We start from the raw sequence: 43,977 nt of genomic DNA, 5'->3' as shown, positions 1-43,977 counted from the left end.
CCACCGAAATCTACACTTCTAGCTTCGTCGGCAGCGTCAGTGTGTATAAGAGACAGGGGTGGGCGCTTCGGCAACGGGGGGCGCCGACACGACGAACTCGGCGGGCACCTCGCTCCGTGGACGCTCCACCGGCGGCGTCTCCCGCTGGGCCTGGGCGACCGTCGGAGGCTGTGCGCGCTCGTAGACGCGGCCCGCCTGGAAGGAGCCCACGGCCCCCGTGAGCGCGGCCACGCCCACGAGCACCTTGAGCTTGAGGCCCGTGGCCACCGTCGCGCCACCCGCGAGCGGCTCGGACGCGGGCGCCACCGGAGCCGGTGAGGGAGCCGCAGGGGCCGGGGGCGGCTGGAGGGGCGCCAATCGGGCCGCGAGGGACGCCAGCTGCGCGGCCGAGGGCCCATCGTCCAGGGCGGAGCCCAGCAGCTCGCGCAGCTCGGGCGAGGCATCGGAGGACTCCTCCAGGAGTCGCACGGGCTCGGGCGTCCTCATCTCTCGCCTCCTTGCAACCGGGCCACGGCCTCCTGGACCTGCTTGCGCGCAGCGTACAGCCGCGCGTAGGCGGTCTGCACGGGGCACCCCACCGCCTGGGCCACGTCGGCCATGGCCCACTGCTCGATTTCGAAGAGGACGAACACCGCCCGCTTGTCCTCGTCGAGCGCATCCAGGATGCGGTCCAACCGGGCCCGCGCCTGCGTGCGCGCCACGGACTCGAGCTGCTCGGGGGGACGGGCCTCGTCAGGAGTCTCCGCGACGGGGGTCTCCCGCCGGACGTGGGCCCGCTTGCGATGGTCCGAGGCCAATCGCATGCAGATGCCGAAGAGCCACGCGGCCACGGGCGCGCGCGGGTCGAACTCGGGGAGACGTCGATGGACCACCAGGAACGCCTCCTGGCAGACGTCCTCCAGGTCCGCCTCCCTCACGCCCATGCGCCGCAGCGTGCGCCACACGAAGGCCGCGTGCTGGGCATGCACCCGCTCGAAGTCGAGCGGTTCCGCCCCTTCGGGAGCGGGCAGGGCTTGGGGAGGGGAGGGCATCGCGCGGGAGTCCGGGGCCGGCGGACTCTAGTGAGCTTCCCGGCGCCAGGTGAAGCGCTACCCGCCCCCGGTGACTCAGGGCCCCCGGAACGACAGGCCCAGCTCGACGAACGCGCGCAACGGCGCCCCCAAACGCCCCTCCCAGGCGGAGGTCATCGGCAACGTGGGACGCAGCCACCCCACCGCGGTGCCGCCCCCCACATGCAACGCGGTGGCGCTCCCCAGTCGCAGCTCCAGCTGGGCTCTCGCCACCGCGTCACCTCGGATGAGCAAGTCCACCTCGTCCACCGCCGGACCCTTTGAGTCCGCCATCACGAACGAGAACGCCGCCGCCGCGCACGTGGACACCTCCCATCGGGAGCCGCCTACCACCAGCGGACACAGCCCCACCTCGGGCGTCGCCAGCATCAGGTCCACCCGCCCGTCCTCGAGCTCCGAGCGGGCCCAGGGCACCATGGAGAGCCCCACGAGCCACGTCACGCGCCCCGCCCCCCGCCAGCCGAAGCGGCCTCCCCATGCGAGGCCGTCCGAGAACCCCGTCGTCGTCAGTGCGGAGACGGACACCGTCGAGCGACCCGGCCACGGCGCCGCGCGAGTCGGTGGGGATGACTCCTCGACTGGGACGTCCTCCTCCACCGTCGTGTCGGGCGCTTCAGGGAGCGGTGGTGCCTCCTCGGCGGGAGGCACGACCTCCGAGGGCACCGGGGCGGGCTCCCGGGGACGCAGGGCCTCCGGGTCGATCATCAACGCGAGGACAAGCACGAGCCGACGCTCAATGTCCGCGCACGCGGGCGTGGCGGAGTCGATGTCGCGGCTGCCCAGGACGGTACCCCGAGCGTCCACGAGCGTGAGCCTCGCGGACCACCCCGACGAGGACGCCGGCTCCAGCACGCCATGGATGAGCACATCCGGCAGGGCCCCGAACACGGAGCGCCCCAGGCGAGCCTCCACCGCGCGCGCCAGGGGCGCCGCCTGGATGCACTCCGAGGGCGCATTCCAATGCAGTCCCCACCGCGCCGACGAAGGCGCTGGCGACGCGGTGGCGAGGAGCGGGAGGACCACCCCCAGGAAGAGGGGTAGGGTCATGAGGACACGCGGGCGCGCTGGAGGTGGCTCATCCGAGGGACCTCTGTATCAGAGGTCGAATCCCCGGTTCCCCGTCAGCTTGTTCGGCGCGAGCTTCACATCCGTCCCGTTGAAGATGAAGAGGGGGAGTCCAATCGCCAGCAGTGCGCCGCCACCAATCAGCGAGCCCATGCCCACCTTGCGCAAGGTGTTGTCCTTCGGAAGGGATGAATCGGAGGACCCCGTGCCGTCGAGGGCCATCGCCACCCCACCCGCCACCGCCAGGGAGACGCCGAAGATGGTGGCGAGCCAGCCGGTGGTTCGCAGTCCGGAACTGCCCGGGTCGACCTTCAGGGACACATCCCGCCCGTGGTCCAACAGCGTGAAGCGCCGAGAGGGTGTGATGCCAGACCCCGCAATGAAGAAGTCCGTCGTCGGGTCGCGAAGGGTGACGTCGCAGGGCATCGTGCACTCGCGCTGGTAGTGGATGATGCCCACGGTGCCCATACCTCCCGTGGTGGCGACGGTGCCGTATCCCTCGCTCGTGACGCGGAAGAGGCTGACCTCGGGGGCGTCCGTCTCGATGCGCACCCGCACGGTCTCATCACGGGGCGAGGACGGCGATTGGGCAAGGGACGTGGGCGCGACGAGACTCAGGGCAAGCAGCAGGCTCAAGGTGTTCCTCCAGACGGCGTGGGCAGCGTCGCCAGATGAATGGAGGCCGGCGCTCCGGATTTTGAAAGGCATTTGTCCGCCCCTTTCCTTTGCAAACGGGGGACCTCTTCGTATCCAACGCGAACACAAGCGGCGGGGCCCCCTACTTCCAAGGAGCTGCCGATGAGTCGTCACCAGACTGTCCTCGTCACCGCCGCCACGGGGCGACAGGGCAGAGCCACGGTCCGAGCGCTGCTGGCGGAAGGCAGCACCTCCGTGCGGTGCGCGTCCTGGTCCGCAACCCGGAGGCTCCTAACGACGTATAGGCGGGATAGAGGCCCTGTTGAGGATGAGGGCTGGAGCGGAGGGGCCGAGGAGGGCCGCTGACGGAGCCGCCCGAGCGATGCTCCCGGCCGGTGGACAGGCCGCGCAGCCCCTTTGGGGTACACGCCTGCCCAGGCCGCGCTCCCATCAGGTGCGTGGCAGGGGCCGCCGGTCTGGTGGCTAATTGGCGTCTCAACACGACGCGGCCTGGGGTGGCCCTCGTGCCGGGGCCAGATCTTTTCCTTCAATGGGGACGCGAGGCCGCGTACGAAGCCTACTACGCTGGAAAGCTGACCCGAGAATGGGTAGGGACAACTCGGAATGGAGTTCGGTTCCGCGGGTAGCTAGATACGTCAGGCGCAGTGAAAAGCTTTTCCCGGAATTTTAGGTGCCACCATGCCGAAGAGACTCAATCTCGTTGGGGGTGACGACCCTTTGTTCCCAGTCCAAGCATTCTTTAACTCAATAAGTGAGCGTGGATTTGTTGAGAAGATTCGGCAACTCGTAGCGAGGGTGGGGGCGGGGATTGATGGTGCTCAATGTGAATTCCCGGGAGATTTAGAGCCCTGGGAGCAAAAGTTCGAAGGAGTCCGATTTTCGTTGTATGAGGATGTGGTGGTGGTGGTGGTGCCCGTGTTTCAAATGTTCCTGCTGGAGGCGTGCAGAATGCATGTGAAAGACCATCCAGAAGATAGGGCACGCCTAGCGCAGATCCTTGGCGAGAGGGCCGATTCCTTGTAGGGCTCACATCTCCCCTCCGAAGAGGTTTCGGAAGGAGGATGGCCGTGTTTGGCGAACGTCGCGAGAAGCGAGCTGTTCCGTGGCTGGGCTGGAGGGTTGATTCCGACGGGGGGCGGCGCGTCGCCACTTCCTCTCGTGGGGCAGCAGCTCACCGATTCGCGAGTTGGGGGGCGTCTGCACCCGCAGCGGCATGTTGGCTAGGTACGCCTCGGGATTGGCGCTGTTGGCCTTGCAAGTGGCCACCAGCGCGTAGAGGCCGACCAAGTTCTCCCCGGCAGCCTCGTGGCCTACGAAAAGAAAGTTCTTTGCGGCCCAAGGCCGCCGCCCTCAACGCGCACGTCCGCGTAGGCACAACAGGAAGCGTGCTTTTATGGGCAACGACCGTGCGGTTCGGCGCGTGATCGAAGACGTGATGGCAGCAAACGTATAGGCGGGATAGAGGCGCAGTTGAGGGTGAGGGCTGGATCGGAGGGGCCGAGGAGGGGCGCTGACGGGGCCTCCCGAGCGATGCTCCCGGCCGGTGGACAGACCGCTTGAACCCCCTTGGGGTACACGCCTGCCCAGGCCGCGCTCCCATCAGGTACGTGGCAGGGGCCGCCGGCTTGGTGGCTGTCTTGCGCCTCACCCCCCCGCGGCCTGGGGTGGTCCTCGTGCCGGGGCCAACCTCGCACAGGCCGTGGCCAAGCCCAGGTGCTTCAGAATCGCCCGCACCCCGGGGGCCCCCTTCACGTACGCCAAGACCCGCCGCCTGCCTCCACACCTCACGCAGCCGAACACGTTGAAGTCGAACGTCCTCCTGAGCAACTCGGCCCAGTCTACTCGCGGTGTCCTCTCCTTCATCCGTTCCTTCCTGGCCGCTGCCTCAATCCCCGCGCGCACCTCCTCCGCACCTGCTTGAGGGACCAGAAATGGCCGCAGTTTGGCTCCTGGAGTGAAGACGCCGTGGAACACCTCGTGAGGTTTGCCCGAGGCGCAGGCACCAGGGACGCCAGGCAACGCAGCAACTCCAACCCGGTGAAGAGCAGGTGCGTGGTGCCGTCCGGCAGCGGGCGCTTGTGTCTCTCCCACATTTTTGACGCATGACAGCGGGATTTATAAGGCACTATTCATAATGTCGGGAGGAGATACACGCCAACTAGGAATGCCGGTTGCCGAAGCACTACCCAGTGGCTCCCTTATGTTCGTGGCTGGACGGATAATTCGCATTATTCCATTTCCAGGCAAGCTGCCTAAGGCTCAGTTGAAAGCGCCCAAGAAATGACGAACTCATACGACTATTTTGCAGGAAAACTCAAGTGCATTGCCTGCGGCGAAACTACCTCGATCGATAGTCCTACAAACATTCAGACATATATATCCGACAAGCCGGAAGGGAGAGTGCTTTCGGAAGGCGATGCAGTGCAGGTTGATGTGCGGCGAATTGAGAATGATGAATAAGATGGCTATTTTACTGTAACTCCCCCGACTGAACAGGAGCCTGTTCGGATCCTACAGGCTTGGGACTGTCCCGCCTGCGGCAGTCCCTTGAACTGGGCTGAGATCGTACTTGGCGATGGCGTAATACACAGCATTGCCTCCGTGCCATTTGATCGTGAGCATTTCGCGCGGAGCAATCTAATTTCCTTGGAAGTCGCTGGGGTTGCCGCGGAATTGCTGCGCATGCCAATAAAGCACGTACTAGGAAGGAGAGCGGTTGACTTGCTCAAAGGCTATTTCAATATGTGATGCCCGTGCCGAGTTGCCGCGATCTTCTGAGGGGTACACGCCTGCCCAGGCCGCGCTCCCCTCAGGTGCGTGGCAGGGCCTGACTCGCTTCTTCCACAGCTCCGCGTCTGCCGTGCGCGCCACCTTGCGCGCGCCGGCTCAGCGACGCCAGACGGGGTTCGTGCAGCGAATACGGTCCGACCGGTGCTGCTACTGCTGGACCAAGCCAGCTCTCACACCGCCCAGCGGTCGCAGGCCCTTGCTGCGCAGTTGGACATCCGCCTGCTCTGGTTGCCCAAGCAGCGCCCCGAGCTCAACGCCATGGACCCCGTCTGGAGGGAGTTGAAGCTGCACATCTCGGCCAATCGCCAGTACCCCAGCGTCGGTGCTCAGGTCGACGCCGCCGTCCTGTGGGTGCTGTCGCTCACTCCCACCCAAGCCCTCCGCAAGGTGGGTATCCTCGCGGAGGCAGCGAACTCCACGGCGAGGCGGCGGAGGTGGGCCAGGGCGACGGCGTCAAGGGAGTCGCCGTCGTACAGTCCGAGGTCGTAATCCGAGGCCTTAAGGGATGTGCTCGTTCAGGCGGAAGGCGGACACCCGGCCATCCGGGATGAGCGACACTCTGTAGCGGAGGGTCTTGGGCCCGAACTGCACCAGGTACGTGTAGAGGCGGTCGTCACCCACCACTTCCCGCTTGACCAGGACGAGCGGCCCCGCCGGCGCCAGGCTTTGCAGCAGTTGCTGATAGAACGGCACGGCTTGGCCCCAGAACCACCAGGGGGCGTACGCGAACTCGACTGGCTCCATCGTCCCGGCCCGTGCCTGCTCGAGCAGCGTGGTGAGCCGGGCGGTGACCTGCGGCTCGAGGTCCGGGATGGGGGGCAGCGGGGGCACGGCGAGCGCGGGGTTGACGATGGCCGCAATGCCTTCCACGAAGGTCATGGGGTTTGACCCACTCGAGTTGGCCAGCACGACGATGGAGAGAGAGCCCCCGATGAAGCGGGAGTAGGTGGTCCGGAAGCCCTGCCACCCACCGGTATGCTGGTGCAGGGGCTTGCCATTGCGCTCGAGGATTTCCCATCCAAAGCCATAGGGCTGGGTGGCTCCGCTGTTGAGCTTCACGGGGGACAGGATTTCCTGCCAGCTCTCCGGGCTCAGGATGGAGCGCTGCGCCACGGCGGCATCCCAGGCCAGCATGTCCTTCACGGAGAAATAGAGCGCACCGTCCCCGGTGGTGTTGAGGGAAGGCGAAACCCACTCCTGGTTCTTCACCTCGCCGCTGACCACGCGGTAGCCGGCCGAGCGGTTGGGAATGATGTCCGCCTCGCTGATTCCGCGCGCCGTCTTCATTCCGGCGGGCCGGAAGACGTGCTCACCGAGGACGTTGGTGTAGTCGGTGCCCGCGACGCGGTTCACGATGATGCCCAGGAGGACGTAGCCGGAGTTGCTGTAGTTCCACCGCAGACCGGCGGGAAACTCCAAGGGCAACTCGTAGATGAAGTGCGCGAATTCCTCGTCCGTGTAGTCCTGGCGCTCGTCGAGCAGTCCCTCGAGGTCCTGGATGCCGGAGGTGTGCGTCAGCAGGTGGCGCACTGTGATGGGGTGCCACTTGGCGGGCGCGTCGGGGAAGAACTTCGTGATGCTGTCGGAGAGCGAAATCCTGCCCGCCTCCACTTGGTGCATCACCGCCATTGCGGTGAATTGTTTGCCCAAGGAACCAGATTGGAAGAGGGTGTCCTTGCTGACAGGAACCCGATGCTCCAGATTGGCAAAGCCATACCCCTTTGCCAGCACGACCCTTCCGTGGCTCACGACGCCCACGGCGAGGCCGGGCACATTCTGTCGTTTCTGCTCCGCGCGGACGAAGGTGTCGATCCGCTTGCGGAGCGAATCATGTGCGGCGGCGGGGCGGCTCGTGAACAGGCCTACAAGGAAGACAGCAACCAATGTGATGGATTGCAAGAAACCGCGCATGGGAGCTCCTCATGCCCGGACGGGTATGGGTCACGGGTATGCTCACGAGAGCATTGCTCCCTCTGTGCTGTAAATAATTGTGGTGAATTTCCCTTTTGTTGGAAGTCGCAATGCTCAAATCCACCGTGCGATTCGCGTATTCGCACAATGCGCTTCACGCCTGTGGAGGGTTTCTCACGTATAGGCGGGATAGAGGCCCAGTTGAGGGTGAGGGCTGGAGCGGAGGGGCCGAGGAGGGCCGCTGACTCCGCTCCTTTCTGGCCGCTGCCTCAAGCCCCGCGCGCACCTCCTCCGCACCTGCTTGAGGGAGCTCTCGCGATACGATGGCGCTGCCGAGGTACGGGACGACGTGCGTCTCCACCCATGGGTCGGTCGGCCCCACCCATTCGACCGCGACGTAGAACGACTCCAGGGCGGGGTCGGATGGCACGAGGGCGAGGGACATCAGCTCGCCGCCGAAGCCGTTGAATTCGGTGTCCAGGTAGTAGCGCATCACGTCTTCCTCGGGTTGGTGCTGCGATAACTGGCAGAGGTGGCCCGCGCAGCGAGGGGGGAGCCGGCGACGCTCCAGCGCCTGGGCCAGCTTCTTCTCTGCCTGGTTCCGGTTCCGCGTCTCCCGTGCCTTGCGCGCTCTCTCCGCCCGGGCTGCGGCGTGGGCGGCTGCCTCCTCCGCGGGCGGAACACCGTCAGCACGAGACGGACGGGCCCGTGCAGGGGCTGGATGCGGGCCAGTGCTGCCACCTGCGCGACGCGGGCCTTGTACGCCATGGCCTTGTCGGACGGCACCAGCCCGCGGCCCTTGGCCGGGCGCCAGTCGTCGTTGGCGCTGAGCGGGTACGGCAGCACGAGGCGCACCTCGGCGCGCGGACACAACCTGACGCACCCGGGCGCGCAGCTCCGCCGGGGGCAGCACCTCAAGCAGACGGGGCAGGAGGCGCCACTTGCTGGCGGAGCGGACGCCTCGCGCCGCGCCAGCGGACTCCAGCAGAGCCAGCATCTCTGGGCGCCACAGCAGGCGCGCGGTAGCGCCTGGGCTCGGGCTCGGGTTGTCCCGCGCCGGGCGCACCTGCTCGAGGACGACACCGCCGCCCTCGGCGCGGGCCAGCACCACGCCCCATCAGGACGGCACCAGCACGCGGCCGCGCTCCAGGTGTCGCTCACCTGCGACGAGGGTGCAGCGGTCGAACACCGCGCTGTAGGACAACTCCTGGACCGGCAGGCGGCGCAGCGTGTCCGCGTCCGCCTTGACCTCCCAGGCGTGGAGGCACTCGGGGCCGATGGTGGCCACGTCCACCCGCACCAGCCCGTACTCCAGCCCCACCTCGTGGAGCACCCGGGCGCCGGGATACGTGCCCGCGGCGAGTTGGGCCAGGGGCTGGCGGATGTCCGCGTCGCGCAGGCACGTCACGGAAGGCTCCGGTAGAATGTGGCCGTGGGCTGGAGCGCCCACGAGCACGGGGGAACACAGCCATGGCCGACAACAACGACAGCGCCGAAAGGACCGACTGGACGAAGGTGCTGCTCAAGTGCCCGGAGTGCGGGAAGGAGAAGCCGGTGGTTCCCGACTTCGGACTCATGACGCTGGGCGGGCATCCGCCATCCCCTCAGTTCAGGTGCAACGTGTGTCGCATCGCCATCGTGACCAGCCAACTTTGACATCACGGCTTCAGCCCTCCGTCGAGGATGCGGTCGTGCAACTGGCAGGTGCAGCGGCAATGCCCGTTGGTGCGCGAGAAGCGGCAGCCGCGCTCGTGGCGTTCGTACTTGTCCAGGGCATGGGTCACCGTGCTCAACCGCCCCTCAAGCTCGGCGATGCGCTCCAGCGCCATGCCCAGTGCCTCTTCCGCGACGTATAGGCGGGATAGAGGCCCAGTTGAGGGTGAGGGCTGGAGCGGAGGGGCCGAGGAGGGCCGCTGACGGGGCCGCCCGAGCGATGCTCCCGGCCGGTGGACAGACCGCTTGAACCCCCTTGGGGTACACGCCTGCCCAAGCCGCGCTCCCATGAGGTGCGTGGCAGGGGCCTGGGCCTGTTGGCTGCCTTGCGCCTCAACACCACGCGGCCTGGGGTGGCCCTCGTGCCGGGGCCAACCTCGCACAGGCCGTGGGCAAGCCTCGGTGCTCCAGAATCGCCCGCACCCCGGGGGCCCCCTTCACGTACGCCAAGATCCTTAAGCCTGCCTCCACATCTCACGCAGGCGAACACGTCAACATCGGACGTCCTCCTCCGCAGCTCTGCCCAGTCCACGTAAGCGTTCACCGTGCCCTGTCGTGCCGGACTCCCTGGGGGCGTGAAACCTCCAGGCCTCGTGAAATAACTGTGCACTGAAGCCACGCCCCCGCTGCGATGGCTCGAGGTCGTAGAGGGCGCGCGTATCCGCTTACGCCCGGCCTCGCGCTCACCTCGAGTTGACCGGCGAACGCATCGTCGAGAAGCGCGAACGCGAGTCCCTCCGACATGAGGGTGGCTTGGTGCGAGAGCCAGGCGACGTACCGCGCCGCATCAAAGGGATTCGGAGAGCCGATTCCGTGGTCCTCAAGCGCCGCGGCTCGTCTGTGCTCCCGGTCAGAGAGGTGACTCGGCGAAGGGCAGGCCGTCGTGCCGACACCGCTCCAGCTTCGCGTTTCTCGGCCATTTCACGCGAGGAGCCCCTGCATCACGCCACAACCTGGCATGGGCCGCAGGGCAGGCTTGCACCATGGGTGTTCGTTTGATACGCGAAATCCTACCGATTCCAGACGGTGTGGCGCGTGATTGTCGCCTCCGCTGCCGGTGCTCCATCCGAATGTTCGGAAAAGCTGGCGGGCTCGCTCGTGCTGCAAGGCGCGGCGTTCCCTTCACTTCGTTCGTCCGTGCCGTCTCCTTGGGGGCGGTGCGGGCGTCTTCTCCATTCGAGGACATGACATGACCATTTCCGTTCGAAGCGTGCTGCGGCACCACTTCCGGCACTTCAACGCCCGGACCCTCGTGGATGCAGCGGACGCCTGGGCGGCGCACGCCGATGACGGTGGCAAGATGATGGTGACGCTCGCAGGTGCCATGAGTACGGCGGAGCTGGGGATCTCGCTCGCCGAGATGATCCGCCGCGACAAGGTCCACGCAATCACGACCACGGGCGCGAATCTGGAGGAAGACGTCTTCAACCTGGTGGCCCAGGAGCACTACGTGCGGGTGCCCGATCCCCGCAGCCTCACGGCGGAGCAGGAGGCCGAGTTGCGCGATAAGGGTCTCAATCGCGTGGCAGATACCTGCATCCCGGAAGAGGAGGCGATGCGCAAGGTGGAACGCCCCCTCCTCGAGCTCTGGCAGAGGGCGGAGCGGGACGGGCGCCGCCACTTTCCCCACGAGTACCTCTACGAGCTGCTCCTCTCCGGCGCGCTGGCTGGCTCGTACCAGGTGGATCCTCGTCATTCGTGGCTCCTGGCGGCTGCGGAGAAGCGCCTTCCGATCTTCGTACCGGGATGGGAGGACTCCACGCTGGGCAACGTGTTCGTCGCCAGCGTGATGCGCAAGGAGCTGGAAACCTGGAGTCCAATCCGCGGCGGCGCCGAGTACATGGCGGCCCTCGCCGACTGGTACCGGGAGACCTCCTCGTCCGCGAAGGTCGGCTTCTTCCAGATCGGCGGGGGGATCGCTGGCGACTTCCCGATTTGCGTCGTGCCGATGCTGCGCCTCGATTTGGAGGAGGAGGTCCCCTACTGGTCCTACTTCTGCCAGATCTCCGACAGCACGCCCTCGTTCGGCTCCTACAGCGGCGCACCGCCCAACGAGAAGATCACCTGGCACAAGGTCGACGTCGACACGCCCCGCTTCGTGATCGAGTCCGATGCGACGATCGTGGCGCCGCTGGTCTTCTCGTACGTCCTCAACTGCTGGGGCGTGAGCCAGAAGAAGAACTGAAAAGAGCGGCACTGGAGACCCTGCCGGCGAGGTGCTCGGGCTCCACACGCTCTCCGCCATCGACTCGGGCGTGCGGATCGGCTCCGCCGCCCGGGTGCTGCCCGCCAGCACCCGGGGCGCGATTCGCATGGGACACGGCCTGTCGTGGCCGAGGTCGACCCCCAAGAATGCGCGCATCGCAAGAAGCTCGCGAAACTTCGCAACGCAGCGCCCTCACATTCCAGATGCGATGCCTACCTGCGGTGTCCTGATGAGCGCGCCTCTTTGTTCAATATGCGACGCTGAGGCCCTTCCCCGCCTGCTGCGCACGGAAGGGACCGGGTCAGATCAGCGCCCCAGTCCGCGGGCGAAGCGTACCCGCGCCGCCCACTCCGGGAAGTCGATGAAGGGGTTGCGGTTCTTCTGGATGGAGAAGATGGCCTGGTTCCGATGCAGCTCCCACTCGGAGGGGCGTTCTTGCTGGTGCCAACGCAGCAGCGTCTCCAGCCGCTCCTCAGCGAGCTCCGCCGGGCTGTTGATGGCGTTGGGATAGCGGACGAGGAAGTAGAGTGTGGCGCGCGCGGCCGCTCCCTTCCCGGCGCCCGGCTCGAACCGATTCCGCTCGGCCCGCCCGCAGTCTTGTTGGAAGGCCTCGGTCCTGGGGAACTCGAAGTAGGCATTGTTGCTGCGGAAGCTGTTGCAGCGCATCTCGCAGGCGAACAGATGGTGCAGGTCTCCGCGCATCGGCTCCCTGGCATTGAACCAGGACTGGGGCACGACGTGCTCGCAGTTGTATGGCAGGGCGGACTCGAGCTGCTCCAGGAAGCCCTCGTCGAGACTCTCTGTCAGTGGCCGCTCCAGGAGCCGTAGCGCACGCTCCTTCTCCACCTCCAGGTCCTTCTGGAGGAGCTCCTGGAGCGTGAAGGAGTGGCCCGCCGCCGAGTACAGCGAGCGGAGGAGGAGGTCCTTCTGGCGGTCCACCCATGGGTAGAGCCAGCGGCTCGGCTTGTAAGGTGGGCGGCCCGTATGCGTCCGTTCGAGGAGGCCGTGCAGGCCGTCATAGAACGCGTCCTGGTCGGAGTCCGGGTGCATACCTTCGTAGTAGCGCTCCCGGTCCAGCGCGTCCGCCTCGGCGTCGTAATAGGGGAGGTCTCGCGTCCGCTGGGCTTCCGCGACAGCCTCCGCGACGTCGACCTGTGTCAGGCCCAGTGCCCCAGCCCCCACGCCTCCCCCGGGTTGACCTGGCACTGGCGCGGGCACTGCCGGCCCGAGGATGAGCGCGGTCTGGCCATTCCCCGCCAGGGTGGGAACCCCCAGGCGGAGGCTGATATGGAGCGGAATGGTGAGCGCGAAGGACTCGCCGCGCGGCTCCGGGACGAAGAGGACGGGAGACGGCGGAGGGGGCGAAGGCGGCACCGCCGGGGGGCCCTCGTTGTCCTTCCACGCGTTCGCCCATGGGAGCTGTCCTCCGACGTTCGTCTTCGTGAACAGCACCCCGGCATCGACCACGCGGGAGTCCCGGCTGAGGTCATGGGCGGACACCGCGTAGTTCGCTTCGAGGTACCGGCCCCCGAAGTGGAGCCCGAGCACCTTGCCCGAGCGCGCATCCAAGATGGCCGAGCCAGAGTTGCCTCCGAGCGTCGAGCTGTCGTGCGCGAGCGCCTCCACCCTCCGGCCGAAGCTCGAGGTGCGCCGTGCGCCCATGATCTTGCCCGGCTGCAGGCGCTTGACCTGGTAGACGCCCCGGAAGATGCGGTGCTGGAGCGCGGCATCATTGCGCGGGTCCTGCGCGGGATACCCGATGACGACGACGTCCTGCTCGCGCACCTCGTCCACGTGGCGCGAATCCAGGGTGAGGGGCCGCAGTCCATCAACCCCCTCTACCTCCATCAGCGCCATGTCCCAGTAGGGATGAATCATCAGGACACGCCGCACGCGGAAGGGCGCGGACGCGCTTGAGCCGCGCTCCCGCTTGAAGTCCACCTGCACGTCGTCGAGCCCCGGCTGGAACCGCAGCCCCCGCATCCCCAGCCCCAGCGTGAACAGCTCGGCAACGTGGCGATTGGTCATCAGCAGCCCGCGCCCGACCACGAAACCCGTTCCAACGTACGGTAGCGTTGGGTGCTCGGGAACCTCCACGCGTCCGATGGCGGGAATGGCCGCCTCGATGGGCTTGCGGAAATTCGCGTCATCCAGGGCGCTCCAGGGGGCCCCGGGGCGCAGGTAGCTGCCATTGATGATGTCGATGACCGGTCTGTTCCGAGGCAGGACGATGGCCTCGAGCGCCCACAGCTCCTCTGGCCGTAGGGGGGACTCCAGACCCCGGGTCACCGCGTGGGCCACCTTGATGGCATGCTCCAGGGCCTCGGCACCTGGCTCGAGCGGGGCGCTGCTTTCTGTCGCGAGCGACTCGATTGTCTCGGCCGAGGGGGCGATCCGCTTCGCGTATGTCAAAAGCCGCCGCTGCTTCTCCTGCTCGTTCACGCATCCTCTCCCGGGCCTGGCCACCGCATCGGTGGGCGCAAACCCATGCATGCAGGCAAGGGAAGAGATGACACCATCACCTTCCAGTGCGTGAGTTGCCCAGAAGCCCAACTGTATGGCCTCGACTCCGGCCCGGCGCACAGCCCGGGTGGCACCCGTCAGCGGCCCTCCACCTCTCTGCACCAGCACGCAACTCTCAACAGCGCCCCTATCCGTCCCTTCTGTGAAGCAGAGCCCTGCTCTTCAACCTGGGAAGGGCGCGAAGAGTTCGCCCGATGGAAACGGAGGCTTCGGCCCGGTCCCACTGTTCGCGCAAAATGTCACGCACCTGCGCTCGCTGGGTGGGGTGGCGTGGGCAGTGCTGACCAATTCGGATCAGGTGCGCGCCACTCGGGACCTAGTCGCCGACTTCGGTGCGAAGGTGGCCGGCCCCCGCGCCGAGTCCAATACCTTTCCCTGCAATGCGACCGGTGGCTCGCCGATGGTGAGACGCTCGTCCCCGGAATGGTGGCGCTGGAGCTGCACGGCTCCAAGACGCCCTGCGAGCTGGCCTTCCTCCCGGGGGACACGACGCTGCTGACGGGAGAACTCATTCGCGGCCATGTGGGCGGGCGGCTCCCCCCTGCCGGACGCGAACCTGAAGGGCGCGGCCCGTGCGCGCGCCTCAATCCGTGAGCTGCTGGCCAGGACGCGCATCGACGCGGTGTTGGTGGGGGACGGCTGGCCGGTGTTCCGCGGCGGGTACGCGGCCCTGGAGGAACTGGTGGCCACGCTGCCGCACGACACCTGAGCATTCCGGAGGGGCTGGGGCCGTGAGTGTGGGCGCTCTGTCTGTCTTCACCCGACCATAGGAGGGTCACTGCTCCAGGGCCACGCGACAGCGCTTCTCGGGCCGAAATGGCAGGGCCCATCGCTCGAACCCCGTGCATCCATCGTTGGCAACGAAGAAGACGTCCCAGCCCGAGAGCGTGAAGGCTCTCGGCTCCGATGGCTGAGGGCCCGGCGCAATCTCCTGGAGGGGCCGTGTGCCCTTCCGCGTTCTATCGCTCAGCCAGGGCTCGTAGCCTTGGCCGCTCGTCTCAGCACGGAAGAAGAGTATGCCGCCGATGGCAGTCAGGTTCCGGGAAGCCGATGACCCTAGACCCGGCTCGATGTCCTTCACGAGCCGAGTGCCGGCGCACGTCCCATCCGTCTTCCACAACTCTCGGCCGTGCTCCAGGTCCGTGCGGGCGAAGTAGCGCGTCCCTTCGGCTCCGTCGAGCACGCGCGCTCTTGGGTGACGCGCTTCGTGGCCTGGTACAACACCGAGCACCGGCACTCCGCCATCCGCTTCGTCACACCCGACGACAGACATTTCGGCCGCGAGTCCGCGCTCCTCGCCCAGCGCCACCAAGTGTACCAGCGTGCCCGAGTCCGTCACCCCGAACGCTGGAGCCGCGACACCCGCAACTGGATGCCGGCGGGTCCCGTCCGCCTCGGGCCCTCTCCGAACCTCACCTTGGCAGTGCAGGTACTGAAGCGCATCGGCTGAACCCTCTCACGCGACAACCACCTTGACGCTTTCCGGAAAGACCAGACGCGAACTGTGGGCCTGGCCGTTCCGTTCGAACGACGAGTGCAAGTAGCACCCGTCTCACATGCGCGCGAGCATCCACCGGAGTGCATGCCGCCGGGGCCGGCGCGGCCTACTTCACCTCGGTGCGTCGGAAGAACACGTCCGTGTTGTCGACCGACAGGTCCTCCAGCCAGCCCACGTAGCCGTTCTTTCCCCCCTCGGATGAGAGGACCCGTGGGGCGGAGGTCCGCCCGGGGGAGTCGCTCAGGTTCTTGACGGGCCCGAAGGAATCACCGAAGTCGCCGCTGGCCCGATAGAAGATGTCGGTGGGGCCCGGCGTACTGTCTTCCCATACGACGCGAAGGAACTCGTCCTCGGCGGAGAGGCTGACGGCACCGGAGTCACCGGAGCTCTTGCTCAGGTTGCGGGCCTTGGCGAACGAGTCGCCGCGGTCGTCGCTGATACGGAGAAAGATGTCGAAGTTCCCGGGGCCATTGTCCTGCCACGCCACGAAGACGTGTTGGCCCGAGACCTCGAGGTCCGGTGCGAGCGCCAGTCCCACCCCGTCGCTCAGGACCACGGCCGGCTCGAAGGTGGCCCCCCGACTGGGGCTGCGCCGGTAGACAATGTCACAAAGGGTGGGGAAGAAGTCATTACACTCTTCCCAGACCACGTGGACCTTCTGGTCTTTTACCGCGATGCGGGCGCGCTGTGACGGCTGGAGCGGACCCTGGGTGGCGCTGAGGTTGATGAGCGGGTCGAAGGTACGTCCCTCGTTGGTGCTGCGGCGGAATCGCACGTCGGGAATGTCATCCACTCCCGCGTCATCGCCGACCAGGAATACTCCGTTGTTCGACGCGACGATTTCCGTGACACCAATATCCTGGCCGTCGTCGATGGTCAGCGTGGGGCCAAAGCTCTGGCCCCGATCGTGGCTCGCCCGGAAGAGTTGGTCGACTGACTCCTCACCAGTCGAGACGCCCCACGTCACGTACACGTCGCTGTTCTCCGCCGCGATCCGGGGAGTGAAGCCGCTGGTGCTGAGTGTCAGGGGCGGTTCGAACGTCCTGCCGTGGTCGTGGCTCGCACGGAACTGGATGCCCTGCTCGCTCCATGCGATGTAGACCTTCTTTCCCTCCGCGAACACGAACGGGATGAAGGCGGGCGTGACGCCGCTGCTCAGAAGCTGGGGAGGGCTGAAGCTCCTGCCCCGATCCGAGCTCCTTCGCAGGAAGACGCTGGTGGTGCCCCCGGCCGGGGTGTCACTCCAGACGACATAGACGTCGTCTCCTGAGACGGCCATCGAGTACTCGAAGTTGAAGGTCGGCGTGTCGCTCAGGTTCAACACCGGGCCGAACTTCTCCTCGAACCGTCTCGGAACTTCGTGGGCCACCGCCCCAGAGGACAACAGCAACCCTCCGAAAAGCCAGGCCCAGCCTCCGCGCCCCACCGCGCTCGTCAGTTTCGCCATGTCTGCTTCCCCATCTCCTTCGCTTGCCGGGGAGGAGTAATTTCTGGGGCTGAGTCGAGACACTGCTCGCGGGCGCTGCTCGGTTGGTGGTGGCCAACAATGAGGTGAAGTTGCCCCGGCTTCGCGCCTCTCCCGCAGTTTGCGTGATGCTCCTCGGAGGAGTAGGCAGACTCAGCAGGCTGCCAGTGACGTGGCTACACGCTGGGAATGGAAATGCTGTATTCCCTTCCCGGATGCCGAGTGGAGCATGTGGAGCGCACCGGTTCGGCGACTCTCCTTCGAAGGCAGAAGCACGGATGGCCCTCTTCGAATTCATCGAGGGCTGGTACAAACCACACCAACGGCACTTCGCGCTCGACTACGAGTCGCCCGCCAACTCCGAATAGAAGTACCGGGCTGCTGCTTGATGGCGATAGCCCGGGACACTCTGCGGAACCGGAGCAACTTCAGTGAGGGTTTGAAACGATGTGCCAGACTGGCCGCATCGAGGGGGTGTGACCGGTCTCCGGGGCCGACCCGAGACGTGCTCAAGCGCTCCGCGATGCGATGAGTGCGAGGTTGCGCGGAGACAGGCGCGGATCGAAGAGCTGGAGGAGCTCGACCTGGAAGCCCAATTCCTCAAGGAGGAGCGCGCGATCAAGCAGGAGCACGACCTCCAACGCCCTCGCGAAGCGGTCCCTCAGCAGATGGCAGAGCAACAGGTCCCGTGTCTCGGCGCGAACGGACACCTCGAAGGCATTCAGCTCGGCGTCCGTCATGCCGGGATCGAGGCCCAGGCGCTCCAGGCGGTCGCGCGCGTAGACAGCGAAGCGTTCGGCGTAAAGCGCCCGGGGCGCGTCCCCTGCTCTCACGAAGCCGCGTTCGGGAAAGTGCCGCCTCGATAGGAGATCGAACGCGAAGCGCCACGCATACACCCGCTTCATCCGCGCGAACTCCTCCTCGGTCTTGTGATGCCGTCCCCGCGTCGTCAACGCCAGGGCATGTGGGGTGAAGGGCAACGGATGTTCGCTCCCGAAGCGGGAGACAGGGTAATCTCGCGGGACCTCCAGCTTGTCGTAGCAGCAGCCGATGTTCAGGACGAAGCCCGCCCCTTGGCTCTTGCGAATCTGCGTGAGGGCGAGCGGCCCGCAGGTGTGCAGGCCGATCGAGGCGCGGTCCCAGCCGGAGAAGAGTGGATCGAGCTGTGGTTGGAGTCCGTCCTCGACGGAGGCCTGGATGAAACACAGGGTGTCCCCGCCTGATTTGTGGGTTCTCGTCAGCCACCGTCGGCCCTTGTCCTGCAACGCGGCGTCCCGGTCGATGCTGTGGAAGGTCCACCCGAACGTCCGCGAACAGAGGCGGGCGAGATGTCCCATGCCGCCGCCAATATCGACCGCCTGGTGGATGAAGCGCGTTCTCGGCGCGAGCAGGGCGAGCACCCGCTCGAGCTCGTGGGTCTTCTTGGCGCTGAGGCCCTGCGTCTCCGCGACCGTCAGCGCGTGAAGGCCCTCGTGCCAGGGCAGCGCCGTCAGTTCCTGGAGCGCACCCAGGAGTGCGCTCAGGGCAGGTGGCGGGACGCCTGCGAGCGCCCCCTGGTCCAGCCGCCGCTCGCCCGCTTCATCGAGCGACCGGGCATAGGCCAGCCAGTCCTCGGGATAGGCGGCGCCGGACCCGGGCCAGCCCTGGAGGATGGAGCGGGACCAGAGCGGGGACCAGGGCCGGAGTTGGTGCGTGAGCGCTTCGAGTCGCGCCTGGAAGTCCATGTCGGCGCATCCTATGCGCCGCTGCGCCGCCGGTTGGGGATGACGGTGCCGGTGTCCCAGGACTCGGCGGCGATTCAATCATCTCGGACTTCCCCGTCAGCGGACCTCCGCCGTCAACAGCGCCTCGAATTCTCCGAGGCGCCACCACCCCCGGAGGCATCGCGGATGGAGGATGTGGACCTCGACGGCCAGTGGCGCATTTCGGTGGAGGGCGACCAGGTCCGGCTCGTTCCCGAGCAGCTCGAAGCCAAGCAGGCTCGGGTCATCCCATTGGCCCATCTCGAACGTCAAATCCCTGTTCGTGGGGTGCGGCGCGGTGCCCGGCTGCGACACGAAGCTGGAGAAGCCGCTCGCCCCGGACACGGCATCGGCGCTGCGACGACTGGGCGGCAGGTCAGGCCATTTCGCGACGCTGGCGCGCCCAGGTCTCGAAGCTCATGGGCGAAAGGCCATAGGACCGCGCGATTTCGGGCCGCGCCAGCACCGGTGCGACGTTCATGTACGTCAGGCCTTGCGCCACACCGGGATGCAGGCCGGCTGCGACGGCCTCCTCGACCGTGCTGACCTGGACGATGTACTCCTTGCCGTCGAGGCGCGAGAGGACCTCGGCGATCTGAGGAAGCGTGAGCAGGTCACTCGCGAGCTGCAGCGTCACGCGGTTGAACGTCGCGGGATTGTTGAGCGCCGCCGCGGCCGCCTTGCCGATGTCCTCTGGCGCGACCAACGCGATGGTTTGATCGGTCCTGATCACCGTGAGCAACCGGTGCCCGTCGACGAAGCCAGCCGGATCCAACATCGGATGATCCATGAAGGTGGCGGGGAGGATGAGGGTCCAGTGCTTGAATCCCGCGCTGCGGACGAGGTCGCAGGTGGCAAGCTTGTTCTCCCAGTACGTCTCGTGCGACTTCCAGCGCCCCTCCGCCCAGCCCTCGACGTTGCGGTGGTCGCCGACACCGGAGGTCGCGGTGTGCACGAACGTTTCGACACCTTCGGCAAGCGCGGCCTCGACGAGGTTCCTCCCTTGCTGGAGTTCCTTTCTGTAGTCGACGCCGGTCGTGGAGATGATGGGGGACTGCATCGAGAAGACCGCCCGCGCTCCAGCGCAGGCGGCGCGCAACGACGCCGGATCGTCGAGGTCCCCGACGACCACCTCGGCGCCAGCCTCCGCGAGGGCCTTCGCGTTTGGCGCCTTGGGATTGCGCACCATCACACGCACCGGGGTGCCGCCTTCGGCCAGCAGCGCCCGGGCGGTGGCGCCGCCCTGACGCCCCGTGGCAGCGGTGACGAGAACGCATTCGTTGCTGCTCATGGACCGCTCCTTCTTAAGTGGGGGACCCCACCGTTTATTCTCGTGGTTAGATATGGAGGGGGACCCCATTTGTCAACGCGGGTTCTCGTGAGGAGGCGGTCGCGGTGGAGCATGTGAAGCCGTTGCGAGCGGACGGGCGGCGCAACCGGGAGCGGATTGTCGCGGTCGCCGCGGAGCTGGTCGGCAGGGATGGTGCGCAGGTGTCGCTCGAGGAGATCGCGCGGCGGGCGGGGATAGGCTCGGCGACCCTGCACCGGCACTTTCCCTCGCGGCAGTCGCTGTTGGAGGCGGTATTCCGCGATGGCGTCGCGCAACTCTGTGCGCGGGCATCCTCGCAACCTGGAGAGGATCCCGCCGCCGAGTTGGCGGCCTGGCTCGAGGACTTGACGGTCTACACGGCGACCCACCGCGGGCTTGCCGCAGCGCTGTTGACCGGCCCGGATGGCCTTACGGCTGAGGAGGTCTGCTCCACCGACAAGCTGCTCGATGTGTTGAGCGTTCTGGTGGCGCGGGCGTCATCGGCAGGCGCGATTCATGCCCGTGCCACGACGGAGGACCTGCTGATGCTGGCGAACGCGATTGCCGTCGCCAACGAAGACGATCCGCTCACCGCGAGCCGGGTGCTGCGCCTCGCGCTCACCGGCATCCGGCCGTGAATGCGGGGAGCGCGGCGGTCTGCGCTCCCGCTTGAGGATGCCCTTCTCGGTGGACGCCGGAGTGATGCTACCGGCGGGTGGACAGGCCGCACTGCCTTTGGGGGGACACGCCGGCCCTGTCCGCGCTCCCATGCGGTGTGCGGCAGGGGCTTGGCTCGCTTGGCTGGGACAGCTCGAGCCTCAACACCACGCGGCCTTGCGTGGCTTCTTCGGCCACGCAGGGCGCTCTGCTCGCGGACCTATCTGAAGGGGATCAGGCGATTTCGCGCGTCAGCTTGGAGTCCCACGGGCACCAGTGTCCGCCCGGGAGGAATGCACCGCCCGCCTCGTCGAGGTGGTCTTCCACATACGTCATGTTGGCATCGCAGACCTCGATGGCCATCGAGAAGAAGCGGATGGTGTTCGGGTCCAGGTGGAAGGAGAACTTCGGGTTGTAGGCCGCGGCCCGCTTGATGATGCGTCCGTGGACGTGGACTTCGTTCTTCTCCTCGCCAGAGAGAATCTTCCGTGCGTGCGCAATCGTCTTCTCGTCAGACAACTCGACGATGAACTCCAGGTTGGGCTGGGCGGTCTGCGTGAATGCGAAACGAACCGGGTTTGCCATTGAAAGGCTCCTTGGGGTAGGCGCCCCATATAGGAGACTCCCCTCACTCGATTGCATTACCTGCCGGTAGCGGTGGTGTGTCTTGAATGCGGCGTCGTGAGGTGTGTTGTCTGAGGCAGTCGCACGGGGCGGGGGCGGCCTTCCGAGTACCGGCAGGCCGCCAGTGTGATGGGTTGGCGAGGCGTCAGTGACTCGCGACCTGAGGCCTCGGCACGGGCAATACCCAGATCTCCCGGCCGAGTTGCCCATCCAGCGCCGTGAAGTAGATGAAGTCGCCCGCGCGCAGCAGGTCCTGCGGATAGGAAGAGGCGGGGCCCGGGACGATGTCCTGCAGGAGCTTGGTGCCGCTCGGTTGTCCGTTGCTCACCCAAAGCTCGTGGCCGTGCGCTTCATCGAAGGCGTAGAAGACGACGCGGCCGTCATCAGTGGGGACTGGCGTGGGCGGTCGGAGGTCCGGAGAGACGATGAGTGGCTGGTACAGCAGCTTCGTTCCCTGGGCGGTGGCATCGGTCCGCCACAGCTGGACGTCGAAGGGGGCGGGGCTGCCGATGTCGTAGAAGAGCGTGAAGTAGAGCTTTCTCTCGGTCGCCGTGGACGTGGCGACGAAGATGAAGAAATCGAAGGGAAGGTCGGCGTAGGGGTTGGGGATGCTCGCGACGAGATTCGAGCGCGAGTGGCAGGAGGGGGCCGGGTCGAGCTTGCGAATCTCCGTCACCGTGAAGCCCGGTGTGAAGGTGGCGAAGTAGAGGCGTTCCTTGAACAGGGCGAAGATTTGCGCTTCCGAGCCCTGGGGGCCGGGAACGGTGTCCTCGACCAGCTCCGTGCCCTGGGCCGTGCCATCGCTGCGCCACACTTCACGGCCGTGCACGGCGTCGTCCGCGGAGAAGTAGAGCACTCCCTCCGCTTGCGTCAGGTTCCGAGGGAACGAGGAGGCGGCACCCGGGTTGATGTCCTTGACGAGGCGGGTTCCGGAGGCGCTGCCGTCACTCACCCAGAGCTCCACTCCGGTGTCGGGCACCCCGAGGCTCATGAAGAGGCGGTTGCCCACGCTCGCCAGGTCAAAGGGCCCGTTCACGGTGTCCCTCGGTCCCAGGTCCTTCACGCGCACTGTGCCTGCCGAGGTGCCATCACTGCGCCACAGCTCCAGGTTCTCGGCGGCGATGAGGGTGGGCCGGACCGACCGGAAGAAGTAGAGTTCGTTGCCCACCGCGATGAAGTCCGCCAGGGAGGCGGTGCCGCCCTCCGGGGCGAGGTCCTTCACCTGACGCGTGCCCGCGGTGGTGCCATCACTCACCCACAGGTCCGCGCCGTGTTCCATGAAGCCTTCGGTGAAGAAGAGCTGCTGGCCGACGACGGTCAGCCGTCCGGGAGAATCGTCCAGGTGCTTCACGGGGACCGTGCTCGCTGTCGTGCCCGCGCTCCGCCACAGCGCGCCCCGGTCCGCCTCGAAGTCGAAGGCAGAGAAGAAGAGCTTGCCGCGGAAGGACACCAAATCTGTTGGCGACGGACCACCCAGCGGGTCCGGGAATGGCCCCGGGGGAGGCGGGTAGATGTCCTTCAACAGCGTGGCGGGCCCCAACTTCGGGAGTGGGGCATCCCAATGCGCGGCGACCTCCTCGGGGGCGTGTTCCTCGGCGAGCGATGCTTCTGGAAGAGGCCCACCGCATCCCGCGCTTGCCAGACAGACCCATGCCACTTGCCACCATGCACGCATGATTCCCCCTCGTTCTCGGGTGGGCGACAGCCCCGATGGCGATAAGTCCGGAGCAGAGCCGCGGCCAGGGGGAGCGCCGGGTTCCTGGTCGCAAATCTTCAGCAGGTCCAGTCGCGCTCACTTCCATCACCTCGTGATGCTTCGTTGATGGGTGAGAACGCGACGCAGGCTCCCGCGTGCGGGCGACGGCTCCCGCGAGCATGCGTCCTTTGGACGGTACGGTGCTCTCGGCCCGGACGACCGCGTCGTGGAGCTGGGCTTCCTCGCGCCGCAGGCCACGTTCACCGGGCGGCGCTGGACTCGCTAGCCCGATGGCCGGGTACGTCATTCCCTGGCGCTCACGGTTGCCTGCCTCCCCTCGGCCGGGCTTGCGCGGGCGAATCGCTTCCCCTGGACACCGCTCGTGCGTATCACTGGCCTTCGTGCGTACGCCCACCGACCGATACCTGCCGCCGCGCCCCGACGCTTCCTCCGCCGTCATGCTCCAGCGCGGGCGGGTGGTGGTCATCGCGCCCACGCGCGCCGCGTGCGAAACCATCGAGCTGGCGCTCGGGTTGGAGCTGCGCACGTACCTGGAGGAGCACCACGGCGAGCGCCTCCGCGAGCTGGCCCGGAGCGGGCAGGGGTTTGGCATCGTCGCGGGCACTGGCACGGGCAAGACGCTCGCCATCCGCTCCATCGCGGAGGAACTCGTGGGCCGGCGGCCCCTGCGGGTGGCGGTGGTCAACCGCGAGCGGGAGGCCACCACGCAGACGCCGCTCGCGGACGTGGCCATCGTCACCACCGGCATCGCGCGGCGCTGGTTCCAGGGCGGCGCCATCCGGCGCGAGGACACGCTCATCGTGGATGAAATCCACCAGACCTCCGCCGAGCTGGAGCTGTGCCTGGCCCTGGGCAAGCGCGCAGGCTGCCGCTTCATCTGGCTGTCCGCCACCGTGGACCCGGCCTTCTACGCGCGCTATCTGGACAGCGCGGACGTGCTCCAGGTGTCCTCCTTCGACCCGAAGAAGGCGGCCCGGGTGGAGGTGGAGCGCTGTCAGCCGCTGTCATTCCTCGACGAGGACTTCCTGCGAGAAGTGCAGCAGCAGGGGCGCGGCGTGGGCGTGTTCCTGGCTACGCGCGCGGGCGTGGAGGAGGCGGCGGCCCACGTGCGCGCGAACGCACCGGAGCTCCATGCGGCGCACTACCACGGCGGCGAACCGCTGCGTGCCATTCGCCCCTTCCTGGAGGGTACGGCGCCCCGGCCCTTCGTGCTCGCGATGACGGCGGCGGGGCAGAGCGCGCTCAATGTGCCGGGGCTGGACACGGTCGTCATCGACGACATGCGCTTCACGAACCTGGTGGAGCGCGGCCGCAATGTCCTCACCCGCGTGCACCTGGGCAACAACGAACTCTTGCAGATGGCGGGGCGCGTGCACGGGCGGGTGGAGAGCGGGCGCGTCTTCATCCTGAGCGACCGGCCACTGCACTTCGCCTCGCTGAGGCCCACCGAACCCGAGTTCCAACTCGCGGGCGAGCCGGAGCGGGTGGCGCTCACCGCCGCGGCCCTGGGCGTGCGGGCGGATGAGTTGGATTTGCCCGTGCCGCTGGACCGCAATGGCTATCGCCGGGCGCTCGCGAAGTTGCAGGCGCGCGGCATCGTGGACGCGGAAGGACGGCTGTCCGACTACGGCCGCGCGGTGGAGGCCCTGCCCGTGGAGCGTCCGTGGGCGGAGCTCATCGTCAACGCGGAGGAGGCGCTGCTGCCGTTGCTCGCGGTGTGCAGCTCGGTGGAGTCGCTGCACAGGATGACGCGCGAGGAGCGGAACCTGGACGGACTGCTCGTGCCGGGCAGCGACCACCTGACCGCGTACAACCTCTACGCCGAGGCCTTCCGTGAAGCGGGCACGGTGGGGGAGGTGCAGGGGCTGCCGCGCCACGTCTTCCATGCGGAGAAGCTCGCGGCCTGGGCGGAGGTGCGTGGGGTGTTGGTGAAGGCCCTGGAGGACGCGGCGCTCGCGATGGCGAGCGTGTACCGGAGCGTGGGGCTGGCGCTGCCCGCGCGCATGCCCTTCGCGGACCCGCGCACCCACCGGCGTTTCTGCGACCTGCTCGCACGCTTCATGCCCTTCGACCTGGTCATCGACGAGCGCACCGCCTGGGGCGAGGTCGCGCGCGTGTCGAAGACGAGCGTGTGTGGCAACCTGGGCGCGGTGGCGGGCACGCTGCGCTACTTCGCCGACCGCAACGGCGACTCGCAGGCCGGCATCGAGGGGACCCAGCTTCCCGAATCACTGCTGCGCCGCTACGCCCACCGTCACTCGGCGGCGCCGGTGTACGACGTGCGCTTCCGCTCGGTCGTGCTCGAAAAGCGGGTGGACTATTTTGGCTTCGAGCTCGAACGGGAAGTGGAGGTGCTGCGCGCCTGGGGGCCGGAGCTCGCCAAGGCGGCCCGGCACGCGCTCGCCGAGGCGCTGGCGCAGGGTGAAGTACCCCATCCCGCGGTGGACCGGCACCGGGTCGCCATCGCCGAGGTGCGCGAGCTGTGGCGACGCTCGGGAGGGACCACCGCGCCGCTGGGGTTGTCGGAGCTGACCGCGCTCTACGAGGCGCAGTTGGAGGGGGTGGACACGCTCGACGACTTCAAGGCGCGCCCGCTGCGGCTCGAACTGGACGCGCTCGTGCCGCCCGCGACGCGTCAGGCGCTCCTGGCGCTCCCGGACGCCGTGGAGGTGCGCGAGCAGGCGGTGCCGCTCGAATACGACGTGGAGAGACTGTCGGACGGAGCCCCGCGAGGCGTGGTGCGGCTGCACCTGCCGGAGAAGCTCGCGCGCACGCTGGTGCAAGAGGAGCTGCCGCTGCTCGACCGCCCCCAGCGCTTCAGCGTGGCCCGGGGCCGGAGGGGCGTGCTCGAGGCTCGCTCGCTCCTCGAGCTCCAGGAACTGCTCGACCGGCCCTGGATGCCGGATGAGATCGCCGAGGCCACCCGTGAGCGTCCAGTCCCGCGACAGGACCGGGAGCGCGGCGCCCCCAGACCTGGGGGGCACCGGGGCCATCACGGCAAGGCACCCCGGAATGGAAGACGGCCGGGCGGCGGCGGACGGCGGCGCTGACCTGACGCACGGGCAGGGCGCTCACCGCGCAGAGGGCGCGCCGTCCATGGGCCTCGCGTCCGGGATGCAGGTGGTCGCGCTTCTGCCGAACCAGGGGCTTTCGCTGAGCCGACCCCTGTCGTTCATGGCCCTGAGGAAAGCAGGAGGTGTGCAGGGGGCTCTTTTTTTGCTGTCCGCGGCTGAGGGGAAATGCGCGCTGGATTCGTTTCCTGTTGGCGGTACCAACGTCAAGCAGGAGTTCTCGAGCATGAAACCTTTCAGCATGAGGCCGCTACTGACAGTCCTGTCAGTGCTGGTCGTGTCCCTCGTGGGATGCGGGGTGCCAGAGGAAGAGTCCCGCGACACTTCTAGCGCCGAGTCCCAGGCACTGGCCGGTCCATATGATGCTTGGATTGCCCGCCACGGGCTCACCAACGCCCAATATCAGACGGAGTTCAATACGTGGGTGGGGCAGGGTTATCGTCTCTCCTATGTCAGCGGCTACGAAGAGGGGGGCAGTGCCCGTTACGCGGCCATCTGGGAGCAGACGAGCGGCCCGGCCTGGCGGGCCTTCCACGGGCTGACTTCAGCGCAGTATCAGACCACCGTCGTCAATCAGAATGCGCAGGGATACCGCCCGGTGGTGGTCAACGGGTACAGCGTCGGAGGCGTCGCCTACTTCGCGGCTATCTTCCACGTGGACAGTGGTGCCGCGTGGGTGGCCCGCCATGACCTGAGCGCGTCCCAGTACCAGGCGGAGTTCAACACCTGGGCGGGGCAGGGCTACCGGCTCGTGCACGTGAGTGGCTACACGTCCGGTGGCGCGGAGCGCTACGCGGCCATCTGGGAGCAGACGAGCGGCCCGGCCTGGCGGGCCTACCACGGGCTGACCGCGTCCCAGTACCAGTCCACGTTCAATACCAACGCGACCCAGGGTTACCAGCTCGCGAAGGTCAGCAGCTACAACGTGGGCGGCACGGACCGGTACGCGGCCATCTTCCAGGTTTCATCGGGGATTCCGACCGCCGCGCGTCATGGACTCTCCGCCGCCGCGTATCAACAGGCCGTGACGGACCTCAAGAACCAGGGATATCGCCCCGTCCTGGTGGCGGCGCACAACAATGGGAGCCAGCCCGAGTTCGCCCTGATTTGGCAGAACCTGACGTTCAGCGCGGCCGACCTGCAGCACATTGACGACACCGTCCAGCAGGCGATGGCCAGCACGAACACCGTCGGCCTGTCGCTGGCCATCACCCGCCACGGGCGCCTCGTGTTCGCCAAGGGGTATGGCCTGGCCGACCGAACCAACAACACCCCGGTCAACACCTCCCACCGCTTCCGCGTCGCCAGTGTGTCCAAGCCGATGACCTCCATCGGCATCATGCGGCTGATTGAAAGCGGCCAGATTCGTCTGACGGACCGCGTCTTCGGCAGGGGCGGATTGCTCGGGGAGACGTTCGGCGCGCAGAACACCTACGCGGACAGCCGCGTCCTGAACATCACGGTCCAGCACCTACTCGAGCACACCGCGGGCGCATGGGACAACGACGGCGCCGACGGCACGGGCGACCCCATGTTCATGAACACGGGCATGACGCACGCCCAGCTCATCCAATGGGTGTTGCAGAACGTGCCGCTCGAGTTCGCGCCTGGGACGACGTACCAGTATTCGAACTTCGGCTACAGCGTCCTCGGCCGCATCATCGAGCGGGTCACGGGCATGACCTATGACGCCTATATGCGCACCAACGTGTTCACGCCCAGCGGCGCCACCAGCTTCGCCGTCGGGGGCGATACGTTGGGCGCGCGTCTGACGAACGAGCCCGTCTACTACCAGCTTGGCGCGGGTGCCTTCAGCCCGTACGGCATGCCGGTGCGTCGCATGGATGCGCACGGCGGCTGGGTTGCCACGCCCATTGACTTGCTGCGCGTCGCCGTGCGAGCGGATGGGTTCTCCACCGTTCCGGACCTGCTGAGCGCGGGCTCACTCACCACGATGACCACACGCACGACGGCGCTCGACACCTTGGGCAACTCCGTCAACTACGCCAAGGGCTGGTCGGTGAACAGCATCCCCAACTGGTGGCACGGTGGCTACATCCCGGGCACCCGGGCCCTGTTGGTGCGGACCGATGACCGCTATGGGCCCAGCCGCTCCGAGGAGTTCACCTGGTCCGTCATGACCAACTCCAACAACAGCTCCGGCTCGGGCACGCCCGACATCAACCTCGACAGCCTCATGTGGAGCGTCGTGAACGGCGTCAGCGCCTGGCCCGCGCACGACCTGTTCTAATCAGGCATCGAGTGGGGGGCGCTTCCGGAGGAAGTGCTTGGAGTGTCGGGCACTTCCTCCCGTTTCGACCTCGTCCTGTTCGAGCCCGCCCCACGCGCTCGATGAGACCGGAGGCTGTTGGAGCAGCAGTCTGCGTTGGAGCTTTCTCAGGGGCCGCCCGCGCTGGCGGGCGGTCCTCGTGGCCTGTGCGGAGTCGTGAGCGTCAGTCCTGGAGCAGGGTTCGGAACACGGCCGGCAGCTCCTGGTCCCCCAGCCCCGCGCTGACGGCTCGCTTGTAGTTGTCGAGCAGTTCCTTCGGGAAGCGTGCGCTGATGCGGGCGTCCTGGCTCAGCCGGACGATGTGTTCGATTACGGCGACGTGGGTGTTGAGACTGCACTGGTCGCCTGAGAAGTCATTCTGCTCGACCATGCCCTGCGCGGCGTCGGCGGTGACGGAAATCAGGCCGAGGAAGGAGTTCTTCTGGGCGAAGAATGCCTTCGGGTCCAGGCCTTCCGCCTTGCACATGGCCGCCGCGTGCAGGAACGCCAGGGAGCCGCCGTAATAGGCCTCGAGAATCGCGCAGTCGAGCGTCGCGGCAGCGCCAATCTTCTCGTCGACGTACACGGAGTTCTTGGCAATCGCCTGGAGCGTCTCGACGTGCCGGTCGAAGGTGCCGCGCGACCCCGCGTAATAGACGGTCGCGTACTCGGTGGCGACGAAGCTCGGGTACGCGAGGATCGCGGCATCCAGGTAGTCCACGCCGTGGGCCTGGGCCCACGCCAGCCCCTCGCGCGCGTCCGCGGGTGAGCCGCTGGTGAGCTGCACGAGCGTCGCTCCAGTCAGTGCCTCCGCGACGCCCTTCTCCGAGAGCACCGCGGCGGCGGCGGCGTAGTTGGAGAGGGAGACGACGACGAGCTCGCGTCCCGAGACGGCCTCGACGAGGCTGTCGAAGGCACGGGTTCCACCACCGACGGCGGTGGCCTTGCTGGGAGTCCTGTTCCAGACCGCGACGTCGTGGCCCGCCAAGGCGAAGGCTCGCGCCAGTGCGCTTCCCATGAGACCACAGCCCACCACCGCCATCTTCGCTGAACGAATCGGGTGCATGTGCAAGCTCGTTTGGACTCCAGGTTGTACGGCAACCCCGAAACGTGAAGCCCGCCCATCCCTCAAGGAGCTGGGCGAACTGACGGAGCGGGCGTCAACACCAACCCATCCAGGACACCATACGCATAGGCCACCGCGAAGGCATAGGCTCCCACCAGGTATGTCACGTTGAGCGTCCGCGCCGTCCCCGCGTCGCTTGCGCTATATCGGCCGTCCGGCCCGCGCAGCGAGAGCGCGGTCCCCAGGGAGACTCCCGCCGCTGCGAGTCCCAACCCCTGCGTCACCGCCATCACCGTGCCCATCCCCGAGCGCCCGTGCTTGAAGTGCCCCACGCCCAGGGGCGCCAGATACCAGGCACGGGTCAGCGCCGGCGAGGTGGGTACCTCGTCTTTGCGGATGGGCTCGACGATGGGGGAGGGCGCCGGAAACAGCCGCGGACTCCGCTCGGCGCGCAGCTCCCCGATGCGTGTCTGGTGTTGGGCTCGCGCGCGCTCGACGAATGCAAGGAAGTCCGGTGGATACAGCAGCGGGTCCAGCGCCGAGTCGCCGTGAACGGCCAGCCCTCGCACCACCTCGTCCTCCGCGCGGGCCAGCTCCTCCTGTGCGTGATAGGTGGCCGCGAGCAGCAGGTGCGCTTCTGCTTCCAACGCCGCACCGTCGAGCCGCAGCGGATAGAGCAGCGACTCCAGCTCGGCGCGGGCCTTGGGCAGCTCGCCGGATTGGTAGGCACCGCGCGCGCTGTCGAGCGGGGACGCCGCGAGCACCATCAGCATCAAGGCCGCGCCCATCATGGCGTCACGTCCAGCGCCACTTCGAGACGACGACCGGCGACCACATCCACCTCTCGCACCAAGGGCGGTTCACCCACGCGGCGTGCCGTCACCGTGTGTCGTCCATGTTCGACCATCACCGGACCAGACAGGGGGGCGACGCCCACCTCCCGGCCGTCCACGAAGAGCCGCGCGCCCACGGGAGCGTGGATGCGCACCTCTGCCTTGCGCGGTGACAACACCACGTTGCGCGTCACGGTCTCCCCCGGCGCGAGCGTCACCTCCTGCTCGACCTCGTCGCACAGCGGGTTGACGAAGCGCAGCCGGTAGGTCCCCGCTGGCAACGAGAGCTCACGCACACGAGGTGTGTAGCCGTGGCTCTCGCCGTTCACGAACACCTCCGCCCACGGGCGCGCCGTCACCTTCAACATGGCGGGACGCGCGGGGAGGGTGGTTTCCACGTCTGGCCCTGGCGCCGGCACCAAGGCCCGCGCGGCCCCTGTGGACTCGGCTCCCGCCGAGTGTCCTGTCGGCAGGGGCGATACGGCCCGCTTCGCCGAATCCATTCCCCCCGAACGCCCGGTCGAAACGGAGGGCCGAGCCCGCTTCGTCCCGGCACCGTCCGCCGCGCGCTCTGTCGGCGCGAAGGCCCCGGCCAGATTCGTGGTGTCACTTCCAGCCGGAGGCTCCGGTTCCCGCGAAGCGTCCAACATGCCGGGTTCCGTCCCCGGGGCAGGCTTCTCCTGACCGGGGGGCGTGGGCGAATGAAGGCGTTCACCAGTGGAGGTGCCGTCAACGGATGCCGTTCTGGGGGAGGCCTGCCCTGACGAGGGCTCCGCGCCACGCGGTGTCTTCACGCCTTCGACGCCCTGGCCCGGCCTCATCCACCAGCCCGCGGTCGCGCAGAGCACGAGCCCGGCGCCCACGGCGCCAGCCCTCCACGCGGAACGCCTCGGCCGCTGACGCAACAGCGCCACCACCTCGGCGGATGTCGGCTCCAGCGACAGCGCGGCGTTGAGGACCTTCGCGGCCCGCGCCCCCTCGCCGCGCGCCAGCAGTCCGCGCCCTTCCTCCAGCAACCGCTCGAAGCGAGCCCGGCGCCATCGACTGGTGCGGGCCACCGGGTCTCCCAAGAACTCCCGCGCCACGTCGGCAGGCGGGCCGACCTCTCGTAGGAGCAGCTCCTCCAACGCCAACGCCAGCGCGGCCCCGTCGCGCGGTCTGTCCCGTGCATCCCTCGCCAGACACCGCGCGACCAGCGCTGACAAGGGCTCGGGCGTGCCCGGCACCACCTCCGTCAGCGGTGGCGCATCCTTCGTCATCACCGACGCGGCCAGATGCGCCGCGCCCTTGCCCGCGTGCGGCGTGGTGCCCGAGCACAGCTCGAACAGGATGACACCCACCGCGTACACATCCGAGGCAGGGGAGTACGCACCTGTGTCGATGCGCTCGGGCGCCATGTATGGCAACGAGCCCGTCACCGCCCCGGTACTCGTGAGGCGCTCCTGGTCCTCCAGCGCGGCGAGTCCAAAGTCCGCCAGCTTCAGCGGCCCGCCTTCCGCCACCAGCACGTTGTCGGGCTTCACGTCGCGGTGGACGATGCCGCGTGCGTGCGCCGCCGCCAGCGCCCGGGCGAGCTCCCAGCCCAACACCATCACCGCCTCGGGCGGCACCGGCGAGAGCCTCCCCGCCAGCGCGCGGAGGTCCTCGCCCCGCACCCACTCGCAGACGAGGAACGGGCCATGGGCCTCATCCTCGCCGTAGTCGTGGACCTCCAGGACGTTGGGATGATGGAGCGAGGCGGCCAGCTCGGCCTCCCGCCGGAAGCGCTCCGCGCGGCCGGTGCCGCCTCCCGGGTGCATCCGCTTCAGCGCTACGGGGCGCGACAGCCGCACGTCCGTGGCCAGGAAGACCGTGGCCATTCCCCCACGCCCCAACTCCCGCTCGAGTCGGTAGCGGCCCGCAAGCACTTCACCCGTCATCACCCGGGCATTCTCCGGGAGCGCGCTCCCGCGAGCAACTTGGTAGATTACAGCGACAGCCGACAGGCCTTCGTGTTCCCCACCTGCTCGCAGGCGCCCGTCGCCCCTCCGGGGCAGTCCCGGTCCAGCCGGCACGGCTGCCGGCACCGCAGCGCCGCCCCCGATGGCAGGCACACGCTACAGGGCGCGCAGTCCAGCGAGTTCTCGCATTCCTCCCCCACCGAGACCGGGGTACCCGAGCACTCCTGCACGCACAGCCCGTCCGGAGCACATTGGTAGCCCGCCTCGCAGTGGTTGCTCTCCGGGTTGCACTTCTCCTCGCACCGCATTCGCTCCCTGGGGCAACCGGCGAACTCGGAGCACTCGAATGTGTCCCTGCACGGCTCTCCAATCCGAGCCCCCACGACACAGGTCGAACTGGTGGAGCACCGTCGCCCGTCGCGACACGTGAAGTCCGTCGAGCACGTCAGCGTGCACGTCCCGCCGACACAGGCCGCCGCTGCATCCGCGCATTCGCATGGCCGCGTGCACGCTCCTCCCACCTCCACCGTGCTCGCGCATCCGGCGTCCGGCGTCCCGCATCCCGAGCCCGTACAGCCGGCATCCGGCGCCTCGCATCCCGAGCCCGTACAGCCGGCATCCGGCACCTCGCATCCCGAGCCTGTGCAGCCCCCATCCGTCGACGTCGTCACCGGCACACATGCACTCAGGGGGCCGGACGCGTCGGGCACGTGCCCACATCCGTAGCCTGGCCGAGTACAGGCTTCGCCACAGGTTCGCAGGCACTTCCCCAGCCCCGGCGCGCACACGCTTCCTGCCGGGCAGGGCGCCGCGTCGGAGCACGCCAGCAGGCAATACCCGCCCGGAAAGCCCGTGCCACAGGTGCGCCCCGGCCCGCAGTCCGCATCCTCGCCGCAGGCATCCCCAATCCGCACCGTGTCCACGGGCTCGCAGTCACCTCGCACGCAGACCTGCCCCTGGGGACAGCCGTCGGGTTCGTCACAGCGGATTCGGATGTCGAGCGGACAGCCCGGCGCGACGAGCAGCACCAGCGCGGGCAACAACGAGAGCAGGAGGAGTCGGCGCATCACCAAGGCCCGGGCGACTCTAGGCGGAGGGAGGCTCGGAGAGCACCCCCCAACGACGCCAGAGGCCCCGTGCTCCCCGACGGGGAACACGGGGCCGTCTTCGCCAGCTACATGCAGGTGCCCATGACGCCCGGCGCGCCGAAGCACTGGCCGCTCTTGCAGTGGCTGTTCTCCGCGCACGGGAAGCCGAAGGCACCCGGGCTGCAGAAGCCGAGGACCGCGCCGGAGAAGGGCTTCACGCAGCTCCACGCCGAGGGGCAGTTCGAGTTGTCACTGCAGAGCCCCTGCATGCAGAAGCGGCCCTTGTTGGGCAGGTAGCCGTCGTTGCACACCGCGCCGCCCAGGCCCGTGGGGCACACGCCATCCTCGGGGCAGGGCGCGAAGCTGGCGCAGTACGGCTGCTGCGAGCCCTCGTCCGCTGCATCCAGGCACACCGCATAGGTGTCGCAGCCGTCCTTGAAGTCGCTGGTGTTCGGGTTGCACGAGGGCGGGTTGGCCGGAGGCGCCAGGCTGCACAGGCCCTCGATGCAGACCTGGTTGCTCAGGCACTGGCTGTTGGAGCTGCAGGTCGGCACCTTCTTGTTCTTGCAAAAGGAGACGGCCATGCCCGTGTCCTCGAGGTCGCAGTACTGGTCCGCCGCGCAGTCCCCGTTCGACTGACAGCCGAGGGCACACAGGCCGTTGAAGCAGAACTGCCCGGAGGGACATGCCTTGCTCGCGCTGCACAGCCCCGCGCTCTGCTCGTTGGGGTTGCCGTCGGGCCCCTCGCCGTCATCGTCCTTCGTGCTGCCGCAGCCCATGACCGTCAGCGCCAGGAACAATCCCATCACCACATGCTTCATCGTCGTCTCCGTCAGGTTCATCTGCACCGTGGCGGCTCTCCGCCTGCGTGCGATGGGCAACACCAGAGCAACGTGCGTGCCCAAGCCTCGCGAGACATCGAATCGCCCCGATTCCACGGGGTTGCATGACGCCCCTGGCCCTCCGAGCACCTGTCGCCGGGGGAAACGTGCCAGGACTGGCACGCGGGCAAGCCCTCCAGAGGAGGCGGCCTGTCAGTCCCCTTCGCCGAGGTAGCGAAACAGTGAGCGAAGCCCGATGCCCAGCGCCGCCGCCGCGTCCTTCTTGCTGCCGCCGCAGCGGGCAATGGCCTCCCGCACGTAGCGCTGGACGAACGCCTCCCGCGCCTCCTCCAGGGGAATCATGGGCGCTGCGTCGCCGCCCAGCTCCAGGTCCTCGGGGCGCAACAACTCGTCCGTCGCCAACACCGCCGCGCGGCGCACGCGCGACGCCAGCTCTCGTACGTTGCCAGGGAAGGGGTGCCCCCGCAGTGCCTCCGTGGCCTTCTGCGTGAAGCCTCGCGCCTTGCGCCCCTCTTGCGTCAGCACATGGTGGGCGATGAGCAGCACGTCCTCGCCACGCGCTCTCAGCGGCGGCACGTCCACACGCACCTCTTCCAGCCGGAAGCGCAGGTCCGCGCGGAAGGTGCCTCGCCGCACCGCTTCCTCCAGCGCCACATGGGTCGCGGACACCACGCGCACGTCCACCTTGCGCGGCTGGTGTTCGCCCAGGCGGGTGACCTCGCGCTCCTGTACCACGCGCAGCAAACGCGTCTGGAGCGACAGCGGCATGTCCCCAATCTCATCCAGGAAGAGGGTGCCACCGTCGGCCGCTTCCACCAGTCCCGCCCGCTCCGTGCCCGCGCCGGTGAACGCGCCACGCGCATGGCCGAACAGTTCGCGCTCGATGAGGCTCTCTGGCAGCGCCGCGCAGTTGATGGCCACCAGCCGGCCGCGCCGGCCACTGCGCCGGTGGAGTGCCCGCGCCACCAGCTCCTTGCCCGTCCCTGTCTCGCCTGTGACGAGGACGTTGAGCGGCGTGGGCCCCAGTCGCTCCACCTGCCGGTACAGGGCGCGCATCGAAGGGGATTCGCCGATGAGCCCCTCGAACGTCGCGGCTTCGATGCGGCGGGTGAGGCCCTCCACCTGCGCGCGCAGCTCCGTCAACTCGCGCCGGGTCGACAGGAGCAGCGCCGTCAGCGCGGAGAGCGCCATGGCCTCCTCCAGCGCCACCGCAGAAAAGGCCGGAGCACCCAACCTCCGTCCCAGGTACACCACGGACAGCGGCACCGGCTCCACGCGCAGCGGCACCACCAGCGCGGAGCCCAGCCGCAGTGCTTCCATGCTGGGCGCCCGGGCCAGCGCCGCGTCCGCCTCTACGTCGGCCACCCGCACCGGGGCACCCGAGGTCAGCACCCGGTCCACCAGGCTGTCCACCACCGCCGCGTCAGGTCTAGCGCCCGTGGAACACAGCACGCGCCGAGGTCCCTCCCGAGAGTCCGCGGCGACGAGGAAGCCCACGTCCGCGCCCACCACGCCGGCGAGCCCCCGCATCGCCACCTCCAGCAGCTCCAGGGGAGGGCGCTGCACCAGCAGCCGCGAGGACAGCTCCGCCATCACCGCCACCAGCCGGCCGTCCTGTCGCCGGGGGGCCACCTCCGCCGCATCACCCGCGACGGAGTCCACCGCTTCGATGAGCTCCAGCTCCACCGTGCCCACGCGGAAGCGGTCCCCGGGCTCCAGGGGCGCCAGGTCCACGCGCCGCCCTCGCACTTTGATGTCGCAGCCCTTGCCCGCCGGGGACACGCTCCAGCCTCGCGCGTCGCGGAACAGCAGCGCGTGGCTCGGCTTCACGCCGGGCGCAAGGAGCACGGCGTCACAGGTGGCGTCGGAGCCCACGGAAATGACGGGCTTGTCCAAAGGGAGACGGCGGCCGTCGGGGAGGACCAGAAGCTGGGGCATGGCGGGAGCGGACGACACAGTCGCATATCAGGAATGCGGGGGCGTGCGCAGGCGGGGCCTGGAAGGAGCGTGCCGAAGAAGGGGCCTCGTACCGTTGCCGCTGCCAATCGCCTGTGCTTCATCGTGTCCGAGTTCCACGGCGCCCAGGGCGACCTGAGCGCGCCAGGGTGAAAGGCCGTCGCGGGGCAGGCGCGCCCCCACCACACGCCTTCTGCGGCCACTCCATTCCACGGAATCGTAGAATCCATGTACCGTCAGGAGCTTCGCCGTTCACTGGCAGTCCTTCCCATTCCCGGTTCCTCCGAGTGGCACACCCCATGCGCCTCATTCGTCCTTCCTGGCTCTGGGCCCTCCTGCTGGCCCTCTCCGCCTGTTCCTCGACCTCCACGACCCCCTCCGACGCGGGGACTCAGCCCGATTCGGGGACGCAGAGCGGGCGCATCGAAGGCCAGGCCATCCTGGAGGGTGCCTCGTCCCACGCGGGCATCAGCGTCTCCGTGGAAGGCGCTTCAGTGAGCGCCACCACGGCCACTGACGGCCGCTTCGTCTTGGAGAACGTCGCCTCGGGCACGCACATCGTGGTGGCGAGGATGTCCGGCTACTCGGAGGCCCGACAGTCCGTCACGGTCACCGCGGGAGCAACGGCCTCCGTGAGGCTCGACCTCGCGCGAGGACGGGGCTCAATCCTCGGGAATGTCCAGGTGGAGGGCGTCCTGGATGCCTCGGGCGTCACCGTCACCCTGGTGGAGACGGGCGCCAACACGACCACGGACGCGACGGGGCTCTTCACCTTCTCCGACCTGGCCCAGGGCACCTACACGGTGGCGCTCCAGAAGACGAACTACCTGGCGACGCAGCAGACGGTGGACGTGCGGGGCACGGGCTCAACCCTGGTCAACCTCTCCCTGTCGCGCGAGCGGAGCAGCGTGACCGGCGTCATCCAGCTCGAAGGCTCGAGCAACCACGCCGGCGCCGTCGTCACCCTGGTGGAAGCGTCCCTCACCGCGACCACGAATGCCGAGGGGCAGTTCAACATCCAGAACGTGATGACGGGCACGTACACCCTGCGAGTGCGGCGGGAGAACTATGTGGACGCTCAGCAGACCGTGGAGGTCCGCGCGAACCAGCCGAGCCAGGTCAACCTGACATTGTTGCTCGTTCGCGGGGACGTGGCGGGCACCGTCCAGCTGTCGGACGGAGCCACCCCCTCGGGCGTCACCATCACCGTGACGCAGACGGGCGCCAACACGACGACGAACGCGCAAGGCCAGTTCTCCTTCACCGGGCTTCCGCTGGGCACCTACACCCTGACCGCCCAAAAGGAGGGCTACGCGGTGGTGCAGCAATCCGTCACGGTGCGCACGGGCGCTGCGGCCACGGTCGCCTTCACGCTGGTACGGGCCCAGGGCCGCGTGGTGGGCACGGCCCTGCTCGAGGGCGCGAGCAGCCACGGCGGAATCACCGTCACGCTGGCGGAGACGGGGGCCACCACGACCACGAACGGCCAGGGCAGCTTCACCTTCAACAACGTGGCCGCGGGCACGTACACGGTGGAAGCGCGGTCGAGCGGCTATGCCGTGGCGCGCGAGTCCGTCCAGGTGCAGGAGAACCAGTCGGCCAACATCTCGCTCTCGCTGACGCGCGAGCGGGGCAACGTGGCCGGTGTCATCCAGCTCGAAGGCGGGATCTCGCCGGTGGACATCAACGTCACCCTGGCGGGGACGGCCTTCAGCACGCGCACGAACACCGCGGGCCAGTTCTCCCTCACCGGCATCCCCACGGGCTCCTACACCTTGGAGGCCCAGAAGGACGGCTTCGCCACGGCCCAACGCACCGTGGAGGTTCGCGTCGGCGAGCAGGCCCAGGTCAGCCTGACGCTGTCCCGCGCTCGCGGGCACATCTCGGGCGTGGTCCTGCTGGAGGACGCCAACACCACATCGGGCATTTCGGTGGCGCTGGTGGAGAGCAACACCTCCGTGTTGACGGACGCCCAGGGCCGCTTCTCCTTCGGTGGCCTCATCGTGGGGACGTACACGCTGTCCGCCTATTGGACGGGCTATGAGATTCAAGAGCGGAGCGTGGTGGTGCGGAATCAGGAGACCACGGTGGTCAACATCACGCTGCGGCGCAGGCCCGGCGTGGTGACGGGCACCATCCAGCTCGAAGGCGAAAGCCACCACGAGGGTGTCACCGTGTCGCTCTCCGGCCATGGCGCCACCGCGACGACGGATGCCCAGGGGCGCTTCGTCCTCGAGGGCGTGCCCCAGGGGCGCCACACCCTGGCGGCCAGCAAGGCGAACTACGCGAAGGCGGAGGCCGCGCTGGACGTGCGCGAGGGCGAGCCCCAGCCGGTCAGCCTGTCCCTGTCGCGGCTGGGCGCGCTCGAGGTCTCCGCGCCCAAGCTGGCGGTCCAGGGGGGACACCTGACCTTGACGGGCTCAGGCTTCGGCGCCGAGCGCGGCCCCTTCACCGTCACGGTGGGAGGAGAAGCCGTCACCGACTTCATCTCCTGGTCCGACACGCAGGTGGTGGCGCGGGTGGCGCACCACGTCGCTCCGGGCGAGCACGACATCGTCGTGACGCCGGGTGTGCCCTGGCGGCGACACACCACCACCTCCGTGTGGGTGGTGCCCCAGAAGACCGCCGCCTACGGGGAGCATTGGGGCGTGGGTGTCCTTGCTTCCAATCACGTCTCCGTCTGGGGTGAGCCCTCCCTGGCCGACATCCACCCGATTCCGGCGGGGCTCACCGACGTGGTGAGCGTGGCTACGTCGCGAAGGACCGCCTTCGCCCTTCAGGCGGATGGCACCGTGGTGGCGTGGGGCGGTGACCTTCCCTCGGACCTGAGTGTCCCCGCCGACCTCACGGAGGTCGTGGCCATCGAGGGAGGCGATTCCTTCGTCCTGGCGTTGAAGGCGGATGGCACCGTCGTGGCCTGGGGCGAAAGCGCCATCGCCCCGTCCTCCGACGTGAGGGACGTGGTAGGCATTGCCGTCACGAGCAACGCCAGCCAGGCCTTCCTCGCCGATGGCACCGTGGTGACGTGGGGGCAGGACAACGAAGGACGAGCAATGCCTGCCGAGCCGCTCTACCTGCCGCCGCACGACCTGGTCCTGCGCGTCCCGGCTCGCTAGCCCCGCACACCATGGCGACGACAGACGTCGCCCATGGTGCTGGTAGAAGGACGTTGGCCAAGGCGACGCGCGTCCCGTTGGCGCGCGCGTCGAAGCAGCGTGAATTCCGCAAGGCTGGCGCAGTGAGCAACCTTCGCTGCATGTTGCAGACGGCCCATCCGGCAAATCCCCCTGGCTCCATCGTGGGATAGGGGATGGGTGCGGTCGTTCAGTCGTCCGTCCGTCCCTTGCGCGCCGTCTCCAGCAACTTGCGGATGGCATCGGCGTGCTTGCCATCGGTTGGCGCCCAGTCGGCGGGCATGCGGCCGGCGCGGTCGCGAATGAACGGGTCGGCACCGGCTTCGATCAATGCCTGCACGAGCGTCGGCATCGCGTGCGCCAGCGCTCGCTGTAACGGTCGTTGTCCTTCATCGTCGGGGACGTTGGGATCGGCACCCGCGGCCAAGAGGCTGCGAATGATGGGGCCGTGCACGCGTGCCGACGGTTTGAACAGCGCCATGTGCAGCGCGGTGAGTCCCTTGTCCGTGCGGTGGTTCACCTTGGCTCCGCGTGTGAGCAGGAGGTCCACCGCTCCCAGTTCGCCACTGCGCGCGGCCAGCATCAGCGCCGTCGGGTTGCCCTTGAACTGGGTCCAGTCGGGGTCAAGGCCGGCGTCCAGCATCCGCCCCACCAGTTCGAGGTTGCCGGCAGCGGCCACCGAAGGAAAGTCCTGGGTCGCCCACTGGCTGCGGGCAATGCCACCGGAGAACGTCCATTCGGGTTCAGCAGCGGCACCGCCACGGACGTCCTTGCCCGTGGCCCTGTCGACAACCTGTGCGCGCCGTGCCTCGGCCGCCTGCCGCGCGCGCTTCTTGCTGCCGCGCCAGAAGGAATGCGTGGCCGGGTAGCTCGCCGGATCGCTCAGGTAGTTCGACAGCGCGGCATGACCATTCTCCAACGCCACGATGGAGGGCAACTTGCCGGCATTGTCCGCCTGCTCGCGATCCGCGCCAGCTTCCACCAGGCATCGCGCGATGTCGGCAAAGCCATTCGCGGCGGCCGTCCACAGCGCGCTGGCACCGGTTTCGTCCCCCGCGTTCACATCCGCGCCGGCCTTCACCAGCAAGCTCACAAGAGCGGCAAAGCCATGCGCAGTGGCCGCGACCAGTGGCGGCTGGAAGGCCGCTGCATTCGGGGCGGCCTTCGCGTCCAGCAGCGCGCGCACGGCAGCCTCGTCACCGTGACTGCAGGCATACGCCAACGGCGTGGCCTGATAGCCGTGGAGGTCGACTTCATCTGGGTCGGCCCCTTTTGCCAGCAGGTCCTCCACCGCGAAGACATTGCACTGCTCGATGGCAGCGAACAGGTTTTCGGGCTTGTCGAGCTTCATGAGCGCTATCTGATGGATGCGTGGTGTTGGGCTGGACGCCGACGCCTCGCAGCCTACCTACTCCGCCGACCCTGGCGGAAGCCGGAGGAGCCGTGAGTCGGCCCTCCGCGCCGCGTTACGAAGAGTCTCCAGGCCTGGCCCGAGCGCTGGGAGCGGTGGCAGGTCCAGGAGGGCGAGCGCAGCCTCGAAGCGCTCCAGCTCGCGTAGCAACTCCGCGCGCATCCACCGGTGCTCGGCGTCGTCCAGCGCGCACAGGGCAATGAGGGCCTCGGCGTTGTCGCGGACCTGGGGCGAGCGCTGGGAGAGCGGTACCCACGGCGCGCCGCGACGGTAAGCCTTGTTCCCCATCCACCACGCCCACTGTCGCAGTTCGCGTTCCTCATCGGAGGTTGTCGCGAGTCCCTCGCGGAGCGCATCCAGGAAGAGCGCTTCACTCACGTCCCGTACCTGGGGGGCTTCGTTCCATTCCCTGGGGGGCATGGGCACATCGGGCCGGGTGACGATGCGCGTCGAGCTGACACGAGCGCCCAGCTCCTCGAAGCGGTCGGCGATGTGTCGGGCCTTGCCCGTGTGGTCGTATTCCCCGAGGCGCGCGGGGAGCTGGGCGACGAAGTGCTTCACCTCCTGGAGTCCCATCCCCAGGTCGCTCCGCAGGCGCTGCATGACCTCGATGCGACGCGCCCCCGTGCTCTCCAGGGTGAGGGTGGTGAGCGTCTCATCGCACTGGGAGGTGAGGCGGTCCACGTGCCCCAGCTCGACGGCGCGCGCGACCCAGAAGAACGCATGGCAGCCCAGGCAGCGCGCAATCAAGGGTGGCAGCGGCCGCATGGGGGCTTCGAACCAGCCATCACTCCAGAGCACGGCGCCGAACGTATTTCCGGAGGCCAGGGTCCTGCATCGATGGAGGGCGCCACAGCGCGGACAGCCAATGACTGCGTCGGGACCAGGGATCATGACGTTGGAGTCCAAGTCCTCTTCTGTCATCGAACGCCGACGCCCTCGGCTCAGGCCGCTGGCTGGCGCAGGTAGGCGAACATGTGCGGGACGTAGTCGGCCTTGCCAAGCTGCACACCGTTGTTCCGCAGAATGCTGTAGGCCGTGACGAGGTGAAAGTAGAACTGCGGTGTCACCCAGTTCCGCGCGTATTCGCTGCCGGTCATGTCGAAGGCCATGCCATTGGGCAACTCGATGGACAGTTGGCGTTGTGCGCCTTCCTCTATCTGTGCCCGGTCAGCGCTCGACAGCAGTTGTAGCGTTCGCTCAATCAAAGCGTTCGCTTGTTCCATGTCAGCCGGCACGTCTAGCGCTGACAGCGGCTGCTGGCCAAGCCGCAGCACTGCTTCCTGCGCCTGGGTACAGGCGAACTGCACCTGGCTGGCCAGATTGTACATGTCGGGTGCCAGTCGCGACTGGAGCAGGTTCTTCGAGTCGCAGCCCAGCTCGCGAGCGTGCGCCTCCCCCTTCTTCAGGAAACCTTGCAACGCGCGCAGCATCTGCGCGAAGCAGGGAACGGTCATTTCGTAGATCGACATCGGTGCCACCTCCGTGAAGGATGACTCAACCCTAGCAGGCTTGATGCGCCCTGCCAGGCGCTCTGGCAGGCCCCTGTACTTGCGCATGGCCGCTCACGGCAGCCCCCGTGTCCGTCACCGTGGAGCCCCTCGGCTTCACCGTCCGGTCGAACGGAGGGAAGGTGATGGTGACGCGAGTCAAGCGGGGGGCGTGTCGCCGCCCGTATGGGAATCGAGCCCGGGATGCGAATCGAGCGCATCGACGCGCCTCGGCGGAGGTTCGCGCGCGGGCTCATCGCGGAGTTCTCCCGGGTCGACCTGCCCACGTGGGGCATGCTTGCGGCGCTCAGCCATGCGTGGTGGGGAGAACTCGGCCTACCGGGCCGGCGTTACTGCACCAAGGACGATCCGAGAACTCGAGAGCGTCTCGTCCACCTTCATGTGATGGCGACGGCTCTCGGGAGATTTCTCGGCACCTCGCGTTCCGCGACTACCTACGTGAACGGCCTGGCGTCGCCCGCGCCTACGAGAAGGCGCGATGCCAGCGCCGTCATCCGAACGACTCGCACGCCTGCTGCAAGGCCACATTCGGCAGTGCGTCAAGGCGGGTGAGCGAGGCACGAGTGAGGCAGGTCCGCCGAGGCGACAACTTCCCTGCCGACACAGGGGACCGGGGGCTCCGTTGCGAAGCTTGCGAACTGAGGGTGGCGGCTGCGGAATCAGCACGGTTGGTCTGGGACCTCGCGACGCCGTGAACTGCACACACCGCAGCCACTCGGCCGCCTTCTTACCTCAAGTCACCTCACGCGTCAGTTTGGAGTCCCACGGGCACCAGTGTCCCCCCGGCAGGAACGCGCCGCCCGCCTCATCCAAATGGTCCTCCACATATACCATGTTCGCGTCGCAGACCTCGATGGCAATCTCGAAGAACCGGATGGTGGCTGGGTCCAAATGGAATGAGAACTTCAGGTTGTATGGCTGGGTCCTCTTGATGATTCGTCCATGCACGTGAATCTCGTTTTTCTCTTCGCCTGAGAGAATCCTTCGTGCATGGGCAATCGTGTTTTCGTCCGTCAGTTCGATGATGAACTCGACGCCCGGTGAGCTTGGTTGGGTGAATGCGAAGCGGACTGGGTTGGCCATCCAGATCTCCTGTGAGTGAGATTGCGTACGTAGTCGAACGTGAATGTGAGTTCAAGTCCGTTGCCCGTGTGTGGATGATTGCGTTGTAGGGTGATGGGTGTGATCGGGATGGCCACACGTAATGGTCGAAGATGACCCTTGGTGGGTGTAAACGGATTCGTGCTTGTTGCTGTCGCCACTGCATCTGGGCATCGCGCTATACGTCGATTGAGCGAGTGAGCAGTGGTTTGCGTGGGGCTGCTCAATGGCCCACCCCGCATTGTGCAATGGCTTCCGACTTCCAGCTATGCCGCGCGTGCGCTTTGCCGCCCACCCAATGGGGTTCACCCTAATCGGAGAATTTTAGGGGCAGCCCACAGGGGGACGCCGATCAAGGTTCGTCGTATTGCCATAGGGGTTGCATTCGGTATTTCTGGAATGGGCCCACAAACAACTGTCGTGCTGAGCGGTGGGTCTGTGTAATTCACAGGGGTTGAGGTTTGTGACTTGGATGGCTGAGGTCGTCAGACCCGCCTGCTATGTCGCTTATCGCTTGTCAGTGTTCTGACGGCTGACCCGGGGCCACATGAGAGCATTAGGAATGGCTGCACTGTTGCTGCTTGCGAGCGGGTGCGCGTCGACTCGTGTCGTGCATCTGCACGCTGGGCGCGGAGAACCAATCGCCTTCACCCCAGTTGAGTCCGACCCTGTCGAGATAGGCAAAGACGAGTTCAAACGTGCTGTCGCGCAACTCGTGCTCGACATGAGGCTCGACGTCGCCTTCAGGGAGGTTGAAGAGGACGGTCGCCGCTCGTTGCTCGCGTCTTCCGGAGGGCTCGTTGACGGC

35 protein-coding genes and 3 pseudogenes (1 of these 38 only partly in view) are annotated in these 43,977 nt (G+C 67.6%); 12 read left to right on the top strand and 26 right to left on the bottom strand.

Going from position 1 to position 43,977, the window contains the following annotated elements; all coding sequences use genetic code 11:
* Positions 1-482 precede the first annotated feature (482 nt).
* The 3 genes from FL344_RS03800 to FL344_RS03790 all read right to left on the bottom strand — a co-directional run bounded on the left by FL344_RS03800 (position 483) and on the right by FL344_RS03790 (position 2,771).
* Positions 483-1,031 (bottom strand): RNA polymerase sigma factor, encoded by a 549-nt coding sequence (locus FL344_RS03800; protein WP_141594511.1) that lies wholly within the window; start codon positions 1,029-1,031, stop codon positions 483-485.
* Between the two features lie 75 nt (positions 1,032-1,106).
* Positions 1,107-2,117: a hypothetical protein gene (locus tag FL344_RS03795; protein ID WP_141617558.1), complete on the bottom strand. Its 1,011-nt coding sequence runs from the start codon at positions 2,115-2,117 to the stop codon at positions 1,107-1,109.
* A gap of 48 nt (positions 2,118-2,165) precedes the next feature.
* Positions 2,166-2,771 (bottom strand): hypothetical protein, encoded by a 606-nt coding sequence (locus tag FL344_RS03790; protein ID WP_141617557.1) that lies wholly within the window; start codon positions 2,769-2,771, stop codon positions 2,166-2,168.
* A gap of 699 nt (positions 2,772-3,470) precedes the next feature.
* Between FL344_RS03790 and cdiI the strand changes: the two genes are divergently transcribed.
* Positions 3,471-3,815, top strand: coding sequence for a ribonuclease toxin immunity protein CdiI (cdiI, locus tag FL344_RS03785; RefSeq protein ID WP_141617556.1), 345 nt, complete (start codon positions 3,471-3,473; stop codon positions 3,813-3,815).
* Between the two features lie 135 nt (positions 3,816-3,950).
* On the opposite strand, the pseudogene FL344_RS03780 reads toward cdiI, so the two are convergent.
* Positions 3,951-4,149 (bottom strand): annotated as a pseudogene (locus tag FL344_RS03780) (transposase domain-containing protein); the annotation flags it as partial.
* A 1,460-nt stretch (positions 4,150-5,609) separates the two neighbouring features.
* Here FL344_RS03780 and FL344_RS03775 point away from each other — a divergent pair.
* A complete protein-coding gene (locus tag FL344_RS03775) occupies positions 5,610-6,071 on the top strand; it encodes a transposase (RefSeq protein ID WP_228564761.1) in 462 nt (153 codons plus the stop codon).
* A 9-nt stretch (positions 6,072-6,080) separates the two neighbouring features.
* Here FL344_RS03775 and FL344_RS03770 read toward each other — a convergent pair whose 3' ends face one another.
* From FL344_RS03770 to FL344_RS03760, 3 genes are all read right to left on the bottom strand, one after another.
* A complete protein-coding gene (locus tag FL344_RS03770) occupies positions 6,081-7,493 on the bottom strand; it encodes a serine hydrolase (protein WP_141617553.1) in 1,413 nt (470 codons plus the stop codon).
* Positions 7,494-7,647: 154 nt separating this feature from the next.
* A complete protein-coding gene (locus tag FL344_RS03765; RefSeq protein ID WP_141617552.1) occupies positions 7,648-7,986 on the bottom strand; it encodes a hypothetical protein in 339 nt (112 codons plus the stop codon).
* 624 nt (positions 7,987-8,610) lie between these two features.
* Entirely contained in the window at positions 8,611-8,901 is a 291-nt protein-coding gene (locus tag FL344_RS03760; RefSeq protein ID WP_141617551.1) for a hypothetical protein, read from the bottom strand.
* A 62-nt stretch (positions 8,902-8,963) separates the two neighbouring features.
* Here FL344_RS03760 and FL344_RS03755 point away from each other — a divergent pair, with 62 nt between their 5' ends.
* Positions 8,964-9,149, top strand: coding sequence for a hypothetical protein (locus tag FL344_RS03755; protein WP_011552213.1), 186 nt, complete (start codon positions 8,964-8,966; stop codon positions 9,147-9,149).
* 2 nt (positions 9,150-9,151) lie between these two features.
* Here FL344_RS03755 and FL344_RS03750 read toward each other — a convergent pair whose 3' ends face one another.
* On the bottom strand, positions 9,152-9,322 hold the full coding sequence (locus FL344_RS03750; RefSeq protein WP_153881169.1) for a hypothetical protein: 171 nt from the start codon (positions 9,320-9,322) through the stop codon (positions 9,152-9,154).
* Between the two features lie 1,073 nt (positions 9,323-10,395).
* Between FL344_RS03750 and FL344_RS03740 the strand changes: the two genes are divergently transcribed.
* Complete coding sequence (locus tag FL344_RS03740) at positions 10,396-11,391, top strand: deoxyhypusine synthase family protein (RefSeq protein WP_141617550.1); 996 nt, start codon at positions 10,396-10,398, stop codon at positions 11,389-11,391.
* A 327-nt stretch (positions 11,392-11,718) separates the two neighbouring features.
* Here FL344_RS03740 and FL344_RS03735 read toward each other — a convergent pair whose 3' ends face one another.
* Positions 11,719-13,854, bottom strand: a complete 2,136-nt coding sequence (locus FL344_RS03735) for an endonuclease (RefSeq protein WP_141617549.1) — start codon at positions 13,852-13,854, stop codon at positions 11,719-11,721.
* 115 nt (positions 13,855-13,969) lie between these two features.
* On the opposite strand from FL344_RS03735, the pseudogene FL344_RS40000 reads away from it, so the two are divergent.
* Positions 13,970-14,529 (top strand): annotated as a pseudogene (locus FL344_RS40000) (hypothetical protein).
* The gene (locus FL344_RS39695; protein ID WP_141617547.1) at positions 14,456-14,644 is read left to right on the top strand and encodes a hypothetical protein; all 189 of its coding nucleotides are present in this window, start codon (positions 14,456-14,458) and stop codon (positions 14,642-14,644) included. The pseudogene FL344_RS40000 and the gene FL344_RS39695 overlap by 74 nt, the downstream one beginning before the upstream one ends.
* A 66-nt stretch (positions 14,645-14,710) precedes the next feature.
* Here the strand turns inward: FL344_RS39695 and FL344_RS39995 are convergent, their stop codons facing one another.
* Positions 14,711-15,208: an ELWxxDGT repeat protein gene (locus FL344_RS39995; RefSeq protein ID WP_368667415.1), complete on the bottom strand. Its 498-nt coding sequence runs from the start codon at positions 15,206-15,208 to the stop codon at positions 14,711-14,713.
* On the opposite strand from FL344_RS39995, the pseudogene FL344_RS03715 reads away from it, so the two are divergent.
* Positions 15,101-15,385 (top strand): annotated as a pseudogene (locus tag FL344_RS03715) (integrase core domain-containing protein); the annotation flags it as partial. The gene FL344_RS39995 and the pseudogene FL344_RS03715 sit on opposite strands and share 108 nt — an antisense overlap.
* Before the next feature lie 154 nt (positions 15,386-15,539).
* On the opposite strand, the gene FL344_RS03710 reads toward FL344_RS03715, so the two are convergent.
* From FL344_RS03710 to FL344_RS03695, 4 genes are all read right to left on the bottom strand, one after another.
* The gene (locus FL344_RS03710; protein WP_141617544.1) at positions 15,540-16,880 is read right to left on the bottom strand and encodes an exo-alpha-sialidase; all 1,341 of its coding nucleotides are present in this window, start codon (positions 16,878-16,880) and stop codon (positions 15,540-15,542) included.
* 527 nt (positions 16,881-17,407) lie between these two features.
* The gene (locus tag FL344_RS03705) at positions 17,408-18,622 is read right to left on the bottom strand and encodes a methyltransferase (protein ID WP_141617543.1); all 1,215 of its coding nucleotides are present in this window, start codon (positions 18,620-18,622) and stop codon (positions 17,408-17,410) included.
* A 96-nt stretch (positions 18,623-18,718) separates the two neighbouring features.
* Positions 18,719-18,985 carry a hypothetical protein gene (locus FL344_RS03700; protein WP_141617542.1) on the bottom strand — a complete coding sequence of 89 codons (267 nt, stop codon included), beginning with the start codon at positions 18,983-18,985 and terminating at the stop codon, positions 18,719-18,721.
* A 31-nt stretch (positions 18,986-19,016) separates the two neighbouring features.
* Positions 19,017-19,931: an NmrA family NAD(P)-binding protein gene (locus FL344_RS03695; RefSeq protein ID WP_141617541.1), complete on the bottom strand. Its 915-nt coding sequence runs from the start codon at positions 19,929-19,931 to the stop codon at positions 19,017-19,019.
* Positions 19,932-20,035: 104 nt separating this feature from the next.
* Here FL344_RS03695 and FL344_RS03690 point away from each other — a divergent pair, with 104 nt between their 5' ends.
* Positions 20,036-20,587 (top strand): TetR/AcrR family transcriptional regulator, encoded by a 552-nt coding sequence (locus FL344_RS03690; protein ID WP_141617540.1) that lies wholly within the window; start codon positions 20,036-20,038, stop codon positions 20,585-20,587.
* Positions 20,588-20,840: 253 nt separating this feature from the next.
* Here FL344_RS03690 and FL344_RS03685 read toward each other — a convergent pair whose 3' ends face one another.
* Together FL344_RS03685 and FL344_RS03680 are read right to left on the bottom strand one after the other, a co-directional pair.
* On the bottom strand, positions 20,841-21,191 hold the full coding sequence (locus FL344_RS03685; protein WP_141589356.1) for a calmodulin: 351 nt from the start codon (positions 21,189-21,191) through the stop codon (positions 20,841-20,843).
* 184 nt (positions 21,192-21,375) lie between these two features.
* On the bottom strand, positions 21,376-22,905 hold the full coding sequence (locus FL344_RS03680; RefSeq protein WP_141617539.1) for an ELWxxDGT repeat protein: 1,530 nt from the start codon (positions 22,903-22,905) through the stop codon (positions 21,376-21,378).
* A 176-nt stretch (positions 22,906-23,081) separates the two neighbouring features.
* On the opposite strand from FL344_RS03680, the gene FL344_RS03675 reads away from it, so the two are divergent.
* Both FL344_RS03675 and FL344_RS03670 read left to right on the top strand, forming a co-directional pair.
* Positions 23,082-25,997 (top strand): DEAD/DEAH box helicase, encoded by a 2,916-nt coding sequence (locus FL344_RS03675; protein WP_141617538.1) that lies wholly within the window; start codon positions 23,082-23,084, stop codon positions 25,995-25,997.
* Between the two features lie 166 nt (positions 25,998-26,163).
* The gene (locus FL344_RS03670; protein WP_141617537.1) at positions 26,164-28,269 is read left to right on the top strand and encodes a serine hydrolase; all 2,106 of its coding nucleotides are present in this window, start codon (positions 26,164-26,166) and stop codon (positions 28,267-28,269) included.
* A 202-nt stretch (positions 28,270-28,471) separates the two neighbouring features.
* Here the strand turns inward: FL344_RS03670 and FL344_RS03665 are convergent, their stop codons facing one another.
* From FL344_RS03665 to FL344_RS03640, 6 genes are all read right to left on the bottom strand, one after another.
* Positions 28,472-29,419, bottom strand: coding sequence for an NAD(P)-dependent oxidoreductase (locus FL344_RS03665; RefSeq protein WP_255508169.1), 948 nt, complete (start codon positions 29,417-29,419; stop codon positions 28,472-28,474).
* Positions 29,416-30,144 (bottom strand): hypothetical protein, encoded by a 729-nt coding sequence (locus FL344_RS03660; protein WP_141617535.1) that lies wholly within the window; start codon positions 30,142-30,144, stop codon positions 29,416-29,418. The genes FL344_RS03665 and FL344_RS03660 overlap by 4 nt, the downstream gene beginning before the upstream one ends.
* Entirely contained in the window at positions 30,141-32,105 is a 1,965-nt protein-coding gene (locus FL344_RS03655; protein ID WP_228564763.1) for a serine/threonine-protein kinase, read from the bottom strand. Before FL344_RS03655 ends, FL344_RS03660 begins: the two co-directional genes overlap by 4 nt.
* Positions 32,106-32,152: 47 nt before the next feature.
* Positions 32,153-32,434 carry a hypothetical protein gene (locus tag FL344_RS03650; RefSeq protein WP_141589434.1) on the bottom strand — a complete coding sequence of 94 codons (282 nt, stop codon included), beginning with the start codon at positions 32,432-32,434 and terminating at the stop codon, positions 32,153-32,155.
* Positions 32,435-33,300: 866 nt separating this feature from the next.
* Entirely contained in the window at positions 33,301-34,056 is a 756-nt protein-coding gene (locus FL344_RS03645; protein WP_141617567.1) for a Dickkopf N-terminal cysteine-rich domain-containing protein, read from the bottom strand.
* 192 nt (positions 34,057-34,248) lie between these two features.
* On the bottom strand, positions 34,249-35,994 hold the full coding sequence (locus tag FL344_RS03640; protein WP_141617533.1) for a sigma 54-interacting transcriptional regulator: 1,746 nt from the start codon (positions 35,992-35,994) through the stop codon (positions 34,249-34,251).
* A 317-nt stretch (positions 35,995-36,311) separates the two neighbouring features.
* On the opposite strand from FL344_RS03640, the gene FL344_RS03635 reads away from it, so the two are divergent.
* The gene (locus FL344_RS03635) at positions 36,312-39,128 is read left to right on the top strand and encodes a carboxypeptidase regulatory-like domain-containing protein (protein ID WP_228564757.1); all 2,817 of its coding nucleotides are present in this window, start codon (positions 36,312-36,314) and stop codon (positions 39,126-39,128) included.
* 208 nt (positions 39,129-39,336) lie between these two features.
* Here the strand turns inward: FL344_RS03635 and FL344_RS03630 are convergent, their stop codons facing one another.
* From FL344_RS03630 to FL344_RS03610, 4 genes are all read right to left on the bottom strand, one after another.
* Positions 39,337-40,497, bottom strand: coding sequence for an ankyrin repeat domain-containing protein (locus FL344_RS03630; protein ID WP_141617531.1), 1,161 nt, complete (start codon positions 40,495-40,497; stop codon positions 39,337-39,339).
* Positions 40,498-40,554: 57 nt separating this feature from the next.
* The gene (locus FL344_RS03625) at positions 40,555-41,358 is read right to left on the bottom strand and encodes a ribosomal protein L7/L12 (protein WP_194862978.1); all 804 of its coding nucleotides are present in this window, start codon (positions 41,356-41,358) and stop codon (positions 40,555-40,557) included.
* 143 nt (positions 41,359-41,501) lie between these two features.
* A complete protein-coding gene (locus FL344_RS03620; RefSeq protein ID WP_141617529.1) occupies positions 41,502-42,029 on the bottom strand; it encodes a DUF1993 family protein in 528 nt (175 codons plus the stop codon).
* Positions 42,030-42,800: 771 nt separating this feature from the next.
* Positions 42,801-43,151: a calmodulin gene (locus FL344_RS03610; RefSeq protein WP_141617528.1), complete on the bottom strand. Its 351-nt coding sequence runs from the start codon at positions 43,149-43,151 to the stop codon at positions 42,801-42,803.
* 565 nt (positions 43,152-43,716) lie between these two features.
* On the opposite strand from FL344_RS03610, the gene FL344_RS03605 reads away from it, so the two are divergent.
* Positions 43,717-43,977: the start of an AHH domain-containing protein gene (locus FL344_RS03605; protein WP_141617527.1), read on the top strand. The gene runs 1,062 nt beyond the window's last position; the window shows 261 of its 1,323 coding nt (coding positions 1-261); it begins with the start codon at positions 43,717-43,719; the stop codon falls past the right edge of the window.

It is taken from the genome of Myxococcus sp. AB036A, from assembly GCF_006547355.1.
GTDB lineage: Bacteria > Myxococcota > Myxococcia > Myxococcales > Myxococcaceae > Myxococcus > Myxococcus virescens.
Note: the sequence above shows the minus strand (reverse complement) of the source record. Positions and strands in the feature narration are given on the sequence as shown.

What these genes read in the sequence shown, in the direction of transcription:
- FL344_RS03800 (WP_141594511.1), bottom strand. Translation starts at nt 1,031, where the DNA reads ATGCCCTCCCCTCCCCAAGCCCTGCCCGCTCCCGAAGGGGCGGAACCG.
- FL344_RS03795 (WP_141617558.1), bottom strand. Translation starts at nt 2,117, where the DNA reads ATGACCCTACCCCTCTTCCTGGGGGTGGTCCTCCCGCTCCTCGCCACC.
- cdiI (WP_141617556.1), top strand. Translation starts at nt 3,471, where the DNA reads ATGCCGAAGAGACTCAATCTCGTTGGGGGTGACGACCCTTTGTTCCCA.
- FL344_RS03770 (WP_141617553.1), bottom strand. Translation starts at nt 7,493, where the DNA reads ATGCGCGGTTTCTTGCAATCCATCACATTGGTTGCTGTCTTCCTTGTA.
- FL344_RS03765 (WP_141617552.1), bottom strand. Translation starts at nt 7,986, where the DNA reads ATGCGCTACTACCTGGACACCGAATTCAACGGCTTCGGCGGCGAGCTG.
- FL344_RS03755 (WP_011552213.1), top strand. Translation starts at nt 8,964, where the DNA reads ATGGCCGACAACAACGACAGCGCCGAAAGGACCGACTGGACGAAGGTG.
- FL344_RS03750 (WP_153881169.1), bottom strand. Translation starts at nt 9,322, where the DNA reads ATGGCGCTGGAGCGCATCGCCGAGCTTGAGGGGCGGTTGAGCACGGTG.
- FL344_RS03740 (WP_141617550.1), top strand. Translation starts at nt 10,396, where the DNA reads ATGACCATTTCCGTTCGAAGCGTGCTGCGGCACCACTTCCGGCACTTC.
- FL344_RS39695 (WP_141617547.1), top strand. Translation starts at nt 14,456, where the DNA reads ATGTGGGCGGGCGGCTCCCCCCTGCCGGACGCGAACCTGAAGGGCGCG.
- FL344_RS39995 (WP_368667415.1), bottom strand. Translation starts at nt 15,208, where the DNA reads ATGTCTGTCGTCGGGTGTGACGAAGCGGATGGCGGAGTGCCGGTGCTC.
- FL344_RS03710 (WP_141617544.1), bottom strand. Translation starts at nt 16,880, where the DNA reads ATGGCGAAACTGACGAGCGCGGTGGGGCGCGGAGGCTGGGCCTGGCTT.
- FL344_RS03705 (WP_141617543.1), bottom strand. Translation starts at nt 18,622, where the DNA reads ATGGACTTCCAGGCGCGACTCGAAGCGCTCACGCACCAACTCCGGCCC.
- FL344_RS03695 (WP_141617541.1), bottom strand. Translation starts at nt 19,931, where the DNA reads ATGAGCAGCAACGAATGCGTTCTCGTCACCGCTGCCACGGGGCGTCAG.
- FL344_RS03685 (WP_141589356.1), bottom strand. Translation starts at nt 21,191, where the DNA reads ATGGCAAACCCGGTTCGTTTCGCATTCACGCAGACCGCCCAGCCCAAC.
- FL344_RS03680 (WP_141617539.1), bottom strand. Translation starts at nt 22,905, where the DNA reads ATGCGTGCATGGTGGCAAGTGGCATGGGTCTGTCTGGCAAGCGCGGGA.
- FL344_RS03660 (WP_141617535.1), bottom strand. Translation starts at nt 30,144, where the DNA reads ATGATGGGCGCGGCCTTGATGCTGATGGTGCTCGCGGCGTCCCCGCTC.
- FL344_RS03655 (WP_228564763.1), bottom strand. Translation starts at nt 32,105, where the DNA reads ATGACGGGTGAAGTGCTTGCGGGCCGCTACCGACTCGAGCGGGAGTTG.
- FL344_RS03650 (WP_141589434.1), bottom strand. Translation starts at nt 32,434, where the DNA reads ATGCGGTGCGAGGAGAAGTGCAACCCGGAGAGCAACCACTGCGAGGCG.
- FL344_RS03645 (WP_141617567.1), bottom strand. Translation starts at nt 34,056, where the DNA reads ATGAACCTGACGGAGACGACGATGAAGCATGTGGTGATGGGATTGTTC.
- FL344_RS03640 (WP_141617533.1), bottom strand. Translation starts at nt 35,994, where the DNA reads ATGCCCCAGCTTCTGGTCCTCCCCGACGGCCGCCGTCTCCCTTTGGAC.
- FL344_RS03635 (WP_228564757.1), top strand. Translation starts at nt 36,312, where the DNA reads ATGCGCCTCATTCGTCCTTCCTGGCTCTGGGCCCTCCTGCTGGCCCTC.
- FL344_RS03630 (WP_141617531.1), bottom strand. Translation starts at nt 40,497, where the DNA reads ATGAAGCTCGACAAGCCCGAAAACCTGTTCGCTGCCATCGAGCAGTGC.
- FL344_RS03620 (WP_141617529.1), bottom strand. Translation starts at nt 42,029, where the DNA reads ATGTCGATCTACGAAATGACCGTTCCCTGCTTCGCGCAGATGCTGCGC.
- FL344_RS03610 (WP_141617528.1), bottom strand. Translation starts at nt 43,151, where the DNA reads ATGGCCAACCCAGTCCGCTTCGCATTCACCCAACCAAGCTCACCGGGC.